Here is a 56609-nt window from a genome sequence, read left to right on the forward strand (position 1 = left end):
ACGCCCCGGCTGGCCGCGACCGGCGAGAACCCCCAGGACCAGGAAAAAGGCGAAGGCTGCCGAACTGTGTCCGCTCGGAAAGCTGAAAGTGCTCAGCGGCTCGGCGAGCACGTCCGGCCGAGCCCGCGCGAAGAAATGCTTGAGCCCGGTGTTGGCCAGCGCCGTCGCCACCAGGGTGCCGATGGCGAAGCAGGCCGGACGCCACTGCCGCATGACCAGTAGCAGGGCACCGAGCAGGGCGCCTGCCAGGAACTGCGTCTTGAAGTCGCCCACGCGGGTGACCAGTACCATCAGTCGGTCGAGACTGGCGTGGCGTTGCTCCTGAACCAGGGTCATCAAGCCCTGATCCAGTGCTTGCAGGTGTGGCCAGCCGATCAGCAAGGCGCCCAGCGCCGCGAGGCACAGCGCTGCGGCCAGCGGGTTGGCCCAGCGCTTCTCGCGCAGGGTGCTGTGGATGATCAGGCCAAGCATGGCCACCACCGTGGCTATCACCACGCCGGCTTCGCCCCAGAAGCCTTCCGGCAGCGGCAGGCGCAAGGCGGCGCCTGTGGCCCAGCCGGGCACCAGGTAAGCCACCACCCACCCGGCGGCTGCCAGCATGCTCACGGCGACGAAGCGCGGGAACGGCATGTCGAGCATGCCCGCCACCATGGGCAGCATGGGACGCAGCGGGCCGATGTAGCGGCCCACCAGCAGGCTGGCGACGCCATAGCGCTGGAAGTAGTTTTCCGCGCTGCTGATCCACTCCGGATGGTCCCGCAGCAGGGGCAGGCCGCGGATGTTCTGATGGAATTTGCGGCCGAGGCCGTAGGAAATCAGGTCGCCAACCAACCCGCCGCAGTATGCCAGCAACAGGGTTTCCCAGAGCTCCAGGGCTCCGCTGCCGGCCATTACGCCGACCGCGAACAGCAGGGCCACGCCCGGCACCACGATGCCCGCGATGGCCAGGCATTCGATGCAGGCGATCAGGAAGATGGCCAGGCCCAACCATTCCGGGTTGGCGCCAAGCCAGGTGGTGGCCTGGTCGAACCATTGACTCATGGGTGCATGTCCTCGATCAGCAGGTAGTCGCGCCCTTCGACCTGTCCGCGGCGCAGTGGGTTGCGTGTGCAATGACGGGCATAGCCGGCATCGACGAAACGGTAGGGCAGGTGTTCATCGCGGCCATGGGGAATGCCCAGTCGCGCGGTCTGGATGATACTGCGTGGCCGTTCGCCGACATCCTCGACGAACATTCGCTGCCAGTCGAAGCGCTGGCCGTCCCAGTCGGGCACCTTCAGGCCAAGGGACCGGCACAGCAGCGTCTGGCCGGCGCAGAGGCGCTCGGCCGGGCGCGGATGACCCTGGGCGTCGGGGTTGATGCGTTGCATGGCGGCCAGAGCGTCGGCGGGGGCAACGGCGTCCACCCAGGGGTGCCCGGATTTGATCAGCACGGCATTGCCAGCGCCGTGGGCGCTGAAGTTCAGCGAGTCGCCGCCACGGGAGTAGTACATGTAGATGTGCCCGCCATCGAGGAACAGTGCCCGGCGCTTGTGGGTGTAGCCGAGTGAGGCGTGGCTGCCCTTGTCCACCAGGTAGTACGCCTCGGTCTCGATGATGCGGGCTGACAGCCAGCGGCCATCGACCCGGTGGCGAATGACTTTGCCCAGCAGCTCCTGCGCCACTTGCTGGGCGTCGCGGTCGAAGAAGGCATCGGGCAGCGGACGGGCGCCGGGCCAGGGCAAACTTAGGATGGGATCGAGGGACATGGGGCTGACGCAAGGTTCCGGCTGGGAATAGGCTGGCAATTATACGGAAGCCATGCTGGGCCGAAGCTGAAGTCCAGCGTCGGAATCGTCACGCAAAATAACAAGAGCCCGTTGCCATGCCCCGAGCAGCCCGCGTCGACAGTGCCCACATCACCCCCAGCGCGCACTACACCGGCTTTGTCTGGTATCGCCATCACCTGGCCGAGGAACCCTTCGTCACCCCTTTCGGCCGTCTTGCCCATGGCCTGCTCGCGCCCGTGAGCTGGGGCGCGCGGGTGGCGTTCGGGCTGGACGTGGAGCACTTGCTGTTGCAGCGGCATCTTTTGATCGATGCGCTTTTGCGCGAGGCGGTCGAGCGGCGCGGCGTGCGCCAGGTGGTGGAAATCGCCTGCGGCCTGTCGCCCCGGGGGCGACGTTTCTGCGCCCGATACCCGGACCTGCGCTACCTCGAAGCCGACCTGCCACCCATGGCCGCGCGTAAGCGCCTGCTGCTGCATGAGGAAGGTTGGCTGGACGCCCGGCACCAGGTCCGCCCTGTGGATATCCTCGCCGAACAGGGTGTCCATGATCTGCAGGCGCTGTTCTCCGGCCTGGACCCTGAGGTGCCGGTGCTGGTGATTACCGAGGGGCTGGTCAACTACTTTGCCCTGCCGGTCATCGAGGCGTTCTGGGGGCGCCTGGCGACGCAGTTGCAACAATTCCCTTCCGCCACTTACCTCACCGACCTCTATCCCGACCTGCGCGAGCACCCGCGTTACCGTCAATTGCGCTGGGGCATCGACCTGGTGGGGCGACTGACCCGAGGCCGCTATTACCTGCATTACCGGGGCGATTCGGCGATCGTCGACGGCTTCGGTCGATGCGGCTTTGGCGATGTGCGGGTGCATGACCCGAAGGAGTTGGACGCCGCCCCGCCGGATGCCTGGCCGGCGCTGGTGCGGGTGGTGGAGGCGCGGGTGTGAGGATGCGTTTCTATTGTGGGAGCGAATTTATTCGCGAATGAATTCGCTCCCACAACGAGGTGGCAGGCTGGGGTCAGGCATAGGCCGCTGCTCGTGGCTCCGCCTGGACCACCTGGGCTGCCAACGCTTCACTGGCTTCAGCCTCGGTATGGGGGAAGACCAGAGCGAGGCTGTCGCCATCATGGCGCAGGGGGAGCGCATCCAGCGCAGGAAGGTCCCCGGCCCGCAGTTGCCAGCCACGGGAAGGCAGGTCCGCGGGAAGGTCGCCCTGCACCCGGCCGCCGAAGAAGCCCAGCTCGCTGACGTCCACTGACCATTCACCCGCCTCGGCGTGCAGCAATCGCCCACGCCGGTTCAGCGGCGCCACGCGGGCCTCCTGGCGACGCTCCAGGTGTGCCAGGCGGTTGCGGGCCAGGCGCGTCGCACCGGGGCTGGCCAGGGGCAGGGCGGTGCCCTGGAGGAAGGGGCGGTAGAAGCTGGCACAGGCTTCGCGTTGCTCGAACTGCGCCAGGTGATCGCCGTTGTGGATAAGTGCGCAGTCGGCGTCAGCGCAGGCTGCCGCGAAACCGGCATGCTCCCAGGGTTGGGTGAAGTGGTCGTACTCCCCGGCGAGGACCAGGGTGGGGCAGGCCGGATGCTGCTCGAAGCCGGTGAAATCCAACAGGCGGCGGCTATTTTGCCGGTAACGTTCAATTTCTTGCGGTGAAAGGCGCTGCATCTGCCGCAGAAGCGCCTTGCGGAACACCCGCGAGATGCCGGTTTCTTCCAGTCGCAGGGGGTTGATCAAACCGGTCAGGGCGCCTTGGGCGAATCGCACGATCTGGCCTTCGGCCAGCAGCTCCAGGCTTTCTTCCAGCATTCGCCGTGCACCGGGGCGGCCGAAGGCGGTGATCCCGGCCAGCAGCAGGCGCGCGCAGTGCCGAGGGTGGCGCACGGCGAACAGCGCTGCCAGGGCCGAGCCGTAGGACAGGCCGATGGGCATCAATGGTGGCAGCTCGAGCTCGTCGGCGAACGCGGCGACCAGGTCGGCCAGTTGTTCCAGGGACAGTTCCGGCGCCAGCTGCAGGTTGCACCCCTGGCTCGGCAGGTCCAGGAGAATGACCGGATGGTGGGGCAGGAGCTCCTGCACCTCGGCGCCGAAGGAGCGAAAGCTCTGGAAGGCACCGCCCAGCATCAGGATGGGTTCGCGACGGTCGTCCGCGTATCGGGAGAAGGCCAGGTACTGCAAGGTCCAGAGACCGATCTGGAGCATGCGGGGCGTATTGGCCAGATGCTGCGGGGCGAAGTCGGTCTGGTAACGCATGGCGGGTTCTCCGGCGCTGATGCGCATTCTTGTTCTTCTGCGGCGGCTGCGATTGGAAGGTAATCAGCGCGGACACTTTTGGTTACCCAACCTTCGGGGGGGCGAACCTGGGTGGGTGTCACCGTCCCGGACGCGGCCCGCGTGGCGCGGGGGCTGGGCCGTTACCGGGGAGGCCTGTGGAAGGGGCTGTCTACCATCCGCCCGGCGCCGCTGGGCGCGAGCGAGCGCGGTCGCTATAATCAGCCGCTTTCCCTTCGCCAGAACCCGAGACCATGACCGAGTCCGTTCTCGATTACATGACCCGCCTTGGCCGCGCCGCTCGCGCTGCCTCGCGCGTGGCCGCCCGTGCCAGCACCGCGCAGAAGAACAGCGCCCTGCTGGCCGCCGCCGATGCCCTGGATGCAGCTCGTGCCGAGCTGGTCGCTGCCAACGAGCAGGATCTGGCCAACGGCCGGGCCAACGGCCTTGAGCCCGCCATGCTCGACCGCCTGGCCCTGACCCCGGCGCGTATCGACGACATGATCGAGGGCCTGCGCCAGGTCGCTACCCTGCCGGACCCCATCGGCGAGATCCGTGACATGCGCTACCTGCCGTCCGGTATCCAGGTGGGCAAGATGCGCGTGCCGCTGGGCGTGATCGGCATCATCTACGAGTCGCGTCCGAACGTGACTATCGATGCTGCCAGCCTCTGCCTGAAGTCCGGTAACGCCACCATCCTGCGCGGCGGTTCCGAAGCCATCCATTCCAACCAGGCCATCGCCACCTGCATCCAGAAGGGCCTGGCCGAGGCCGGCCTGCCGAGCGAGCTGGTGCAGGTGGTGGAAACCACCGATCGTGCCGCCGTGGGCGCGCTGATCAGCATGCCGGAGTATGTGGACGTGATCGTCCCGCGCGGCGGCAAGGGGCTGATCGAACGCATCAGCCGCGAAGCCAAGGTGCCAGTAATCAAGCACCTGGACGGCATCTGCCACGTCTATATCGACATCGCCGCCGACCTGGACAAGGCGATCCGCGTGGCGGACAACGCCAAGACCCAGCGCTATGCGCCGTGCAACACCATGGAAACCCTGCTGGTGCACGCCGGTATCGCCGCTCGCGTGCTGCCGCCGCTGGCCGCCATCTACCGCGACAAGGGCGTGGAGCTGCGCGGCGACGCCGCCACGCGCGCGCTGCTGGGCAGTGATGTACTGGAGGCGACCGAAGAAGACTGGCGCACCGAGTACAACGCGCCGATCCTCTCGATCCGCATCGTCGACGGCCTCGAACAGGCCATCGAGCACATCAACACCTACGGCTCGCAACATACCGACGCGATCATCACCGAGAACTTCAGTGATGCGCGGCGCTTCCTCACCGAAGTGGATTCCGCCTCGGTGATGGTCAACGCCTCGACCCGCTTCGCCGATGGTTTCGAGTACGGCCTGGGCGCGGAGATCGGCATTTCCACCGACAAGCTGCATGCTCGTGGTCCGGTCGGCCTGGAAGGCCTGACCAGCGAGAAGTACGTGGTCTTCGGCGACGGTCACGTACGTACCTGATGGGCAAGCGCATCGGCCTCTTCGGCGGCACCTTCGATCCCGTGCATATCGGTCACCTGCGGGGTGCACTGGAAGTGGCTGAGCAGTTCGGCTTCGATGAGCTGCGGCTGATTCCCAGCGCGCGCCCGCCGCACCGGGAAACCCCGCAGGTGTCGGCGGCCCAGCGCCTGGAAATGGTGCAGTTGGCCGCGGCCGGTGTTGCGCCGCTGACGGTGGACGATCGCGAACTCAAGCGCGAGCGGCCGTCCTGGACGATCGAAACGCTGGAGTCCCTGCGCGCCGAACTGGACGCCGAGGACCAGTTGTTCCTGCTGGTGGGGTGGGACGCATTCTGCGGCCTGCCGAGCTGGCACCGCTGGAGCGAACTGCTGGACCATTGCCACATCCTGGTCCTGCAGCGTCCGGATGCCGACAGTGAGGCGCCGGAAAACCTGCGCGACCTGCTGGCGGCGCGCAGCGCGGTCGATCCGCATTCCCTGCAGGGGCCGGCCGGGCAGATCGCCTTTGTCTGGCAGACGCCCCTGGCGATTTCCGCCACCCAGATTCGCCAATTGCTGGGGGAGGGGCGCTCGGTGCGTTTTCTCGTGCCCGACGCCGTATTGGCCTATATCCATGCGCACGACCTGTATCGTGCGCCGAACTGATTCACTGAGGTAGTTGAACCCGATGCAAAACGAAGAACTCGTCAAGGTCGCCATCGCGGCCCTGGAAGACCTGAAAGGTCAGGAAATCACCACCATCGACGTACGCGGCAAGACCAGCATCACCGACTTCATGGTGATCGCCAGCGGCACCTCCGGCCGTCACGTCAAATCCCTGGCCGAGAACGTGCTGGAGAAGGTCAAGGAACAAGGCGTACGCGCCCTGGGTAGCGAAGGCCTGGACGGCGGCGAGTGGGCCCTGCTGGACCTGGGCGACGTGGTGGTGCATGTGATGCAGGTCGCCACCCGCCAGTTCTACGACCTGGAGCGCCTCTGGCAGGGCGCCGAGCAGAGCCGCGCCCACCACAGTCACGAGTAAGCGGGGCGTCCCTTGCGTCTACGTCTGATCGCCGTTGGCACGCGGATGCCGCGCTGGGTGGAAGAGGGCTGGCAGGAGTACGTCAAGCGCCTGCCCTCCGAGCTCAGCCTGGAACTGGTGGAAATTCCCCTGACCACACGCGGCAAGAATGCCGATGTGGCGCGGATGATCCGCCAGGAGGGCGAGGCCATGCTGGCCAAGGTGCAGCCGGGTGAACGCATTGTCACTCTGGAAGTCCAAGGTCGGCCCTGGAGCACCGAGCAACTGGCGGTCGAACTGGACCGTTGGCGCCTGGATTCGCGCACCGTCAACCTCATGGTCGGCGGCCCGGAGGGGCTGGCGCCGGAGGTCTGCGCCCGTAGTGAACAGCGCTGGTCGTTGTCACCGCTGACGCTGCCGCACCCGTTGGTTCGCATCCTCATCGGCGAGCAGATCTACCGTGCCTGGACCGTGCTGTCCGGTCACCCCTATCACAAGTAAGCCCTGCCCATGCCGCAACCGATTCGCCTGAAAGATCACGAAAAGGACGCCCGTCTGGTACGCCGGCGCGTGATCGTGGGCGCGGTGGCGGTGTTGCTGCTGACCTGCGTGCTGATCGCCCGCCTCTATTACCTGCAGGTGATCCAGTACGAGTATCACTCGACCCTGTCCGAGAACAATCGCGTCCATGTGCAGCCGATCCCGCCTACCCGTGGGCTGATCTTCGACCGCAACGGCGTGATCATTGCCGACAACCGCCCCAGCTTCAGCCTCAGCGTCACCCGTGAGCGGGCTGGCGACTGGGAAAAGACCCTCGATGTGATAGTCGAGGTGTTGCAGCTGACCCCGGATGACCGTGCGTTATTCCAGCGGCGCATGAAGCAGGGGCGGCGCCCCTTCGAGCCAGTGCCCATCCTCTTTGAATTGACCGAAGAACAGATCGCCCGCGTGGCGGTGAACCAGTTCCGCCTGCCCGGCGTAGAAGTGGTGGCGCAGTTGGTGCGCCACTACCCGCAGGGGGCGCATTTCGCCCATTCCGTCGGCTACGTCGGCCGCATCAACGAAAAAGAGCTCAAGCAGCTCGACCCGGTGAACTACAGCGGCACTCACCATATCGGCAAGACTGGTATCGAGCGTTTTTACGAAGACCAGTTGCACGGCGAAGTGGGCTACGAGGAAGTCGAGACCAATGCCCGTGGTCGCGTCCTGCGGGTGCTCAAACGCACCGACCCGAAACCGGGCAAGGACCTGGTGCTGACCCTCGATGTGCGTCTGCAGGAAGCCGCCGAGCAGGCCCTGGCTGGTCGCCGGGGCGCCATCGTCGCCATCGAACCGTCCAGCGGCGATGTGCTGGCGATGGTCAGCCAGCCGAGCTTCGATCCCAACCCCTTCGTCACCGGCATCAGCTTCAAGGCCTACGCCGAGCTGCGCGACTCCATCGATCGGCCGCTGTACAACCGCGTGTTGCGCGGCCTCTATCCACCGGGGTCGACCATCAAGCCGATGGTGGCGGTCTCCGGCCTGGACGCCGGCGTGGTGACACCCGCTTCGCGGGTCTTCGATCCGGGCTTCTACCAGCTGCCGAACTACAACCACAAGTACCGTAACTGGAACCGTTCCGGTGACGGCTGGGTGAATATGGAAACCGCGATCATGCGGTCAAATGACACCTATTTCTACGATCTTGCCCACAAGATGGGGATCGATCGCCTCCACGACTACATGAGCCGCTTCGGCTTCGGCCAGCGTGTCGCGCTGGACATGTTCGAGGAGTCCGCCGGCCTGATGCCGTCCCGCGAATGGAAGCGCGCCCGTTATCGCCAGGCCTGGTATCCGGGCGAAACCCTGATCCTCGGCATCGGCCAGGGCTACATGCAGGCCACGCCGTTGCAGCTGGCTCAGTCAGTGGCGCTGATGGCCAACCGCGGCAAGTGGATACGTCCGCACCTGGCCAAGACCATCGAGGGCCAGCCGCCGGTGGACCCGAGCCCTATGCCGGACATCGTCCTGCGTGATCCGAAGTACTGGGACTCCGGCCGTCTAGGCATGGAGATGGTGGTTCACGCCGCTCGCGGTACCGCGCACAAGGTCGGCGCCACGTCGGTCTACCGCATCGCTGGCAAGTCCGGTACCGCGCAGGTGGTCGCCATCAAGCAGGGCGAGAAGTACGACCGCAACAAGCTCCAGGAGCGCCACCGCGACCACGCCCTGTTCGTCGCCTTCGCCCCGGCGGAAGACCCGAAGATCGCCGTGGCGGTGATGGTGGAGAACGGCGAGTCCGGTTCGGGCGTCGCTGCGCCGGTGGTCAAGCAGGTCATGGACGCCTGGCTGCTCGGCGAGGATGGCCAGTTGAAACCCGAATTCCGTCCGCCCCAGCCGCTGGCGGACCAGCAGAGCGCCAACCGATGAACAGCAACTTCGACCGCACCATCTCCCAGGAGGACGTGCTCAAGCGCCGCGCCACGTTGTTGCAACGCCTGCACATCGATGGCTGGCTGTTGCTGATTATCCTGTTGCTGGCAGCCGGCAGCCTGTTCGTCCTCTATTCGGCCAGTGGCAAGCATTGGGAACTGCTGATGAAGCAGGCTAGTTCCTTCGGCCTCGGCATCGGCGCAATGATCGTCATCGCCCAGTTCGAGCCGCGCTTCATGGCGCGCTGGGTGCCGCTGGCCTATGTGGTGGGTGTCGCCCTGCTGATGGCGGTGGAGGTTATGGGCCACACGGCCATGGGTGCCACTCGTTGGATCAATATTCCGGGTGTGATTCGCTTCCAGCCTTCGGAATTCATGAAGATCATCATGCCGGCGACCATCGCCTGGTACCTGTCGCGGCACAACCTGCCACCCAAGCTCAAGCACATCGCTGTCAGCCTCGTGCTGATCCTCGTGCCTTTCGTGCTGATCCTGAAACAGCCCGACCTTGGCACCGGCCTGCTGATCCTTGCCTCGGGCGCGTTCGTGCTGTTCATGGCCGGCCTGCAGTGGCGCTGGATCCTGGGCGCGGTGGCCGCGGTCGTGCCGGTGGCGGTGGGCATGTGGTACTTCGTGCTGCACGAATACCAGAAACAGCGCGTGCTGACCTTCCTCGACCCGGAAAGCGATCCGCTCGGCACCGGCTGGAACATCATCCAGTCGAAGGCGGCGATCGGCTCGGGTGGCGTGTTCGGCAAGGGCTGGCTGCTGGGCACCCAGTCGCATCTGGATTTTTTGCCCGAAAGCCACACGGACTTTATCATTGCGGTCCTCAGCGAAGAGTTCGGCCTGGTGGGCGTCTGCCTGCTGCTGTTGGTCTACCTGCTCCTGATCGGCCGCGGCCTGGTGATCACCGCCCAGGCACAGACCCTGTTCGGCAAGCTGCTGGCGGGCAGTCTGACCATGACCTTCTTCGTATACGTGTTCGTCAACATCGGCATGGTCAGTGGACTCTTGCCGGTCGTGGGGGTACCCCTTCCCTTCATTAGCTACGGCGGAACCCATCTGGTGACGCTGCTGTCTGGGTTTGGGGTATTGATGGCGATTCATACCCATCGCAAGTGGATCGCCCAGGTTTGAAACGAGTGAATGATTTGAAAGCACTGCGCAAGTGGATGCAGCTAGGCGCCACCGGGATCGCCCTTGTCGGCCTGCTGGGTGCAGCCGCACCGGTACAGTCCGGAGACTACGAGGGATCGCCGCAGGTGGCCGAGTTCGTCGCCGAGATGACGCGTGACTACGGTTTCGCCGGCGAGCAACTGGTGGACCTGTTCCGTGAGGTGGAGCGCAAGCAATCCATTCTCGACGCCATTTCCCGGCCCGCCGAGCGGGTCAAGCCCTGGAAGGAATACCGGCCGATCTTCATCACCCCGGCGCGCATCCAGAAAGGCGTGGCCTTCTGGAACCAGCATGCCGAGGCCCTGGCCCGTGCCGAGAAGGAATACGGCGTGCCGGCGCAGGTCATCGTGGCGATCATCGGTGTCGAGACCTTCTACGGCGGCAATACCGGCAACTTCCGTGTGATCGATGCCCTGTCCACCCTGGGCTTCGATTACCCGCCGCGTGCCGACTTCTTCCGCAAGCAGCTCAAGGAGTTCCTCCTGCTGGCGCGCGAGGAGCAGGTCGATCCGCTGATGCTCAAGGGCTCCTACGCCGGGGCCATGGGGCTGCCGCAGTTCATGCCGAGCAGCTTCCGTGCCTATGCCGTGGACTTCGACGGCGACGGCCACATCGATATCTGGAACAACCCCGTGGATGCCATCGGCAGCGTCGCCAGCTACTTCAAGCGCCACGGCTGGGTGCCGGGCGGTCGGGTGGTAAGTCGCGCGCAGGTGCGCGGCGAACGAATCGACGAAGGGTTGACCCAGGGGCTGGACCCGGTGAAGAACGTCGGCGATCTTAGGGCGCTGGGCTGGGCAAGCAGCGACGCACTGCGCGATGATGTGCCGGTTACGGCCTTCAGGCTGGAGGGTGACGAGGGGGCGGAGTACTGGATGGGATTGCCGAACTTCTACGTCATTACCCGCTACAATCGCAGCGTGATGTATTCCATGGCCGTGCATCAACTTTCCGATCTGCTGGTCAACGCAAGGGGCGGGCGTTAACCGATGCCACAACCGATAAGAGTCGCCGTCTACGGCGCCGTTGCATTGCTGCTGGCCAGCTGCTCGAGCAGCCGCGCGCCGGAGCCGGTCCAGCCGGGCGGCCCGATTTCAGGCCCCGGTGATTATTCTCGTCCGCACAAGGACGGCGCCCCCTGGTGGGACGTCGACGTTTCGCGCATCCCCGACGCGGTGCCCATGCCGCACTACGGCTCGGTGAAGGCGAACCCCTATACCGTGCTGGGCAAGACCTACTACCCGATGAACGATGCGCGCCGCTACCAGGCGGTGGGCACCGCGTCCTGGTACGGCACCAAGTTCCACGGCCAGGCCACTGCCAACGGCGAGGCCTACGACCTCTATGGCATGACCGCCGCGCACAAGACGCTGCCGCTGCCGAGCTATGTCCGTGTGACCAACCTGGACAACGGCCGTAGCGTAATCCTGCGGGTCAACGACCGTGGCCCGTTCTACTCCGACCGCATCATCGACTTGTCCTTCGCCGCGGCGAAGAAGCTCGGCTATGCCGAAACGGGTACGGCGCGGGTCAAGGTCGAAGGCATCGACCCCCACCAATGGTGGGCTGCCCAGGGGCGGCCGGTACCCATGGTGCTGGCGCAGCCGAAGATGGCTGCCCAGGCCCAGCCACAGGCGCAGCCGATTGCCCAGCCGCTGGTGGCCAGCGCGCAGATCGAGCAGTACACCCCGCCGCCGCAGCAACACGCCGCTGCCGTACTGCCTGTGCAGATCGACGCAAAAAAAAACGATTCACTCGCAGCCTCTGGCCTGTATCTCCAGGTGGGCGCCTTCGCCAATCCGGACGCTGCGGAACTCCTCAAGGCCAAGCTGAGCGGGACGGTGAGTGCACCGGTCTTCATCAGCTCGGTCGTGCGCAACCAGCAGATCCTGCATCGGGTGCGCCTGGGGCCGATCGGAACTCAGGGTGAAGCCCAGCAACTGCAGGACAATCTGCGCCTGGCCAATATCGGCCAGCCAACCCTGGTGAAGCCGGACTGACGGCTTCTCTTACTTGCCCGCAAGGGCCCGTTAGACCATTAGTGACTTTTCAGAGAGACGGATGAACATCTTCAGCTTCGCCAAACGCCTATTACTGCCCGCAGCCTTGCTCATCGTCGCGCCGGTTTCCATGGCGGCCCAGCAGGTCATTCCGTCGGCGCCGCAACTGGCCGCCAAATCCTATGTCCTGATGGACGCCCAGAGTGGCCAGGTTCTGGTGGAGAACAACGGCGACCAGCGCCTGCCTCCGGCCAGTCTGACCAAGCTGATGACCGCCTACATCGCCACCCTGGAAATCCGCAAGGGCCAGATCGGCGAGACCGACCCGGTCACCATCAGCGAGCACGCCTGGCGCACCGGCGGTTCGCGCATGTTCGTCCAGGTCAACACCCAGGTAGCCCTGGGCGACCTGCTGCGCGGCATCATCATCCAGTCGGGTAACGACGCCAGCGTTGCCGTGGCCGAGCACATCGCCGGCAGCGAAGACGCCTTCGCCGACATGATGAACACCTCCGCCGAGAAGCTGGGCATGAGCGGCAGCCACTTCATGAACGCCACCGGCCTGCCCAACCCGGAGCACTACTCGACTGCCCATGACATGGCGACCCTGGCGCGCGCGATCATCTACGAAGATCCGGCCCACTACGCCATCTACTCCCAGAAGGAGTTCTTCTGGAACAACATCAAGCAGCCCAACCGCAACCTGCTGCTGTGGCGCGACAAGACCGTCGATGGCCTGAAGACTGGCCACACCGAGGAAGCCGGCTACTGCCTGGTGGCGTCTGCCGTACGCGACAACATGCGCCTCATTGCTGTGGTGTTCGGCACCAACAGCGAGCAGGCCCGTGCCGCCGAAACCCAGAAGCTGCTGACCTACGGCTTCCGCTTCTTCGAAACCCAGACCTTCTACCAGAAGGGTGCCGAACTGGCCAAAGCCCAGGTCTGGAAGGGTTCTACCCGTGAAGCCAAGGCCGGCTTGGCCCAGGACCTGACCCTGACCCTGCCCAAGGGCCAGATCAAGAAGCTGCAGGCCAGCATGACCCTCAACCCGCAGTTGGTTGCGCCCATCAAGCAGGGTGACGTGATCGGCAAGGTCGAGGTGAAAATGGAAGACCAGGTGATCCACAGCGCTGACCTGATCGCCCTGGAAACCGTCGAGGAAGGTGGCTTCTTCCGCCGCCTGTGGGATAGCATTCGCCTGTTCTTCTTCGGCCTTTTCAACTGACCTACTGAGCCGACGCCTCGCGCCTGATCCTGGCACGGGGCGTCCGCATCGCGGATCACGAGTCCGCTTCCGCCATGACCGACACTCCTGACGTACAACCCCCGAAAATCGAGTTCCCCTGCGAGCGTTATCCCATCAAGGTAATCGGCGATTCCTTCGATGGCTTCGCCGATCTGGTGATCGACATCATCCAGCGCCATGCGCCCGGTTTCGACGCCTCCACCTTGGTGATGCGCGACAGCCGCAATGGCCGTTTCCTCTCGGTGCAGGTGCTGATCACCGCCACCGGCGTCGACCAGTTGCAGGCGATCCATGTCGACCTGCGTGCCACCGGTCGCGTGCATATGGTGCTTTAGTGTCATCTGCCGAACTCATCGTGCGGCATCTGGGGCTGGTGGACTACCTGCCGACCCTGGAGGCGATGCGCCGCCTGACTGCCGAGCGCGACGAAAGCACGCCCGACGAAATCTGGCTGCTGCAGCATCCCCGGGTGTTCACCCAGGGCCAGGCTGGCAAGGCCGAGCATCTGCTGGCGACGGGAGACATCCCGGTGGTCCAGGTCGAGCGCGGCGGCCAGGTCACCTACCACGGCCCCGGCCAGCTGGTGGCCTATCTGATGCTGGACCTGCGTCGCCTGGGGCTTGGCGTGCGCGAGCTGGTGACGGCCATGGAGCAGAGCCTGGTCGATGTGCTGGCCGACTATGGTGTCGAGGCGGCGCCCAAGGCGGATGCGCCCGGCGTCTATGTCGACGGCGACAAGATCGCCTCGCTGGGGCTGCGGGTCAGCCGTGGCTGCTCCCTGCACGGCCTCGCGCTCAACTTGGACATGGATCTGTCGCCCTTCTGGCGGATCAACCCCTGCGGCTATACCGGGCTGAAGATGGTGCAGCTCAAGGACCTTATCGAGACGCCGCCGCAGCTCGATGAAGTGGCGCAGCGCCTGGAGCAGGCCCTGCGTCGGCGGCTGGGCTACACGCAGTAGAAGTAAGTTCCCGAAAAAAGATGGCCCCTCTCCCATCGGGAGAGGGGCCGTTTCGTTTATTCAGACCGCGTTTGATTGTCCGCTGCACAATCACCGCAACCCTCTCCCTCGGGAGCGGGCTGGGCACTTCCCGCTCAACCCAGGTTGAGCGTCGGAATGAGGCTCGGGTCCTGGGGTTGGCCCGGTACCGGCACCGGTGCCGCCAAGCCCAGGTTATTCTTTTCGAACACCTTGTCGGCCCTGTAGCTGGAGCGCACCAGCGGGCCAGCCGCGACTTCCATGAAGCCCTTCTGCAGGCCGATTTCGCGGAAGTGGTTGAATTCCTCTGGGCTGACCCAGCGCTTGACCGGCAGGTGATTGCGGGTGGGCTGCAGGTACTGGCCGAGGGTCAGGATGTCCACACCAATGGCGCGCAGGTCGTCCATGGTCTCGATGACTTCCTCGTCAGTCTCGCCCAGGCCCAGCATTAGGCTGGTCTTGGTCAACACGTTCGGGCGGTGGCGCTTGGCATGCTCCAGCACGCGCAGGGTTTTCTCGTAGCCGGCGCGTGGGTCGCGCACCACATGGGTCAGGCGCTTGACCGTCTCGACGTTCTGCGCGAACACCTCCAGGCCGGAGTCCACGACCCGTGCGATGGCCTCAGTGTCGCCGTTGAAGTCCGGGGTCAGCGCTTCCACAACCACCTGCGGCGTGCGCTCCTTGATGGCACGCACGCAGGCGGCGTAGTGGCTGGCGCCGCCATCGTCCAGGTCGTCGCGATCCACCGAGGTCAGCACGATATAGCGCAGCGCCATCAGCTCGACCGACTTGGCGGTGTTCTGCGGCTCTTCCAGATCCAGCCAGCCGTTGGGATTGCCAGTGTCCACGGCGCAGAAGCGGCAGGCACGGGTACACACCGAACCCATCAGCATGATGGTGGCGGTTCCGTTGGACCAGCACTCACCCATGTTCGGGCAGTGCGATTCCTGGCACACGGTGCTCAGGCGATGTTCGCCGACATTGCGCTTGACCGCCTCGAAGCGGCTGCCGCCTGGTGCCTTGACCCGCAGCCACTTGGGCTTGGGCTCGAACACCTGCGGTTCGGCCGAGGCACGGTGCTTCTGGCCATCCTTGATCGCGATGATGCCCTGAGCAGTACGGAACTTTTCGCCGCTGGCGACGGGTTTGGACGAGTCTGTATCGGACATCGGAAATCTGGCTCCGCTGGTGGCTCCGTTGGCTGCCGCAGGGGCAAAATGGGGTGGCGCAGTTTATCACAAAGGTTTTTGCACGAACTTGCAGCCGTCTGGAGGCGGGAGCATCCGACGGCCGCAAGCAGGGCGGATGCCTCAGCGTCCGCCGCGCAACTGTCTGAGTAGCTCCAGGGTGGGGTAGCCATCCGCCGGCCAACCCAGGCGTTGCTGGTAAACACGGATTGCCTTGCGGGTATTGGCGCCGATGATGCCGTCTGCCGCGCCCGGGTTGTAGCCGGCCGCGGCGAGTGATTCCTGCAGTTCGACTCGCTCGCTGCGACTCAGGGGACGCTCGTCACGGGGCCAACTGCCGGTGAGCTGGCCGCGCTCGTCGAAGCGTTCGCCCAGCAGGCTGACCGCCAGGGCGTAGGACGAGGAGTTGTTGTATTTCAGGATGGCGCGGAAGTTATCCAGGACCAGGAAAGCCGGACCACGATGGCCAGCCGGTAGCAGCAGCGAGGCGGGCTCGCCGGCAAGTCCGTTGTCCTGTGGCCCGAGCTGCACGCCCAAGGCCTGCCATTGCGATACCGGCTTGCGGATGTCGCCATCGGCGTGGGCGTAGTCGAAGCCTTGCGGCAGCTGCACCTGGAGCGCCGCGGGTTGCCCTTTGCGCCAGCCAGAGGCTTGCAGGTAGTGAGCGGCCGAGGCCAGTGCGTCAGCCGAGGAGTTCCAGATATCACGGCGGCCATCGCCATCGAAATCCACGGCGTGGCTGTTATAGGTCGTGGGTATGAACTGGGTCTGGCCCATGGCGCCGGCCCAGGACCCAAGCATGCTGCCCGGCTGGATGTCGCCGTGCTGGAGAATCTGCAGGGCGGCCAGCAATTGGGCATGGGCAAAGGCCGGTCGGCGGCCTTCGTAGGCCAGGGTGGCCAGGGAGCGGATGACCGATTTGTCGCCCATGAACTGGCCGAAGCTGCTTTCCATTCCCCAGATCGCGACCAGCGGCTCGCGGTCCACGCTGAAGCGCTGTTCGATCGCATCCAGGGTGGCGGTGTGCTCGGCCAGCAGGGCCTGGCCTTTGCGTACCCGGTAAGGAGAAATGGCGCCTTCCAGGTATTCCCAGACGGGGCGGGTGAACTCGGGCTGGCTGCGGTCTGCGTTGATCACGCTCGGGTCGGGTGTGATTCCAGCGAACGCGCGATCGAAGGTGGCGGCGTCGATCCCGCTGGCCAGTGCTTCGCGGCGGAAGTCGTCACGCCAGGCACTGAAGCTGATGGCGGGCATTACCGCTGGGGCAGCTTGAGCAGGTGCTACAGGGACTTTCGGGGCGGGCTGGCTGACCTGCGGCAGGGGCGCCGAAGCGGCTTTTTGCGCAGGGGTGTCAGCGCAGGAGGAGAGCAGGGAGAGGGCGGAGGCCACGGCCAGGCAGCGGAACATCGGGCCGGGGGCTGGGGCATCGAACATACGGAGGTCTCGAGGCAGACAAATCAGTCGCGACCTTAACACGTCCGGGCCGTTTCAAGCCTTTTCAGGCTGCCATAAGCGACGAAGCCTCCCAATCGTGGGAGGCTTCGCGGCGGTAGCTGCCTTTGCCTTTCAGCGGTTTTTCCTGGCGGCAGCGGAAGAGCGGTTGGGCTGCCAGGGATTTCGCGCGGTTTGGCGCGCCTTGCTTGCGTTTCTTGGCCATGGCCTGTCCTCGATCGGCGCTCGCGTCAGTGCGGGCGCGCGCATCATCGGACGCTGTTCAGAAAATGTCCAGCTATTCGGCCGCTAGCGGCAGGCGCTGACCGGCCAGGAGCAGGGCGAGGCGTGCCAGGCCGTTCCACGGATCGCCTGGAGCCTGGCCCTTGATCTGCGCGTCGATGCGTTGGGCGTCCTGCAGCAGTTGGTTCCAGCGCGATGCCGGGTGGCGCTGCAAGGCTCGGGAAACCAGGGGGCGGCGTTTGTCCCAGACCGGCGGGCGAGCGGAGGCGAAGGCCTTTTCCAGCGGAACGCCCTGGCTGTATTGCTGGGCCAGGCTGGCCAGCAGGCGCAATTCGCGGGCGAGCGCCCAGAGAATCACCGGTGGCTCCACGCCCTCGCCGCGCAGGCCCTCCAGGGTGCGCAGGGTGTGCGCCGGTTCGCCATTGAGGGCGGCGTCGATCAGCCCGAAGACATCGAAGCGGGCGCTGTCTGCCACCGCTGCCTGGACGGTGGCGGCATCGATCTGCCCACCTTCGGCCAGCAGCTTGAGTTTCTCGATTTCCTGGGCGGCGGCCAGCAGGTTGCCCTCGACGCGCACGGCGATCAGGTCCACAGCCTCCTGGTTGGCGGCCAGACCGGCCTGGGACAGGCGCTGGCGAATCCACTGCGGCAGGTTGTGTGCTTCGATGGGCCAGATCTGGATGAACTGGGCGTCGGCGCCGTCGATCAGGGCCTTGGCCCACTTGGTCTTCTGGGTACTGCCATCGAGCTTGGGCAGGCTCAGCAGCAATACGGTGTCTTCCGGCGGGCGGGACAGGTACTCCAGCAGGGCCGCGGCGCCTTTGTCGCCGGGCTTTCCCGACGGCAGGCGCACTTCCAGCAGGCGTTTTTCGGCGAACAGCGACAGGCTGGCGCCTGCCTCCAGCAGAAGGCCCCAGTCAAAGTTGGCTTCGGCGTTGAAGACCTGGCGCTCGCTGAAATCCCGCGCGCGGGCGCTGGCGCGAATGGCGTCGCATGCTTCCTGGCAGAGCAACGGCTCGTCTCCGCTGACGACGTAGACCGGGGCCAGTTGGCCCTGCAGGTGTTTGCCCAGTTGTGCGGGGTTGAGTTTCATAGGCGAAAATGACCGGGGCCGCTGGTGCGGCCCCGTGTACTCACTGGATGGGCAGTTGCAGCGGCGACTGCTGCGGTTGCTGGGCCTTCTCGGCCTGGCGGGCAGCTTCCAGGGCTTCTGCTTCGGCTTTTGCCTTGGCTTCGGCGGTCTGCTGCAGCTGGTCCAACTGGGCCGGGGTGATCAGCTGCAGGCGCATGACCATCTGTTGGATCATCTCCTGACGCATTTCCTGGCGCAGTTGTGCCGCTTCCTGGTCGGAGCCGATCAGGTTGTTGCTGTCATGCACGTAGTACTTCTGCACGGTCAGCTTGTCGTCCATCAGCAGCAGGTCGTTGGCGCCGCGGATCTCGTACTGCAGTGTCTGGTTCAGTTCGTACTCGGCGCTGCGGTTGCCGCCGGTGTAGGACGCGGTGCGCTGGGTTTCGTCTTCGCGGGCCAGCACGAGGGTGTACGGTGCGCCGGCATGGACATTGACGCCGTTGTCTTCCAGGGCATCGCGCATCGCCTTGACGGTCTGGCCGTACTGGTTGCGGGCTGTGACGTCCAGCTCGGTCAGGGCGAAGTCGGCGTCGCCAGTGCCGCGCAGGTGGAAGCCGCATGCGCTCAGCAGCGCGGTAAGGCCCAGGACCAGCAGATTCCGTTTCATCATTTATTGCTTTCCCCTTGCAAGCAGTCCGGCGCCACTCCGGGAGGAGGGCGCCGGCTTCGATCAGTTGGCGACGATATTGACCAGTTTGCCGGGCACCACGATGACCTTGCGTATGGTCAGCCCGTCGGTGAAGCGCAGCACGTTCTCGTTAGCGCGTGCGGTGGCTTCCACCGCCTCGCGGCTGGCATCGGCCGGCACTTCGATGTGGCCACGCAGCTTGCCGTTGACCTGCACCACCAGTTGCAGGCTGTCCTGCACCAGGGCGGCTTCGTCCACGGTCGGCCAGTCGGCGTCGATGATGGCGTCGGCGTGGCCCAGTTCGCGCCACAGCTCATGGCTGATGTGCGGGGTGATGGGGGCCAGCAGCAGGGCGACGGCTTCCAGGCCTTCCTGAAGCAGGGCGCGGTCTTCGGCGCTGCTCTGTGCGGCCTTTTCCAGCACGTTCATCAGGGTCATCACAGCTGCGATAGCGGTGTTGAACTTGTGGTACTGGCCAATATCCTGGCTGGCTTGTTTGATGGCCAGGTGGATGGCGCGGTGCACGGCCTTCTGGTCGTCATTCAGGGCACTGCGGTCCAGGGCGGTCGGAAGGCCTGCGGCGACGTGGCTTTGGGCCAGGCGCCAGACGCGGCGGAGGAAGCGGCTGGCACCCTCGACGCCGGAGTCGGACCATTCCAGGCTCATGTCCGGCGGCGAGGCGAACATCATGAACAGGCGGCAGGTATCAGCGCCGTACTGGTCGATCATCGCCTGTGGGTCGACGCCGTTGTTCTTCGACTTCGACATTTTCTCGGTGCCGCCGATTTCTACCGGCAGGCCATCGGACTTCAGGCGGGCGCCAATGACTTTGGCCTTGGCATCACGCTCCACTTCGACGTCGGCCGGGTTGAACCAGTCCTTGCCGCCGTTGGCCGCCGTGCGGTAGTAGGTCTCGGCCACGACCATGCCCTGGGTGAGCAGGTTCTTGAACGGCTCGTTGGAGCTGACCAGGCCTTCGTCGCGCATCAGCTTGTGGAAGAAGCGTGCGTAGAGCAGGTGGAGAATGGCGTGTTCGATGCCGCCGATGTACTGGTCCACCGGCAGCCAGTGGTTGGCCGCGGCCGGGTCGACCATGCCCTTGTCGTAGTTCGGCGAGGCGTAGCGGGCGAAGTACCAGGAGCTTTCCACGAAGGTATCCATGGTGTCGGTTTCGCGCTTGGCCGTGGTGCCGCATTTCGGGCAGGTGCAGGCGTAGAACTCGGGCATCTTCGCCAGCGGGCTGCCCGCGCCGTCCGGCACGACGTCTTCCGGCAGAACCACCGGCAGCTGGTCTTCCGGAACTGGCACGTCGCCGCAGCTCGGGCAATGGATGATCGGAATCGGGCAGCCCCAGTAGCGCTGGCGGCTGATGCCCCAGTCGCGCAGGCGGAACTGGGTACGGGCCTGGCCCAGGCCCTTCTTCTGCAGGGCCACTTCGATGGCGTCGAACGCGCCCTGGTAGTCCAGGCCGTCGAACTCACCGGAATTGATCAGTTGGCCATGCTCGCCGTAAGCGTCCTGCCACGGAGCCGGGGTTTCGTCACCGGCGGAGGTGCGAATCACCGCTTTCATCGGCAGGTCGTACTTGTGGGCGAAGGCGAAATCGCGCTCGTCGTGGGCCGGCACGGCCATCACGGCGCCTTCGCCGTAGTTCATCAGGACGTAGTTGGCGACCCAGACTGGCAGCTTCTCGCCGGTCAGCGGGTGCTCGACGAAGAGCGGCGTGGGCAGGCCTTTCTTTTCCTGGGTGGCGATATCGGCTTCGGCGACGCCGCCACGCTTGCATTCGTCGATGAAAGCTTGCAGCTCGGCGGCCTTGTCGGCCGGCAGCTTCTGCACGGCCAGGGTGGCCAGCGGGTGCTCGGCGGCGACGGCGACGTAGGTGGCGCCCAGCAGGGTGTCGGGGCGGGTGGTGAAGACCTTCATCGCGCCGGCCTGGCCGATGCTGGCCGGATCGTAGGGGAAGCTGACTTCCATGCCGCGGGACTTGCCGATCCAGTTGCGCTGCATGGTCTTGACCTGCTCGGGCCAGCCATCCAGGTCGTCGAGGCTGCTCAAGAGTTCATCCGCGTAGGCGGTGATCTTGAAGTAGTACATCGGGATCTCGCGCTTCTCCACCAGCGCACCGGAACGCCAGCCACGGCCGTCGATGACCTGCTCGTTGGCGAGGACCGTCTGGTCCACCGGGTCCCAGTTGACGGTGCCGTTCTTGCGGTAGATCACGCCTTTCTCGAACAGGCGGGTGAACAGCCACTGCTCCCAGCGGTAGTAGTCGGGCTTGCAGGTGGTGACCTCACGGGACCAATCGATCGCCAGCCCCAGGCTGTTGAGCTGGGACTTCATGTAGGCGATGTTCTCGTAGGTCCACTTGGCGGGCGCAACGTTGTTCTTCATCGCGGCGTTTTCCGCCGGCATGCCGAAAGCGTCCCAGCCCATGGGCTGCAGCACGTTCTTGCCCTGCATGCGGTGGTAGCGGGCGATCACGTCACCGATGGTGTAGTTGCGCACGTGCCCCATGTGTAGCTTGCCGCTCGGGTAGGGGAACATCGACAGGCAATAGAAGGTGTCCTTGCCGGGCTGCTCACTCACTTCAAAGGATTTATGCGCGTCCCAGTGGGCTTGCGCGGCGGCTTCGATTTCGCGGGGCTGATACTGTTCGTGCATGGCTACTGGCGCTGGAGGATGGAGTCCCTCGGTCCGGTTGGCTGGCCTTGGCCAGTGCTGCCGAACCCTGGAGGAAACGGAAATTCAAGCGCCGTAGCATACATGACCCCCATCGGCCTAGGGAAACCCTGAATGCACGGGCGGGCGTCCGTCGGCAATCCCGGCACCGTTTGTCGCTGGCACCTTGCGGCAGGGAACCGAACGCTAAGCTTTTCATAAGCAAGGCAAGCGTTTACGTAGTTCGAGGTGCTGGATGGGTCAGTTGCGGCGGGCGGATTCAGGGAGCGGGCTTTACGAACGGTTGTTGCACCGGCTGGCCCTGGCGCTGGATGAAGCGGATACGGCGGTTCGTCTGCGCGACGAAGAACCGCTCGAACTGGAGCTCAAGGGACTGACGCCCGCCGAGATGGAGCTGATCCGTGCCTATCTGGATCGCGACACGCGCTGGCTCAGCGGCTGGCACGCCGCCGCCGAGGAACTGGCGGCCATCGAGGATCTGCCCCGTCGCGCTCCGCACACCGAAAGCAGTCCTCCCAAGCGCTTCGCGCTCAAGCCCAAACCCCTGTTCAAGCGCAGCCAGCAGCTGTGCTGTGCCATGTGCGGCACCCCGGCCAGTTGGCAGCGCGGCCAGGGCGTGCAGGCCTGTATGTCCTGCGGGTCGCAGCTTTTCCGTACGTCCAATCCCCGTTAGGCTCCGGGCACCCTGGAGGTGTCCATGCCGATTCGCTACATCATCAAGCAATTCCTGCTGCCGCCCGGCGGCCTGCTGCTGTTGCTCTTGCTTGCCTGGTGGCTGCGTCGGCGCATGCCGCGCCTGTCGCTGGCCTGCTTCGTGGCGGGGCTCGGCGGCCTCTGGCTGATGAGTCTGCCGATCATGGTCGAATGGTCGGCCAGGGTGCTGGAGCGCGAACCACCTCTGGCCGAGGCGCAGTGGGCGCAGTTGGCCGGGCGGGTGGATGCCATTGTGGTTCTGGGCGGCGGTCGCGAGCGCGACGATCCGGCCTGGGGCAGCGACCAGCCATCGGCCATGGCCCTGGAGCGCCTGCGCTATGCCGCACGCCTGGCTCGTGCCAGCCGCCTGCCGCTGTTGACCAGCGGCGGCCTGCACTACGGCGAGCCTCCGAGCGAGGCGCGAATCATGGCCGACACGCTGGAACGGGACTTCGGCCTGGCCGTGCGCTGGCAGGAAGGGGAGAGCCGCACCACCTGGGAGAACGCGACCTACAGCGCGAAGCTGTTGCAACCGGCGGGTGTGCGCCGTGTGCTGCTGGTTACCCAGGCAGCCCACATGCCCCGGGCCCGCTGGTGTTTCGAGCGCGCAGGGTTCGAGGTGGTGGCGGCGCCCATGGGGTACCTGGGCGTGCCCAACGCTCGTCCGCTGGGCGGCTGGTTGCCGGAGTCGAAGGCGGTCTGGCAGAGCGGGATGCTGCTCAATGAGGCGATCGGGCTGCTGGCTTATCCACTGGCGTATGACTGAATGGGAAGGGGCCACCAGGCAGCCCTTCGCGAATGAGTTCGCTCACCGACAGCGGGGCGGCTCTGGTAGGTTGTGGCTGAGCTCCGCGAAGCCCAACGTGCATCCCAGCCGGGAATCGTTGGGTTTCGCTTCGCTCTACACCAACCTACGGGGCTGCTGTGCAGCCCTTCGCACGCTGTTTTCACACCGTCTTGGCGATCCGGCTGGCCAACAGGGCCCAGGCGAAGAGCAGGCCGCAGAGGATCACCAGTGGCCAGGCACGCCATTGCAGGTAGGGCGTCAGGCCCTGCATGGGCAGGACTTCGCCGTAGAGCACCCCTTGCTGGAACTGCGGGATGCCTTCGGTGATCTGGCCGAACGGGTCAATCAGCACGGTGACGCCGTTGTTGGTGGCGCGGATCATCCAGCGCCCGGCCTCCAGGGCACGCATCTGGGCCATCTGCAGGTGTTGCAGGGGACCGATGGAGGTGCCGAACCAGGTGTCGTTGCTCACCGTCAGCAGGATGTCGCTGTTGGCGGCCAACTCGGCCGCGAACTCGGGGTAGACCACCTCGTAGCAGATGTACGGGGCGATGCGGTAACCCTTGGCCAGCAGCGGCGGTTGCTTGGAGTCGCCACGGGCGAAGTCGGACATCGGCAGGTCGAAGAAGGCGATCAGCCCGCGCAGTACGTCCTGCAGTGGCACGTACTCGCCGAAGGGCACCAGCTTCTGCTTCAGGTAGGTGCCTTCACCCTGGCCTACGACGGTGATGCCGTTGTAATAGCGTTTTTCGCCGCGCTCGTTGCTTTGGCGAATCGGCACGCCTGTGATCAGGGCGGACTGGCGGTCATTGGCAAAGCGGCCCATGACGCCGAGGTAACCGTCCACGAACTCCTTGAGCACCGGCACCGCGGTTTCCGGCCAGACGATCAGGTCGGCCTTCTCGGCGCTGAAGGTCATGTCGCGGTAGAGGGCGAGCTGGGCGTTGAGCTGCTCCGGGTCCCACTTCAGGTTCTGTTCGATGTTGCCTTGCATGGCTGCCACTTTCAGCGGCGCACCGGCTGGCTGGGTCCAGGCGTGCCCCTTCAGCGCCAGGCCGACGGCCCAGGGCGCGATCAACAGGACAAGCCCCGCGCCGAGGAAGGTCGGACGGCTGCGCAGGCGTGCCAGGTTCACCAACAGGGCCGCACTCAGCGCCAGGGCGAAGGACGCCAGCCAGACACCGCCGACCGGCGCCAGCCCCGCCAGCGGGCCATCGAGCTGGCTATAGCCAGCGTAGAGCCAGGGGAAGCCGGTGAGGAACCAGCCGCGGAAGGCCTCCTGGGCCAGCCAGAGGGCAGCGAAAGCCAGGGTGTCGGCCAGGGACGCTTCGCTGCGGCGCAGCCAGCGCGCCCAGACCAGCGCCGGGAGGGCGAAGAAGAGGGCGACCCCGGCGCTGAATCCGACGGTCAGGAAGCCCGCCAGGGGCACCGAGGCGGCGCCATAGTCGTGGATACTGACGTAGATCCAGCCGGTGCCGGTGAGGAACAGGCCGAAGCCATAGCACCAGCCGCGAATGAACGCGGCTTTAGGCGCCAGGTCGCGCAGGCCCAGGTAGAACAGGGCCAGGGACAGCAGTTCCAGGGGCCAGAAGTCGAAGGGGGCGAAGGCCAGGGGCGTCAGGGCGCCGGCGGCCAGTGCCAGCAGGTTGCCCGGCCAGCCGGGGCGGGTGATCCAGTTCATGCTCGGTCCTTGGGCGGGTGGGGCGCTGGAATTGAGTGCGGGCGCGGTCTGAGCACCGACCCGGGGCGCGATTATCCACGTGCGCCCCTCCGCTGTGGAGGGGCGCGCGAATCAATGGGACAGCGGGGAGAGGCGCAGCAAGTGAATGCGACGGCTGTCTGCGTTGAGTACGCGGAAGCGGAACTCGCCGATCTCGGTGGTTTCGTTACGCTTGGGCAGGTGGCCGAAGGCACCCATGACCAGGCCGCCGACGGTGTCGAACTCGTCTTCGGAGAAGTCGGTTTCGAAGAACTCGTTGAACGCGTCCACCGGGGTCAGCGCCTTGACGATGAAGTCGCCGCTGGGCAGCGGTTTGATGTAGCTGTCTTCTTCGACGTCATGCTCGTCTTCGATGTCGCCGACAATCTGTTCCAGTACGTCCTCGATGGTCACCAGGCCCGCCACGCCACCGTACTCGTCGATCACGATGGCCATGTGGTTGTGGTTGGCGCGGAACTCGCGCAGCAGCACGTTCAGGCGCTTGGATTCCGGCACGAAGGTCGCCGGTCGCAGCAGGTCCTTGATGTTGAAGCTCTGGCCATTCTCTTGAAGGATCAGCGGCAGCAGGTCCTTGGCCAGGAGGATGCCCATGACGTCATCGAGGCTTTCGCCGATGACCGGGTATCGGGAGTGGGCGGCGTCGATGATCGCCGGGAGGAACTCCTTCGGCGTCTGCGCGGCCTTGATGCTGATCATCTGCGAACGCGGCACCATAATGTCGCGTACTTGCAGGTCAGCGACCTGGATCGCGCCTTCGACGATCGACAGCGCCTCGCTGTCGAGTAGCTTGTTCTGGTGGGCTTCGCGCAGCAGCTCGAGGAGCTCCTGGCGGCTTTTCGGCTCATGGGCAAAGGCCTGGGTCAGCTTTTCCAGCCAGGACCTGTGCCCGTTGCTCGATCGATCTTCGCTCATATGTCCTTTGCTCGGTGCTTCTTATTGGTCTTCATCGTCACGATAAGGGTCGGGGTGGCCAAGTTCAGCCAGCAATTCCCGTTCCAGTGCTTCCATTTCCTCGGCTTCCTCATCTTCGATGTGGTCGTAGCCGAGCAGGTGCAGGCATCCGTGGATCACCAGGTGCGCCCAGTGCGCCTCCAGGGCCTTGCCCTGTTCGGCGGCTTCCCGCGCCACCACCGGCGCACAGATCACCAAGTCGCCGAGCAGCGGAATATCCAGCAACTCGTCCGGCACATCGGCGGGGAAGGACAGCACATTGGTAGCGTAGTCCTTGTGTCGCCAGGTGCGGTTGAGCTCCCGGCCTTCAGGTTCGTCCACCAGTCGGATGGTCAATTCGGAGTCGGCGGTGCGCTGGCGCAGGGCCAGTTCGCACCAGCGACGAAGGTCCGCCTCGCTCGGCAGGCCCTGGGCCTCGCTGGCGAGTTGCAGGTCGAGTTCAAGCATTGTCGTCTATCGCGCCAGGATCGTTGTCGGCGGGTCTGGCCTTGGCCGGTTGCTGGCGGTTGTCGTAGCGGTCGTAGGCTTCCACGATGCGCTGCACCAACGGGTGGCGTACCACGTCCTGGGACTTGAAGTGGGTGAAGCTGATGCCCGGAACGTCGCGCAGCACGTCGATTACGTGGATCAGTCCGGATTTGGTGCCGCGCGGCAGGTCGATCTGGGTGATGTCGCCAGTGATCACGGCGGTGGAGCCGAAGCCGATACGGGTCAGGAACATCTTCATCTGCTCGAGGGTGGTGTTCTGACTCTCGTCGAGAATGATGAAGCTGTTGTTAAGGGTGCGACCGCGCATGTAGGCCAGCGGAGCGACCTCGATCACCTGTTTCTCGATCAGCTTGGCGACGTGGTCGAAGCCGAGCATCTCGTAGAGCGCATCGTAGAGCGGGCGCAAGTAGGGGTCGATCTTCTGGGAAAGGTCGCCGGGGAGGAAGCCGAGCTTCTCGCCGGCCTCGACTGCGGGGCGTACCAGCAGGATGCGGCGGATTTGCTCGCGCTCCAGGGCGTCCACGGCGCAGGCCACGGCGAGGTAGGTCTTGCCAGTGCCAGCCGGGCCGATGCCGAAGTTGATGTCGTGATCGAGGATCGATTTCACGTAGCGCTGCTGGTTGGCGCCGCGCGGGCGGATGTTGCCCTTGCGGGTACGCAGGCTCACGGGCTCGGCTTTGGGATTCACGGCTTCTTCCATGCCGGTCTCGCGCAGGAAGAGGTGCACCATGTCGGGCGACAGCTCGATGGCCTCGGTCTCGCGATAAAGGCGATGCAGGAGGTTCTCGGTGGCGCGGGTGCGTTGCGGGTCGCCGACCAGTTCGAACTGGTTGCCACGGTTGCGGATTTCGATGGCCATGCGCTGCTCGATCAGGCGCAGGTGCTCGTCGAGCTGGCCACAGAGGTTGGCGAAGCGGCGGGCTTCAAAGGGTTCCAGGGTGAAACGGTGTAGATCCAGGGAGGCGTTCAATGTCGTGTGTTCGCCCTTGGGCGGAAGGAATGGGATGACATGAAGAATAACCCCGAGGGCCCGCCTGGAAAAGTGCGGGCCCTCGAGGTCGATCAGTGCGGGTGCTCTTCGAGCAGGCTGCCGCGCAGGGAGTGGGGCAGGGCGTCATCGATGTGCACGTCGACGAACTGGCCGATCAGCCGCGGGTTGGCGCTGCGGAAGTTGACGATGCGGTTGTTTTCGGTGCGGCCCTGGAGCATGCCCGGGTCCTTCTTGGAGAAGTCGCTGACCAGGATGCGCTGGACGCTGCCAACCATTCGTCGGCTGATTTCGAAGCCTTGCTGGTGAATGCGGCTCTGCAGGATCAGCAGGCGCTGCTTTTTCACGTCTTCGGGCGTGTCGTCCACCAGATCGGCGGCTGGAGTTCCGGGGCGCGAGCTGTAGATGAAGGAGAAGGAGAAGTCGAAGCCGACGTCTTCCACCAGCTTCATGGTCTGCTCGAAGTCCTTGTCGGTTTCGCCGGGGAAGCCAACGATGAAGTCCGAACTGATGCACATGTCCGGAACAGCCGCCTTCAGCTTGCGGATGCGCGACTTGTATTCCAGTGCGGTGTGGTTGCGCTTCATGGCCGCGAGGATGCGGTCGGAGCCCGTCTGCACCGGCAGGTGGACGAACTTCACCAGCTCTGGCACTTCGGCGTGGGCCTGGATCAGCGCGTCGGAGAACTCCAGCGGGTGCGAGGTGGTGTAGCGGATGCGCTCGATGCCGTCGACGGCAGCCACCACGCGGATCAGTTCGGCGAAGTCGGCGATGCGGCCATCGTGGGTCTGTCCCCGGTAGCCGTTGACGTTCTGGCCCAGGAGAGTCACTTCGCACACGCCGTTCTCGGCCAGGTGGATGACTTCCGTGAGTACGTCATCGAATGGGCGGCTGACTTCTTCGCCGCGGGTATAGGGGACCACGCAGAAGGTGCAGTACTTGCTGCAGCCTTCCATCACGGAAACGAAAGCGCTGGGGCCGTCGACGCGGGGTTCGGGCAAGCGGTCGAATTTCTCGATTTCCGGGAAGCTGATGTCCACCTGGGGTTTGCGGGTGGCGCGCGCGGCGTCGATCATTTCCGGCAGGCGGTGCAGCGTCTGCGGGCCGAAGACCACGTCTACGTATGGGGCGCGCTCGCGGATGGCGGCGCCTTCCTGGCTGGCTACGCAGCCGCCCACGCCGATGACCAGCTCCGGGTTCTGCCGCTTCAGCTCGCGCCACTGGCCAAGTTTCGAGAACACCTTCTCCTGCGCCTTCTCGCGGATCGAGCAGGTGTTGAGCAGGATTACGTCGGCTTCTTCGGCGTGTTCGGTGACTTCCAACGCCTGATGTTCGCCGAGCAGGTCGGCCATGCGCGAGCTGTCGTACTCGTTCATCTGGCAGCCGTGGGTTTCGATATAGAGCTTCTTGGCCATGCACTTCAGTCAGGGTGGTTCGAAGAACCGCGCATTATAGTCGCCATCCCCCGGCCTTCCTAGCGCCGACTGCCTGGCGGCTATGCTATGATCTGCGCCCCTGAAATTCCCCCGCGACGACCGCCGATCTCCCATGAGCAAGCCCGAACCCATCTACAAGGTGATCTTCCTGAACCAGGGCCAGGTGTACGAGATGTACGCCAAGCAGATCTACCAGAGCGATCTGTGGGGCTTCCTGGAAGTGGAGGAGTTTGTCTTTGGCGAGCGCACCCAGGTGGTGGTCGACCCGAGCGAAGAGAAGCTCAAGGCCCAGTTCGAAGGCGTGGTACGCAGCTTCCTGCCCATGCATTCGATCATCCGCATCGACGAAGTGGAGCGTCTGGGGACGCCGAAGATCAGCGAGGCCAGGGGCGGCAGCAATGTAATGCCGTTCCCCATGCCGATGCCCGAGAAGTAAGGAAAGCTCTTTCGTTGGCGAGCCGCTGCGTCAGGGCAGCGGCGAGAAGGGCGAACCGCCGTCCGCAGCCTGCAGTTCCAGCAGGTAGTTGCGGAAAATCTGTCCCAGCACCTGGGTAGCGATTTCCAGTTCATCACTGCGCATCTGCGCGGCCACCAGGTCGGCGCTGTCCATAGCCTCGTCCGAGCCATTGACCGCCGACATCTTCAGCACGATGTACGCCTGCACATTGTTGGCCGGCACACCTTCGCCACGGAAGAACATGTTGCCAAGGCGCAGCTGTGCTTGGGCGTGCCCCTTGAGAGAGGCTTGCTCGAACCATTGCAGGGCCTGGTTCAGGTCGCGCGGGGTGCGTTTGCCGTCGTAGTAGAACTCGCCGAGCTCGTACTGAGCTTCGGCGTCGCCGCCCTTGGCGGCTTGCTGGCAGGCCGAAATGGCTTCCGAGAGGTTTTCCGGCAGGCTGTTCAGGTTGCAGCGGCCGGTAGCTGGAATCAGCAGGGAATTGCCGCCGGCATTGGCCAGCAGTGGCAGGAGCAACAGGCAGCCCAGAATCAGGGTGCGGCCGGTGCGTTTCATGGGAATCACAGCGCCTCGGAAGCAGTGCGGGCATCATGCCCGGCCGGCGAGAAACGCGCCGACCGTCACATTATGAAATAAGCCGGGGCGATCTTACAAAGCCTTTACTTTGTTTGCGTTCAGCGGGACGTAACGCGTCGAGCATCGCCTTGCCTGTCCGGCACAGCGCATACGCGCTGGCCAGGCAGGGGAGGGCGGCGGTGCTGTATTGCGTCAGGCCTGCTTCAGGCCGGCGAAAGCGCACTCGGCTGCTTCCAGGGTGAGCGCCAGCTCCGCGTCGCCGTGGGCGATGGAGGTGAAGCCTGCTTCGTAGGCGCTCGGCGCCAGGTACACGCCACCTTCCAGCATCAGGTGGAAGAAGCGCTTGAAGCGATCGGCGTCGCTGGCCATGACGTCCTGGAAGGTGACGATGTCATCCGCGCCGCTGAAGTACAGGCCGAACATGCCGCCTGCCTGGGTTGTGACGAACGGGATGCCTGCGGCATCGGCGCGCTGTTGCAGGCCGTCGAGCATGCGGGTGGTGTAGTCGGTCAGCTCGGCGTGAAAGCCCGGGCGGCTGATCAGCTTCAGGGTGGTCAGGCCGGCAGCCATGGCCAGCGGGTTACCGGACAGGGTGCCGGCCTGGTAGACCGGACCTAGAGGGGCGATGCACGACATGATTTCGCGCTTGCCGCCGAAGCAGCCTACCGGCATGCCGCCGCCGATGATCTTGCCGAAGGTGGAGAGGTCTGGGGTGATGCCGTAACGGGCCTGGGCGCCGCCGAGGGCCACGCGGAAGCCGGTCATCACCTCGTCGAAGATCAGCACGACGCCGTGCTTGTCGCAGAGGCTGCGCAGGCCTTCCAGGAAGCCCGGTGCCGGCGGTACGCAGTTCATGTTGCCGGCCACCGGCTCAACGATGATGCAGGCTACTTCGTTGCCCACTTCGGCCAGGGTCTTCTCCACGGCGTCGATGTCGTTGAACGGCAGGGTCAAGGTGTGCTGGGCGAAGGCCGCCGGTACGCCCGGGGAGCTGGGCACGCCCAGGGTCAAGGCGCCGGAGCCGGCTTTCACCAGCAGGGAGTCGGAGTGGCCGTGGTAGCAGCCTTCGAACTTGATGATGCTGTCGCGGCCGGTGTAACCGCGGGCCAGCCGGATGGCGCTCATGGTGGCTTCGGTGCCGGAGCTCACCATGCGCACCATCTCCATGGACGGCACCAGGGAGCAGACCAGGTCGGCCATTTCCACTTCCAGCGCGGTGGGGGCGCCGTAGGACAAACCGTGCTCCAGTTGCTTGCGCACGGCGTCCAGCACGTCCGGGTGGCTGTGGCCGAGAATCATCGGTCCCCAGGAGCCCACGTAGTCCACGTAGCGCTTGTCATCCTCGTCCGTCACGTAGGCACCGGCTGCGTGTTTGAAGAACAGCGGGGTGCCGCCGACGCTCTTGAAGGCGCGGACCGGCGAGTTGACGCCACCGGGAATATGTTTCTGGGCGTTGGCGAAGAGGGTTTCGGAACGGGACATGGCAGGTCTCTCTTTCAAGCGAATTCGGGTCAGGCGGCGTCGAACAGGGCGCTGAAGGCACGGGCGCGGCGTTCCACCTCGGAGGCGGAGTCGGCGCCGAACAGCGCGTGGATCACAGCCACCATGCTGGCGCCGCGAGCGATCAGCTCGGGGGCGTTGTCCAGGGTCACGCCGCCGATGGCGACGATCGGCAGTTGGAAACGCTGCCTGGCCTGGTCCAGCAGGTCCGGGGTGGCGGCAGGCGCGCCCGGCTTGGTCTGGGAATTGTAGAAGCGGCCGAAGGCAATGTAGCTGGCACCTTCCTTGATCGCCGCAGCCGCCAGGTCGAGGCTGGCGTGGCAGGTGCCGCCGATGATCGCCTGACGGCCCAGCAAGGCGCGGGCCGCGGCCAGGGAACCGTCGCCCTGGCCCAGGTGCAGGCCGACGCCCAGGCGTGCGGCCAGTTCGGCGTCGTCGTTGATGATCAGCTGGGCGCCGTAGCGGGTGCACAACTCGCCCAGGGCCTCCGCCTCGCGCAGGCGGCGGGCTTCGTCACTGGACTTGTCGCGGTACTGCAGCAATTTGGCACCGCCCTTCAGGGCTGCCTCGACGTAGGGCAGTAGCTTGCCATCGGCCAGCAATTGGCTGTCGGTAATGGCGTAGAGGCCGCGCAGTTTCATTGGCAGAAGTCCAGCGGCAGGCGGCGCGGCACGTACTGGCCGTGGCCGGGTTGTTCGGCATCACGCAGAGTGCGCCAGGTGTAATCAAGGGCGCTGCGAACCGCGCTGGACAGTTCCTCGCCCAGGGCCAGGCGGCCGGCCAGCGCGCTGGCCAGGGTGCAGCCCGAACCGTGATAGCTGCCGGGGAGGCGCTGGCAGGTGAAGGTGAAACGCCCGCCGTCCCGGGTGTAGAGACGGTTGTGGACTTCGGTTTCGTCGCCGTGGCCGCCGGTGATCAGCAGGTTACGGCAGAACGGCAGGAGCTTTTCCGCGCACTCGTCCGGGGTGCCTTTGGGCAGTTCGGCGAGAATGCGGGCTTCCGGCAGGTTCGGGGTGGCGATGGTCGCCACCGGCAGCAGGCGCTCGCGGATGGCATAGCCCACTTCATCCTTGCCCAGGGCGCCACCGCCGCCGGCACGCAGTACCGGGTCGCAGACCAGCGGCACGCCGGGCAGCGACTGCATGACTTCCAGTACCGTTTCGACCATCTGTACCGAGCCGAGCATGCCCAGCTTGACGGCGGCCACTGGCAGGTCGGCGATCACGGCGTGAGCCTGGGCCAGTACCCATTCCCGGTCGAGGACGCGGAAGTCGGAAACGTTGACGGTATCCTGCACGGTCAGGGCGGTCACGGCCGGGGCAGCGTGGCAGCCTTGTGCTATCAGGGCTTCGATGTCCGCCTGGAGGCCGGCGCCACCACTGGGGTCGTGGCCGGAAAGGCAGAGGACTACGGGGCGAGAGTTGGTCGTTTTCATGGTCGGCGAGCTTACCACTAAACACCTTGCTGATCCGCACCGGCGGCGCTACGCCTCAGGGGTATCTGGCGGTGTTTTGTCTTTTGCACTGTAAGCACCGGAATAGAGCTGTTCGTGCGTGATGGCAATGTGCAGCTTTCAGGCGCTCTGCGCTGTGCTAGAGTGGTCGCATTTCGAACAACCTGGCCCGGGGTGGCGCGTCAGATAGGGAGGTGGGGCTCCAGGACGCGGTCAATAGGCCATTGCGGGGCTGCATGCGTACCCTCTTTCTCCTGTTCCTTTGCCTGTTCTCAAGCCTGGCCACTGCCGTGGAGTTTGATGAACGCCTGCGCAGCCTCCCGCTCGGCCAGCACATGGACGTCTTCGAAGATGTCCGTGGTGACGCCGAAATCGACGACATCACCTCCCCCGCACTCGACAGCAGTTTCCGCCGCCACGAGAAGCCCGTGCTCAATGCCGGCTATTCGCGCTCGGTATTCTGGCTGCGCGTCGATCTGGATTACCGCCCGCGCGCCAAGGGTGGCTTGCAGGATTGGTTGCTGGAGCTGGCCTATCCACCCCTGGACCGGCTGGACCTCTATGTGCCTGACGGTCAGGGCGCCTACCGGCTGGCTCAGCGCACCGGTGATGCACTGCCGTTCTCCAGTCGCGACATCAAGCGGAGCAACTATGTCTTCAGCCTCAGCCTGCAACCCAACCAGCCGCAGCGCATCTACCTGCGGATGCAGAGCGAAGGTTCCATCCAGGCGCCACTGACGCTCTGGTCGCCCCGGGCTTTTCTCGAGGAACAGCCGGAACGCATCTACGTGCTGGGCATCATTTACGGCGTACTGCTGGTGATGCTGTTCTACAACCTGTTCATCTACCTCAGCGTCCGCGACACCAGCTACCTCTACTACATCCTCTACATCGCCTCGTTCGGGCTCTACCAGATCTCGGTCAACGGTGCCGGGATCCAGTATTTCTGGCCTGACAGCCCCTGGTGGGCGAACGCGGCGACCCCCTTCCTGATCGGCTCTGCGGCCCTGTTCGGTTGTCAGTTCTCCCGCAGCTTCCTGCATACCGCCGACCACAGTCCCTGGATGGACCGCGCCCTCCTGGGCCTGATGTTCCTGGGCGGGCTGGCGATGGTGCTGGCGCTCACCGCCAGTTACGGCCTGGCCCTGCGCCTGGCCACCTCCCTGGCGTTGATCTTCACCGTGGTGGTCTTCGCCGCTGGCGTGCTGGCCTGGCTTCGCGGTCTGCGCGTGGCGCGTTACTTCATCATTGCCTGGAGCGCATTCCTCCTCGGGGGCGCCATCAATACCCTGATGGTGCTGGGTTACCTGCCGAACATTTTCTTCACCATGTACGCGAGCCAGTTTGGCTCAGCGCTGGAGGTGGGGCTGTTGTCCCTGGCCCTGGCCGACCGCATCAATGCCATGAAAGAGGAACGCACGCGCATCCTTCAGGACGCGGGCAACAAGATGGAGGCGCTCAACCAGGAGCTGGCCAACAGCAACCGCCTGAAGGATGAATTCCTCGCCACCGTCACCCACGAGCTGCGTACCCCGATGAACGGTGTCATCGGCTCCCTGGAACTGATGCAGACCCTGCCACTGGATGACGAACTGCAGCAGTACCAGCGTACTGCGTCAGGTTCGGCGCGGGACATGATGCGGCTGGTCAACGACATCCTCGCCATGACGGAACTCCAGGCCGGCAAGCTCTACCCGCGACGCGAGCCGTTCAGCCTGCGCGGCCTGATGGACAGCTTGCGGGTGCAGTACCAGCCCCGCGCCGAAGAGAAGGGGCTCACCTTCAAGCTGGAACTGGGCCACAAATTGCCGGACACCTTGGAGGGCGATGCCGGCAAGCTGGCCCAGGCGCTGGGTTATCTGCTGGACAACGCCGTGAAGTTCACCAGCCGGGGCAGCGTCATGTTCACGGTCAGTGGCCAGGAACCGGTCAATGGCAGCCTGGACTTGCGCATCGAAGTGGCGGATACCGGCATCGGTTTCACCGCGCCGCCGGATGGTCCGATCTATCGGCGCTTCTATCAGCTCGACGGTTCCATGACTCGCGAATACGGCGGCCTCGGTATTGGTCTTGCCCTCAGCCAGCAGTTGGTGGCTTTGCTTGGCGGGAGCCTGTCGCATCAATCCCAGCCCGGTCGCGGCAGCTCCTTCACCCTGGCGCTCCCATTGTCGCTCCCGGACCAGGCGGTCCAGTCCGTACCCGTACGCCGCCCTGGCGGTGAGGCCTTGCGGCGTCCGGAGCAATGCACTGTTCTGGTGGTGGAAGACAACGCCATCAACCAGTTAGTGACGCGCGGCATGTTGCTCAAGCTCGGGTACCGCGTGCGTACCGCGGATAACGGCGCCGAAGCCCTCGAGCAGATTCGTCGCGAGCCCATGGACGCCGTGTTGCTGGACTGCCAGATGCCGGTCATGGACGGCTTCGCCACCTGTCGCGCCCTGCGTGCGATGCCCGGTTGCGCCGACCTGCCGGTGCTGGCCATCACGGCGCACAGCCACAGTGGCGACCGCGAACGCTGCCTGGCCGCTGGCATGAGTGACTACATGGCCAAGCCGGTGAAGTTCGAAGAGCTGCGCACCATGCTGCATGACTGGTTGCTGTGCAAACCGGTGGAGAGCGTGCAGTCGCTGGGCTGATCCGCCTGTTCCCATCTGCGTGGCATGTATGCCACCAAGCGCGGCATTTTCATCACTTCCTGCAAGGTCTGAATGCTGGTTCACTGAAAGAAGTGAATCAGGATTCAGATCATGGCCTATCGCACCACAGCAGCTCGAATCGACCGTGACCAGGCATTGCGCAGCCGCATCCTGGCCTGCGCGCATGCGCGGGTAGTCGAGGGTGGGTTCGCCGCGCTGACCATGCAGACGCTGGCAGAAGATGCCGGCATCGCCACCGGCAGCCTGTACCGCCACTTCGGCAACAAGGGTGAGCTGGCTGCCGAAGTCTTCGCCCGGGCCAGCCAGTCCGAAGTAGACAGCCTGGCCGAGGTGCTGCGCGGCGAAGGGGGCGCGGCCGAGCGCCTGATTCGCGGCTTGCGCCAGTTCGCCGCGCGCGCCTGGCACAGCCGGCGCCTGGCCTTCGCGCTGATCGCCGAGCCCGTGGACCCTGAAGTGGACGAGCAGCGCCTGCTCTACCGCGAGGCCTACGCCGAGCTGTTCTGCCACCTGCTGGAGGACGGCCGTGCCCGTGGCGAATTCCAGGTGCCCTCCGTTCCTCTTACCGCAGCCTGCCTGGTCGGCGCCATCGCCGAATCCCTGGTAGGGCCGCTGTCGCCCCCGGCACGTGCCATGCGCGAAGCCGGCCATGCGCCGGACGACCTTGAAGCCGTCTGCGCCAATCTCGTCACTTTCTGCCTGCGCGCCCTGGGCGCCAGCCACACTGCCCTGGAGGCCTGCGATGAGTCTGCACGAGTTCGCTGAAACCCATGAAGTCTTCAATCAGGTGCCGCCACTGGATGGCACCAACCTCTACCGCGTCGACCTGCCGCTGCAGGAGTGGGTACGCCGCTACCAGGGCAGCTGGGCCGAGCAGCGTCTGGAAACCTACGGCACCCTCGCGGGCGGGCCGCTGATGGCGGCGGGCTTCCTTGCCAATGAGAACAAGCCGGTGTTCAAGAGCCACGACCGCTATGGGCACCGCATCGACCTGGTGGAGTTCCACCCGGCGTATCACGAGCTGATGCGTGCCGCCATCGAGCACGGCATCCCTTCCATGCCCTGGACCGATCCTCGCGCGGGCGCCCAGGTTGCGCGTGCCGGCCTGAGCTACCTGCACAGCCAGGCTGAAGCCGGCACTGGCTGCCCGCTGACTATGACCTTCGCCAGCGTGCCCGCCTTGCGCCTGCAGGCGGACATCGCCGAAAAGTGGCTGCCGAAAATCCTGTCCACCGAATACGACCCACGCAACCTGCCCATGGAGCAGAAGGCCGGGGTCACCATCGGCATGGCCATGACCGAGAAGCAGGGCGGCACCGACGTTCGCGCCAACACCACCCGCGCCCATCCGGTGGGCATCCCCGGTCCGGGCCAGGCCTATGAACTTGTGGGCCACAAGTGGTTCTGCTCGGCGCCCATGTGCGATGCGTTCCTCACCCTCGCCTACACGGACAAGGGGCTGTCCTGCTTCCTCCTGCCGCGCCACCGCCCGGACGGCAGCCGCAACGAGTTCTACATCCAGCGCCTGAAGAACAAATTGGGCAACTGGTCGAATGCTTCCAGCGAAGTGGAGTATCGCGGTGCACTGGCCTGGATGGTTGGTGAGGAAGGCCGTGGCGTGCCAACCATCATTGAAATGGTTTCCCTGACGCGCTTCGACTGCATGATCGGCTCCAGCGCCCTGATGCGCCAGGCCCTCACCCAGGCCGCTCACCACTGCGCCCATCGCAAGGTCGGGGGGCGTGTGCTGGCCGAGCAGCCGCTGATGCAGAACGTGCTGGCCGACCTCGCCCTGGAAAGTGAAGCTGCCCTGGCACTGACCATGCGCATGGGCCGAGCCCTGGACAATTCCCACGATGAACAGGAGGACAAGTTCGCTCGCCTGGTTACCGCCGTGGGCAAGTACTGGATCTGCAAGCGTGCCCCCGCGATGATCAACGAGGCCGCAGAGTGCCTGGGGGGTGCTGGCTACGTTGAAGACACCATCCTGCCGCGCTTGTACCGTGAAGCACCGGTCAACTCGACCTGGGAAGGCTCGGGCAACGTGCAATGCCTGGATGTGCTGCGCGCCCTGTCCAAGGAGCCCGGCGTGCTTGACGCCCTGTTCACCGAACTGGGTGACGGCCACGGCGATGCCCGCCTCGCGTCCTTCATCGGCAACCTCAAGAAAGGCTTCGCCGACACGGGCGACATCCAGTTCCGTGCCCGCCAGCTCACCGAAGACGTGGCTGTGGCATTGCAGGCCAAGCTGCTGCTGGAAGCAGGTAACGCCACCGTTTCCGACGCCTTCATCGGCAGTCGCCTGGAGGGCCATGGCCGGGTCTATGGCACCTTGCCCCGCGGCGTCGATGCCGAGGCGCTGGTGGCCCGTTCCATGCCGCATCTGGTTTAAGCGGTCGGCTCGCGTCACCCACCCTCGCGGCGGGTGATGCGAGTGGTCGCGCATCCTGCCTATTCGTTCTATGCCTTTGCCTGTCCAAGCAGGCAAGATAGGTCCAGAGCGAACAGAAAGGATGCCGACCGTGAGCCTCGAACCGACTGATTTTGTGATTGCTGAAACCGCCGAGGAAGCCGTCGATCGACTTGCCGAGCTGCATCGGCAGGCCACGGGTGCCCTCAGTCAGGCGCTGAAGCGCTACATCAAGGAACGCATCGAGCCTGATGCAGCGCAGCGTGCGCTGTTCCGCTACCCGCTGCTGCGCATCACCTACCGCTGCCAGGGCGAAGTGCCCTCCACTACCCGCGCCTACGCCAAGATCCAGGTGCCGGGCAATTACAGCGTGACCGTCACCCACCCGGACGCCTTCCGCAAGTACTTGCTGGAGCAGCTGCGCCCCCTGATGCACGACTTCACCGTGCAGGTAGAAGTGGGCATCAGCCAGCAGAACATCCCTTACCCCTACGTGGTGGAGCAGGGTGACGAACTCGCCGGCTCCGGGGTGACCGCCGCTGAACTGGCGCGGGTGTTCCCCAGTACCGACCTTTCCGCGGCCACCGATGGTGTGGCCGATGGTCTTTACGATTGGGAGAACGCCGACCCGCTGCCGCTGGCATTGTTCGATGCCGCGCGCGTGGATTTCTCCCTGCGTCGCCTCGTGCATTACACCGGCAGCGACTGGCGCCACGTGCAGCCCTGGATACTGCTGACCAACTACCACCGTTACGTCGACCAGTTCATCCGCCACGGCATTGACCAGTTGCGCGAAGACCCGCGTTTCGTGCGCATGGTGTTGCCGGGCAACGTGGTGGTGGAGCGCGGCATGGACGAGGGCGAGATGCAGGCCATAGTCGACGGCGTGGTCTGGCACCGCTACCAGATGCCGGCCTACCACCTGATTGCGGCCGACGGCCACGGCGTCACGTTGGTGAACATCGGCGTCGGGCCGTCCAACGCCAAGAACATCACCGATCACCTGGCGGTGCTGCGTCCGCATTGCTGGCTGATGATCGGCCACTGTGGTGGCCTGCGGCAGTCGCAGACCATCGGCGACTATGTACTGGCCCACGCCTACATGCGCCGCGACGGCATCCTCGACCGTGTGCTGCCGCCGAACATCCCGCTGCCGGCCCTGGCCGAAGTGCAGCAGGCGCTGCAGGAGGCCGCAGCACAAGTTACCGGCGAGCGCGGCGAAGACCTCAAACTCCGCCTGCGCACCGGTACCGTGCTCACCTACGACGACCGAAACTGGGAACTGCGCTGGGCCCAGGAGCGACCGCTGATCAACCTGTCGCGGGCGGTGGCGGTGGATATGGAAAGCGGCACGGTCGCGGCGCAGGGTTACCGCTTGCGAGTGCCGTACGGCACCTTGCTGTGCGTATCCGACAAGCCGCTGCATAGCGAGATCAAACTGCCCGGCTCGGCCAGCGCCTTCTACCAGCGTGCGGTGAGTCAGCATCTGCGCATCGGCATCGCGGCCCTGGACTTGCTGCGTACGCAGCTCAATGCACTGCACTCGCGCAAGCTGCGCAGCTTCGACGAACCGCCGTTCCGCTGACACCAGGCAAGAAAGAGGGCTGCATCTCGTGGCCCATTTTCATTTGAACTTGGGAAACCACGTTCTTGGGGCGTTGTTTGTAGGGTGCGCCGCGCGCACCAGCGGTATTTGGGCCACGGTTGTCTCCCATCTATCCCGGCTGAACACATGGCGCACCCTACGGTGGGGAGTGCCGCGATGTCATGCCGAGGTTTGAGCTGGACCTCTCGCCCCCTTCCAGGGGGCCAAAAGCAAGTTCACGTTCTACGAGCGTGAATGTTTACTCATGGCGCCATAGGTGGAATCAGCCACTGATACCCCGGCGTCGGCACGCGGAAGACGTCCACCTCCACCTGCCAGTCGGTCAGCGCCTTGCCCAGGTCGCGCGGCGGGGCGAACTGGCCTTCGTCGGTGAGGTTGAAGGTGCCGAAGTGGATCGCCAGGCTGCACTGCGATTCCAGCTGCTTGTGGGCCTGCACCGCATCGTCCGGGTTCATGTGATTGTCGCGCATGAACCAGCGCGGCGCGTAGGCGCCAATCGGCAGGGCCGCGAAGCGCATCGGTCCGAACCGCTCGCGAATCAGGCGGAACTCCGGCCCCAGGCCGGTATCGCCAGGGAAAAGGAAAGGGCCGTCGGGCGATTCGATCACAAAGCCCATCCATAGCGTCTCGTTGGCGTCGCTACGGGTGCGCGCCGACCAGTGCTGGACCGGCACCGCGTGCAGTTTCAGGTCGCCCGCCAACGGCAGCTCCTGCCACCAGTCCAGTTCGATGACCTGCTTGAAACCGGTCTCTCGGATCAGCATCCCGTTGCCCAGGCCGCTGACCACGGTGGCCCGCGGGAAGCGTTCCACCAGTCCGCGCAGGCTTTCCAGGTCGAGGTGGTCGTAGTGGTTGTGGCTGACCAGGATCAGGTCGATGGGCGGCAGCTGGTCCAGTTCGAGCCCTGGCGGATGATGGCGTTTGGGACCGACGAAGCTGAAGGGGCTGACCCGCTGCGACCAGACCGGATCGGTGAGGATATTCAGGCCGCGATGCTGGATCAGCAGGGTGGCGTGATTGATGTAGGTCACCCGCAGCTCATCGCCTTCCACCCGCACAGGCACGTCGGGCGGCACAGCCGGGCCAGGCTGGTCCAGCCATTCCGCCTGTTTTTCGCGGCTGAGCTGCCAGCGCAGGAAGGAACGCAGGTCCTTGTGCGGCTTGGGCTCGAGGTTACGGAAGCGGCGGCCGTCGAAGTTGTTCGAGGTCGGCCCGCGGTACGGCGATCGGTGATAGCCGGCAAGGGTCATCAGGTTGATCAGCCAGGTGGGGCGCAGGGCACGCGGCATGGCGTTGCGTTCTCTCTTGCGGCAGGAAGGCACTCAACCTAGCATGCCTCTCCCATTCCCAGACCGCCAACCCGTTTCCAGGCATGTCGCGCCCAACTCGCCCCTCTCGCCCCGCTTCCCGCCGTCCTGGCCCCGCAGCTCCTCGTCGCGTGGCCAAGGCGCCGCCGGTCGAACCGCGTCTGCTGCTGTTCAACAAGCCCTTCGACGTGCTGACGCAGTTCAGCGACGGCGAGGGCCGGGCGACGCTGAAGGACTACATTCCCATTCCCGGTATTTATCCCGCAGGGCGCCTGGATCGCGACAGCGAAGGTCTGCTGCTGTTGACCAATGACGGCCGTCTGCAGGCGCGCATCGCCGATCCAAAGCACAAGCTGCCGAAGACTTACTGGGTGCAGGTGGAGGGGGAACCCAGAGAAGAGCAGCTCCAGCGCCTGCGCGATGGCGTCGAACTGAACGATGGGCCGACCTTGCCGGCCGAGGCGCGATTGCTGGACGAGCCGCACCTGTGGGAGCGCAACCCGCCAGTGCGCTTCCGCAAGAGCGTGCCGACGGCCTGGCTGGAGCTGGTGATTCGAGAAGGGCGTAACCGCCAGGTACGGCGCATGACCGCTGCAGTGGGCTTGCCCACCCTGCGCCTGGTGCGGGTACGTATCGGACCCTGGGGCCTCGACGGGCTGGGGCTGGGGGAGTACCGCGAAGTGCCGGCGAAGCTCTGAACCGAGTTGCTGCGCGTCGGCGATACTGCGTTGCTCACAATCTTGAAAACCGCTTGCGGCTAGCGCACTTCTGTGCGGCCCCAACGGGGCGAGCAAAGCGAGTAAATGCTCATTTACAGTCGTAAACTCCGCTTTCTCGATTGTGAGCGCCTTGTCTCGCTCTAGCTCGCGAGCTCGGGCTGGAGGCTTAAAAGCCTTCCATGCCGCCGATAACCAGCGTCTTGATCACGAAGCCCAGCACGCCCAGGCCCAGGGCGAGGAACAGGATCATGGTGCCGAAGCGCCCGGCCTTGGACTTCTTGGCCAGGTCCCAGACGATGAAGGCCATGAAGGCCACCAGGCCGGCGATCATCGCCGTCATCATCAACTCTTCGAACTTTTCCGGGCTCATTGCATACCTCAAGGGCTGAATACAGGCTGCACCTGCGCGGCCGAAAGGCCGGGCGGTAGGCGGGCGGTGCGCTTGTGATTCTGCGAGCCGGAAGGCTCTTATGGGGCGGGGCCGCGCGGGGGGGTACAGCAAAGCGCGGCGATTATACGCCAAGCCGTCTTCCGCGCGAGGGCCGTTCAGCTGCGCAGATGGCCCAGGGGCAGCTCGGTGCTGCTCAGCACCTGATTGAGCACGAAGCTCGACCGCACGCTGGTAACCCCTTCGATCCGCGTCAACTGGCCGAGCAGGAACTGCTGGTAGTGATCCATATCGGGCACCACCACCTTCAGCTGGTAGTCCGCTTCCATTCCGGTCACCAGGCTGCACTCCAGTACCTCAGGGCACTGGCGGATGACTTCCTGGAAATGCTCGAAACGCTCCGGAGTGTGCCGGTCCATGCCGATCAACACATAGGCGGTGAGGCTGAGGCCCAGCTTCTTGCGGTCCAGCAGAGCGACCTGGCGGACGATGTAGCCGTCGTCCTCCAGCTGTTTGACCCGCCGTGAGCAGGGCGACGGCGAGAGGCCGATGCGTTCGGCCAGCTCTTGATTGGAGATGCGCGCATCGCGTTGCAGTTCGGCGAGGATCTTCAGGTCGTAGCGATCGAGTTTTTCCATTGTGCGCGCCATGCTTTTGGTTAATTGCTGAAAATATTGCTTAGTTGGTGATTGGTTGCGCAAGTTACTCTTTGTTGAGCAATCTTAGCAATCATTCGTCGCGCGCCACGACGTAAGATTTCTCTCAGTTTCACGGCCCGGACAGCATGTCCACCCGACCCGCCCAATCAGGTGCGTCGGCGCCGCCGATCCAACCGGATCGAGCAGGCCCCCGGGTCCGCGCTGCCCAATCAGGCAGGCGATGACAGCGGCGACACAATCGCCAGCACAGGACGAATTTCCCGAAGGGGGCCCCGCGGTATGGGGCTCCCTTTTTTATTGCGCGTGGAAACGTCAGACCGGCAGGAACACCAACAGCAGACTCCGGGCCACCAGCCCGAGCAGGACAGTGGCGGATAACGACAGCGGCATCGCAGACTCTCCTTCTTGTCATGGAAGGAGGCAATCTGAGATTTTCAGGGCAATTGCTCTAGTCGTGCTTCACCACTTCGCTGGGGTCGGCATGCACCAGCACTTCGGCGCGGGGGTACTGCGCGGTGATGGCGTTCGCGGCTTCTTCGCAGAGAGCGTGGGCTCGGGAAAGGGGCAAATCGCCGGGAAGTTCCAGGTGCAGTTGCACGTACCAGTGGTTACCGGAAATCCGCGTGCGCAGGTCATGTGCGCCGAGCACGCCGGGGACGGTGCAGGCCAGGCGATGCATATCGGCGCTGATCGCCGGCGTCAGCTCTTCGTCCATCAACACCGAGATCGATTCGCGGGCGATGCCGATGGCGCTCCACAGGATGTAGCCGGCGATGCCCAGGCCGAACAGCCCGTCGGCCCGCTGCCATCCCAGGCTGGCCAGCAGCAGGGCGACGAGGATGCTGCCGTTGAGCAGCAGGTCGGAGCGGTAGTGCAGCGAATCGGCGCGGATGGCGGTGGAGCCGGTGGCGCGGATTACCCGGCGCTGCAGCATCAGCAGGCCAGCCGTGAGCGCCAGCGACAGGACCATCACGCCGATGCCGAGCAGTTCCGCCTCCAGCGGTTGCGGGTCGTTCAGGCGTACATAAGCCAGGGCCGCCACCAGCATGGCGCTCACACTGATGAACAGCGCCTGGGCCAGGCCAGCCAGGGCTTCCGCCTTGCCATGGCCGTAGCGGTGGTCGTCGTCAGCCGGCTTGAGCGCGTAACGCACCGCCAGCAGGTTGAGCAGCGACGCCGCGCTGTCCATCAGCGAGTCGGTCAGGCCGGCCAGCAGGCTGACCGAACCACTCATGGCCCAGGCGATGGCTTTGGCGATTACCAGGGTAATGGCGACGGCAAGGGACGCGCGGGTCGCCAGGCGCAGCAGGTGCGCGTGCTGCGCGGACGAGGTCATGCAGGCTCCGGTTTGAAACAGGTGAAATCCACATCCAGCCGGTCATGGGGCTGCGGCTCCCGGCGTACCCGCGTGAGCCAGATGCGATCCACCGCAGCCAGATGGCGCATTTCAGGCTGCCGGGCGCAGGCCGAACGCGGCCAGTTGCTGCAGGTTGCCGCTGCGCTGCAGCAGGTGCGGGTTGTCCAGCGGCAGGTCGTGGCCGGTTTCACGGGCGATGATCGACTTCAGGCGCACCGGGTCGACCTTGCCGTCGGCGGTGATGGCTTCCTGCAACTTCTCGGGCGCGATCTGGGCGTTCTGTCCCCCAGGCAGGTAGATGGCACCGGTGGCGAAGTCGACGGCGAAGGCGATCAGGCCGGGAATCACGAAAAACAGGATGCCGATGGCATCCATGGCCGCTACCGCCGGGTCGATCTTGCCCTCGATCTGACCGCGACGGTCTGGGTAGAAGAGGGTGCCGCAGGCGGTGAGCTGGGTGAACAGAGCAGCGGCGACGGCGCCGCCGATCCAACGGGAAGCAATGCGCATAAGCATCTCCTGGTCGAAAGAGCGCAACTATACCAAGGCGTCCGTTGCAAAACTGCCTGGTTCATTTAAGACCCCGGCAAGGAACTGGCGGTTCGCCGGTATACTTTCGCGCCTGCCTGGAGTTCCCATGAATCCGTTACCCATCGATGCCGTCCTGCCCGACCTGCGGGCCGCCCTGCAGTCCCGCCACGAAGCCGTGCTGGAGGCGCCGCCCGGCGCCGGCAAGACCACCCGCGTGCCGTTGGCCCTGCTGGGCGAGCCGTGGCTGGCCGGGCAGAGCATCCTGATGCTGGAACCGCGCCGCCTGGCCGCCCGGGCCGCCGCCGAGCGCCTGGCCAGCGAACTGGGCGAGTCGGTGGGTGAAACTGTTGGCTATCGCATCCGCCTGGAGTCCAGGGTCGGGCCGCGTACCCGCATCGAGGTGGTGACCGAGGGCATTCTTGCGCGCCGGTTACAGGACGACCCGGCGCTGGAAGGCGTCGGCCTGGTGATATTCGATGAATACCATGAGCGCAGTCTCGACGCCGATCTGGCCCTGGCCCTCTGCCTGAATGGGCGTGCCCTGTTGCGCGACGAGCCGCCGCTCAAGGTGTTGCTGATGTCCGCCACCCTGGAAGGTGAGCGCTTGTCGCGTTTGCTGGAGGAGGCCCCGGTGGTGCGCAGCGAGGGCCGCATGTTCCCGGTGGAGCAGCGCTGGGGCCGCCCCACCCAGGTGGGCGAAGCACTGGAGCCGCGCGTAGTGCAGACGGTTCTCCAGGCGCTGGCCGACGAGCCGGGCAGCCTGCTGGTGTTTCTTCCGGGCCAGGCGGAAATTCGTCGCGTCACCGAACAGCTGGGCGAACGCCTGGACGGCCACGATGACATCCTGCTCTGCCCGCTGCACGGTGACTTGGACCTGGCCGCCCAGCGCGCCGCCATCGAGCCGGCACCGGCCGGCAAGCGCAAGGTGGTCCTCGCCACCAATATCGCCGAGACCAGCCTGACCATCGACGGCGTGCGCGTGGTCGTGGATGCCGGCCTGGAGCGGGTACCGCGCTTTGACCCCGCCAGCGGCATGACCCGCCTGGACACCCAGCGCATTTCCCGTGCCTCCGCCACCCAGCGCGCCGGCCGTGCCGGTCGCCTGCAACCGGGTGCCTGCTATCGCCTCTGGTCAGAGGCCCAGCACGAACAACTCGTCGCCCACGGCAGCGCGGAAATCCTCCAGGCCGACCTCGCCGGCCTGGCCCTGCAACTCGCGCGCTGGGGCGTTGGCGATCCTAATGAACTGGCCTGGCTCGATCCGCCGCCGGCCGCTGCCTATGCTCAAGGCCGCGACCTGTTGCAACGTCTCGGCGCCCTGGGCGAGGACGGCAGCCTGACACGCCACGGCCAGGCGATGGCCGAGCTGCCGGCTCATCCGCGTATCGCCCACCTGCTGCTGCGTGGTCAGGCCCTTGGGCTTGGCGCCCTGGCGTGCGACCTCGCCGCCCTACTGGGTGAACGCGACATCCTGCGCGGTGGCGGTGCCGACCTGCATGGCCGCCTGGCCCTGTTGGCGGGAGATGACAAGGTAGCGCGCAGTGCCCGTGGCGGCGTGCAGCGTGCCCGGCAACTGGCCCGGCAGTTCCGCTCCTACTTGCGCGGAGCGGCCAGCGAACCGGTGGCTGATCCCGGTCATCCGCGCTGGCTGGGGTGCCTGCTGGCCTTCGCCTACCCGGACCGTATCGCCCAGCAGCGCCGCGCCGGTGGTGCCGATTACCGCCTGGCCAACGGCCGTGCGGCCATCTTCGGCGAGCCCGATGCGCTGATGAAGGAAGCCTGGCTGGTGATTGCCGACCTCGGCAGCCGCCAAGGCCAGCGTGAAGAGCGCATCTACCTGGCTGCCGATCTCGATCCGGGGCTGTTCGAGGGCCCGCTGGCCGAGCAGGTCAGTCGCCAGGATCTGCTGGACTGGGATGAACGTGAAGGTGTCTTGCGTGCCGAACGCCAGCTCAAGGTCGGTGAACTGGTGCTGGCCCGCGAGGCACTGGCCGAGCTGGACGAGGACGCACGTGGGCGGGCGTTGCTTGGCCTGGTGCGGCGCAAGGGTCTGGAACTGCTGCCGTGGGACGCAGAACTGCGCCAGTGGCAGGCACGGGTGGCGCTGTTGCGCCGTCTCGATCTCGCCGGCAAGGGCAACAGCGAGTGGCCGGACCTGTCCGACACGGCGCTGCTGGCCAGCCTGGAAGACTGGCTGCTGCCCTGGTTGGGCAAGGTCAGCCGCCTCAGCCACTTTGGCAACCTCGACCTGGCCGGCATCCTCCAGGGCTTGTTGCCCTGGCCGCTGCCGCAACGCCTCGACGACCTGGCGCCGCGCAGCCTGGACGTACCCTCGGGCTCGCGCATCCGGCTGGATTACAGTGAAGACATACCGGTACTGGCGGTTCGCTTGCAGGAGCTGTTCGGGCTGGCGGACACCCCACGGATCGCCGGCGGCCGCCAGGGCGTCAAGCTGCACTTGCTGTCTCCGGCCCGGCGTCCGGTGCAGGTCACCCAGGACCTGGCCAGTTTCTGGCGCAACACTTATGCCGAGGTGAAGAAGGACCTCAAGGGTCGGTACCCCAAGCACTACTGGCCGGACGATCCGCTCGTGGCCGAGCCGACGGCAAGGGCCAAGCCGAGGAAGTAGGGTTGGACCTTTATTTGGACGTGGTCATGAGTCACTGGCTCTGCCTGTGACGATTCGAGTCAGCGAACCAGCAGGAGGCTGCCGGTCCCGTAGGGTGCGCCGCGCGCACCGGGAGACGGACTCGGAGTCGCCACCATCGCCGTGGTGCGCATGGCGCACCCTACTGATGGGCACGGTGGCGGAGATCAGCTGGGTGCTGCGTGTGAGGATGGCCCCCGATGGTCTGGCTGGCCTGCTCAAGTCGTAACAGCTGGACGCTTACGGATCGGGAAAGCCAGCCCTGCCATGCAAATCATTGAACGGATGTTCGGCTGGCTGAAGGAGAACCGAGGAATTGGCACCCGCCGCGTTTCAGCTCACCTTCGACTGCAATCAGTTCACGCAACGTATCGAGAAACAGCTTCAGTACCGGTGAGTCATCGTCGGCACGGTAAATCGCGTACAGCGGTACTTCCGGCAGTGCAGGGGTCAGGCTTCGGAAAACCACGCCTGCAGGAGCGACCTGCTCGATGGATGCCGGAAGCAAGGCCACGCCAAAGTCGGCCTGTACCAGGCTGAGCAGGGTTTGCACTTCGGTTGCCTGCTGGCGGATCTGCGGGGTGAAGCCGGCTTGCACGCAGCACTGGTAGAGAAGCTTGGCAAAGCGCGATTGCTCAAGGTCGAGCGCTACAAAGGGTTCATCAGCCAGATCGGTCGTGGCGACCTGAGGGTGCCGCGCTAGCGGATGGCTGGCGGGTAGTACGACATGGATAGGTTCGTACATCAGCAGTTCGTTGCGCACATAAGGGTCGTCGTAGCCGACACGGAAAACGCACAAGTCAATGCGCTTCTCCTTGAGGGCTGCCACTTGCGCGACCGGCGTCATTTCCTGCAATCGCCAGCGAACGTCATGGTAGCGCTCGCGGAAGAGATGCAGCGCCCTTGGCAGCACACCGACCATCACCGAACTCATCATGCCTATTTCCAGTTCACCCAACTCGCCACGCCCGGTTTGGCGTGTCAGATCGAGTGCTCGTTTCAACTGCTCGAACACCAGGGGCGCCTGTTCCTTCAGGGTGTGCCCAGCGGCTGTGAGTTCGACCCGATGGTGGCTGCGTTTGAACAGCGGGGTGCCAATATCTTCTTCAAGAAGACGGATCTGTTGGCTAAGCGGAGGCTGAGACATATGCAGCCGCGTTGCGGCGCGCCCAAAGTGCAGCTCATCGGCGAGTACCGAAAAATAACGTAGCAGTCGCAGGTCCATGATCTGGTCCCCTGGCAAGTCCGCCCGTGCGCTTAGTCCCTGCGTGAGTGGCGTGGTAGGTTGTCGTTCTTCGTCGGGGGGGCATATGGCCTGGGTGATCAACTGCCCGGCTGCCGCAGCCCGCAGCTCCTGCTTTCACCGGGCTCGTCGTGAGACGTCTGGATACTCGCAAGCTATGGAAAACCGGGCCAGCGACGATTTCTGGCAACCTGCTTAAGTAGGACTAACTGCTATGTACAAAAGGTATCCGTCGGTCCAGTCGATGAGTGCGTTCCTTTCGGCTGCCCGCACCGGCAGCTTTTCCAAGGCAGCGCGCCAGCTCGATCTGACCAACAGTGCCATCAGCCAACAGATTCGCGCGCTGGAACAATTCGTTGGGCAGCCGCTATTCGTGCGAGAGGGAGGCAAGAGCAACCTGACCGACGCCGGGGCATTCTTCGCCAGTTTGTTGTCCGACGGTTTGGCGCAGATAGACCGGGCGCTTGCATCGGTGCAGAACGGCCATGTGCCGTTGCGATTGACGATCGACGTTGATAGCGAGCTCGCGCAGTGTTGGCTGAATGTGCGGCTGCCCCAGCTCCTGGAGGCTCTGCCCGGCCACGACCTGATGTTGTTGTCGATGCCTCGGGCCGAGCGCCCCTCATTCGAGCGGGTGGATATCGCCCTGCGCTACGGATATGGAGAGTGGGAAGACTGCGAAATCGCGCAGATTTGCGGCGACCGGGTGATAGTCGTGGCCGCCCCTGCGTTGCTTGAGCGCTATCAACTCGAAGCGCCGATATCTCCGGCCCAGGTGCTTGATCTACCGATGCTGGGTTATACACGCCGATCCTGGATACCCTGGCTAGGCGCTGCCGGGTTGCCGCCGATCGAGCCGGGCACGCCGGTGGTGTTCGATAACGTAGCCAACCTGATCGCAGCAGCCGAAGCCGGTGTCGGTGTCGGGTTGGTGCGTGGGTTGCTCGCTCACGACTCCCTGAGTGCTGGCCGCCTGGTGGAGCTGACCCGTACCGAAGTACCCGCACATTACAACCTCTATGCGGTCTGGTCGCATGATCAGGCGCAGAAGGTCGCGCCTGTCGTCGAGGCGGTGCGGCGCATGGTGGCCAGCACTTTCGAACCATCAGCCTGAATTGCCAATCCTGCTTGCGCGACCGTGCAGGCAGGCGCGCATCCATCCGGGCCAGCCGATGGCCCCTCCGACCGTCCCTTGGCATCCCCGGCGCCTGGCCGATATCCGTTAAGTATCAACAACGACGGCAAATAATATTGTACGGCTGCCTCTGGGGATTCCAATACTGCGCCCCAAGCAGCAGAGCACCACTCCTGCTTCATGCGACCCGGCGTGGGAAAGCGCAACGATGCGTTTAGCAATGGCCGATTGCACAAGTCGTACCTGCTGCGAACCGGAAGGATTCCTTCCCCGCAATATCAGGAGATCGAACTGTGATCATCGATATCAGTTGCTACCCCACCGATCTGGTGGATCTCGCCTGGCGGCACGACGGTGACCCATTCACCGGCGAGCGCCTGCTGGAGATGATGGACGGCCCCTACATGATCAACGGCAAGCCCCGCCGGATCGACAAGGCCTTCATCCAGCCGCCGCAAGGCAACACCATCTACACCTGGACCGACGGCGAGCTGTCTGGCCGCGAGTCCATCGACGCCTACATGGCGTACACCCTGAAGATGGTCCAGACCTACCCCGACCGTTTCATCGGCTGCTTTGTCTACAACCCGCGTTGCGGTGTGCAGAACGGCGTCGAGGCGATCGAGCGCTACGTCAAGGAACACGGGTTCAAGATGGTCCAGATGCAGGCCAACATGCATGCCTACCGTCCGGACCGCGCCCTCGACTGGGTACGCCCGGCCTTCGAGAAATGCGCTGAACTCGGCGTTCCGGTGAAGCTGCACACCGGTGATGGCCCCTACAGCATCCCGTCCGAATGGGTGCCGATGATCAAGGAGTTCCCCAACGTGGACTTCATCATGGCGCACTTCGGCGTCCAGACCGGCGGCGTATACGTGTTCGAGCCCATGCAATGGGCGATGGAGCTGCCCAACGTCTACTGCGAATCCGGCTGGTGCCTGCAATCGCGCATCGTCGAATTCGCCAAGGTGCTGCCCACGCACAAGATCCTGTTCGGCACCGATACCCCGCCGAACGAGCCGGGCATGTGGCTGCGTCTGCTCGAGGTGCTCTGCCATGAGCCGCCGCAGGGCCTCAACCTTGATGAAGACACGCTCGAAGATTATCTCGGCAACAACACCGCCCGGATGATCGGCCTGACGCCGACCAACCCGCCCAGGACAGTGGCCGAGGCCGAAGCGCTGCTCAAGCGCCCGGTCGGCGCGTGACCCGCCAGGAGACAGACCAATGATTATCGACACCCATCTGCACCCCACCAACCTGGTCGACGAGGCCTGGCGCCACACGGGCACGCCGTTCACTGGCGAGCGCATGCTCAAGTTGATGGACGGCCCCTACATGATCAACGGCAAGCCGCGCCGTATCGACATGGGCTTCATCCAGCCGCCGCCCGGCAATACCGGCTACCGCGACGGAAACCGTCGTGGTCGCGAGGGTATCCGTGACTACATGTCCTATATCGCCGAGCTGTGCATGGACTATCCGGATCGTTTCATCGGCAACTTCACCTTCAACCCGCGCTGGGGCCCGGAGAATGGTGCGGCTGAACTGGAATTCCACGTCAAGGAATACGGTTTCAAGATGCTCAAGCTGCACGCCAACATGCACGGTTACCGGCCGGACCGGGCGCTGGACTGGCTGCGCCCGGCGATGAAGGTCTGCGCCAAGTACAACGTGGTGGTGCTGATCCATACCGGCGATGGCCCCTACACCATCCCGACCATGTTCTATCCGATCATCCGCGAGTTCCCGATGGTCAACTTCATCATCGGCCACTTCGGCATCCAGACCGGGGGTAACTACTCGTTCGAGGCGTTCTGGATGGCCATGGACACGCCCAACGTCTACTGCGAGTCCGGCTGGTGCTTCCAGTCCCGCATCGTCGAGTTCGCCAAGCAGCTGCCGCGCGACAAGATTGTCTTCGGCACCGACTCGCCGCCCAACGAACCGGGCATGTGGCTGCGCGAGCTGGAGGTGCTGTGCTCGCCGGCGCCACATGGCCTGGGGATCGATGAAGACCACCTGGAAGACTACCTCGGCAACAACATTGCGCGTCTGGTGGGCATAGAGCCGACCAAGCCGCCGAAGGACCTGGCCGAGGCGGACAAACGTCTTACCGCCACCTACGTGAAGTGATGCGGTTCCTTTAAGGCGCGTAGCGCGGTCTCGGCTGATTCAACTTTTCCGTTCTCACGGCGGGAGAGGGTGGTGCTCGATGGGTGGACGCCGCCGGCCCCTGGCATGGGTCGGGCCGACGGTTTTACCCGAAATTGGGCATTCACCGAGCCAGTGGCCTGCGCGCCTGCTTTTTAGAGAGGTGCACCATGGTCTTCACCGTTCTCGGCGAAACGCAGGATTTCCACGATTTCGCCAATACCTACCGCCGTCTATACCCGGACGACGTATTGACCATCAGCGAAACGCTGTCCGCCGACCAGGATGTCACCGCTCTGGTCGACGTGCTGGCAAGCCAGGGGCGTCATCCCCTTCTGATCTGCGAGCGCGTCGGTGAACTGGGGGTAACGCTGGCAACCAACCTGTTCGCTTCGCGCACTCGCATTGCCCGACTGTTCGGCGTTGAGCCGGCACAGCTGCACGAGACGTTCCAGGCGCGTGCCAACAACCCGATCGCGCCCAGGTATGTCCAGCATGGCCCCGTGCTTGAGGAGATTTTCGAGGGCGAGGACGCCGATCTTGCGCTGCTGCCGATGATCAAGCACTTCGACAGTGACCGGGGCCCCTACGTGACCAATGCGGTCATCATCGCCGAAGACCCGGTCACCGGCGTGGCCAACATGAGTTACCACCGCTCCATGCGCCATGCTCGGCAGGCACTGGCCACCAGCCTGCACTCGCGTGGTCACCTGTGGCGCATGCTGCAGGCCGCCCGCGAGCGCGGGGACGAGCTGCATGTGGCGATGGTGGTCGGCGCCCACCCGATGTTCATGCTGGCGGCGGCAGCACGCCTGCCCTATGGCAGCGATGAGCGGGCCGTCGCCGGCGGGCTGCTCGGCGAGCCACTGGAGCTGGTTAGGACGCCGCGCTACGGAATTGGCGTACCCGCCTATGCCGAGTTCGTCCTGGAAGGCGCCATCGACCCGACCGCCTATGCCGAAGAAGGGCCGTTCGGCGAGTTCAGTGGCTACTCGTCAGATCGTTCGACCAACAATGTCCTGCGTGTCGATACCTTGATGTGCCGGCGGGACGCCTGGCTGGTGGATGTCGTCGGCGGGCGCTATGCCGAGCATCTGACGCTGGCCCGCCTGCCGCGCGAAGCCGAGATGAGCGAGAAGCTCAAGGCACGTTTCCCAGCGGTCACCGCGGTGCACTACCCCAACTCGGGGACGCATTTCCATTGCTACGTGGCGCTCGATCAAAGCCGCGACGGCGAGGCGCGGCAGATCATGCTGGCGCTGCTGGGATGGGACCCGTACCTGAAGACGGTGATCGCAGTGGACAGCGATATCGACATCAGTGACGACAGCCAGGTGCTCTGGGCACTGGCGACCCATTTCCAGCCTCACCAGGACCTGTTCGTCGTCGATGGCCTGCCCGGCAGTCCGCTCGATCCGTCATCGTCGGTCAACGGCACCACTTCCCGCATGGGCCTGGACGCGACTCGGGGCTCAAGCTTCGATGGTATCCGCGCGCAACTGGACGAAGAGGTTCTTGAGCGTGCTCGGGGTTTGCTCAGGGGATATCCGGTCGAGGGGCAGGCATGAACGCCCTGCTCGCGGCTATCGGAAGGCAGCGACCGCGCCTGGTAGTCGGTATCAGCGGCGCTTCAGGCTTCATCTACGGCGTTCGCCTGCTGGAGCTGTTGGCCGAGCTGGATGTCGAGACGCACCTTGTGGTCAGCCGCGCTGCACAGCTGACCATGGCCCACGAAACCGATTACAAGCTGGCCGATGTGGTCGCCTGCGCCAGTTACTACCACCGTTCCGATGACATCGCCGCCGGAATCTCCAGCGGCTCGTTCCGCTGCCTGGGCATGGTCGTTGCGCCCTGCTCGATGCGGACCCTGGCGGAAATCGCCACGGGCGTTTCTTCAAGCCTGATCACCCGGGCCGCAGACGTCACCCTCAAGGAGCGTCGTCCGCTGGTGCTGATGGCGCGGGAAACGCCCCTGACCCTGGCCCATCTGCGCAACATGACTGCTGTAACCGAGATGGGCGGGATCATCGCACCCCCAGTGCCGGCGTTCTATGCCCGTCCGGAAAACCTCAACCAGATGATCGACCACAGCCTGGGCCGTGTGCTTGACCTGTTTGGCCTTGACGCTGGAACCGCGCTGCGCTGGGGGGAACCCGAGACAGCCACACAGCAGCGCCTTGGCCAATCCACCCATAAATAACAAGGAGTTCCCATGAACCTGCCATTCAATGCCCCACGTCCCAACAACAAAATCCCGGTCACCGTGTTGACCGGATTCCTGGGAGCGGGCAAGACCACCCTGCTCAATTACATCCTGCGCGAGAACCATGGCCGCAAGATCGCGGTCATCGAGAACGAGTTCGGCGAGGTCGGTATCGACGGTGATCTGGTGCTGGCCTCGGAAACCGAGGAAATCTACGAGATGGTGAACGGCTGCGTGTGCTGCACCGCCGAGGTCCGTGAGGACCTGGTGCGCATCGTTCGGGAGTTGGTGGCACGGCCGGAGCGACTCGACCACATCCTGGTGGAAACCAGCGGCATGGCTGACCCTTACCCGGTCGCGCAGAGCTTTTTCATCGATGATCCGATTGCCGCCGAGGTCGAGCTCGATGCCATCGTCGCGATGGTCGACGCCAAGCACATCGCCCTGCACCTGGACGACCTGCAACTCGATGGACAGGACAACCAGGCGGTGGATCAACTGGTGTGCGCGGACCGCATCCTGATCAACAAGATCGACCTGGTGGATGACGCCGCCATCGCCGATCTGACGACGCGCATCCGTGGGCTCAACGCCACCGCCGAACTGGTGACCTCCACCTACGCCCAGGTCGACCTGTCGAAGATCTTCGGCATCGGAGCCTTCGAGTCCACCCAGAAACTGATGGAAATCGGCGAGCCGCAGGCGCACGACCACGACCACGACCATCATGACCATCACGAGGGCGAGCACGATCATCATGCCGACTACGAGCATGAGCACGACGCCAGCGTGAGTTCCGTGGGCATTGAAGTGAAGGCTGACATCGACCTGTTTGCCTTTCACCGCTGGATTGCCGAACTGCGGGATGAGCAGGGTGAAAACCTGTTCCGCATGAAGGGCATCCTGGCAGTCAAGGATCAGGACCAGCGCTACGTCCTGCAAGGCGTGCACAGCCTGATCGAGTTCCGCGCGGCACAGCCGTGGGGGAATCAACCCCGCTCGAGCAAGATTGTCTTCATTGGTCGCGACCTGGACCGGGAAGCCTTGAACGAGCGATTCCAAGCCTGCCTGGCCAGTTGAGATCGGTTTAGAGCCTTCGACGGAACCCGATGTAGCGGTCCCTATCGGTTCGCCGCCGCCTACCAGCGGCGGCATCGGGCCTTTGTCTTCGCCACAAGCGAAATGGCAACAGGTCCTTGGGGTGCAACAGTTGTCAGCGGCTCTTGGAAGACTGAGTGGGTATGCCTCTTAACAGTACAAAAACAAGATTCAGAGGAGTGACACCATGAATTCAGCTAGACATCCCGTAGACCAGATTCTGCCCTTGCGACAGATGCTCACTTTGGGCTTGCAGCATATGGCTATCTGCTACCTGGGTTCCGTTGCAGTGCCGCTGATGATCGCTTCGGCCCTGAAAATGTCGCACGCCGACACCGTGGTGCTGATCAGCACCACGCTGTTCTGCACCGGCATCGCCACCTTGCTGCAGACCGTCGGCTTCTGGAAATTCGGCGTGCGCCTGCCGGTGCTCCAGGGCGCTGCATTCAGCAGTGTCGGGCCGGTGATCGCCATTGGAACCAACCCGGAAGTCGGCATTGCCGGCGTCTGCGGTGCTGTAATCGGCGCGGGCGTCATCACCCTGCTGGCCGCCCCTTACGTCGGACGCTTGCGGCGGTTCTTCCCACCCGTGGTGATCGGCTGCATCGTCACCGTGATTGGTCTGCAACTGCTTCCCGTGGCCTACACCTGGGTCGGTGGTGGAAAGAATCACGTCAATTTCGGTGCGCCGGTCTTCCTCCTGGTGGCGGCGGTGGTGCTGGGTACCATCCTGGTGATCAATCGCTTCGGTAACCCGATGATGCGCAACCTGTCGGTGCTGATCGGCATGGTCGTCGGCACCCTGCTCGGTTGCGCGTTGGGCATGGGCGATTACGGCAAAGTCCAGGAGGCACCCTGGTTCACCGCGCCTTATCCCTTCTACTTCGGTATCCCGACTTTCGCTCTCCTGCCGATAGCCACCATCCTGGTCGTCATGACGGTGCAGATGGTGGAGTCGATGGGATTGTTCGTCGCTATTGGAGACATCGTCGAGAAGCCCATCAAGGAGAAGGACGTGGTCAATGGCCTGCGCGCCAATGGCCTGGCCAGCACCATCGCGGGATGCTTTGCCGCATTCCCGTTCATCGCCCATATGGAAAACGTCGGTCTGGTCATCCTCTCGGGGGTGCGCAGCCGCTGGGTCGTGGCCACCAGTGGGGTCCTGATGTGCCTGGTGGCACTGGTCCCCAAAGCGGGGGCGATCATCGCGTCGACACCCGCTGCCGCACTGGGCGGGGCTGGCATCGCGATGTTCGGCGTGGTCGCTGCCGCTGGTATCCAGACGCTGGCCAAGGTCGACTATCAGGGCAGCCGCTACAACGTGATGATCGTCGCGTTCACCATCGCGGTCGCGCTGGTGCCGGTACTGGCGCCGACCCTGTTCAAGCAACTGCCCGCGTGGAGCCAACCGTTCCTGCACAGCAGCGTGGTGATCGCCTGTCTGGTATCGGTGGTGCTGAACGTTCTGCTCAACGGTGTTGGCAAGCCGGGTGAGGCCGCGTTGGAGAGTGCGCCTCACATCCACTGAGCTCTCGCTCAGAACTACAAAGGACAGGATCATGAAACTACGACAGAACATCCTGGTGAAGAACCCGGTTGCGGTCATGACGGGCCGCCGGGGCTCACTCGCCCGCGCCGGGCAAGTGGATATACGCATCAGCGACGGCCTGATCCACGAGATGGGGAGCGACCTAGTCGCCCATCCCGGGGAGCGAGTGATCGATGCTTCCGACTGTGTGGTCTACCCCGGATGGGTGAACACCCACCACCATCTGGTTCA

General features: G+C 64.7%; 53 protein-coding genes (2 of these 53 cut by a window edge). 29 read left to right on the forward strand and 24 right to left on the reverse strand.

Going from position 1 to position 56609, the window contains the following annotated elements; translation table 11 throughout:
* Positions 1 to 1041, reverse strand: the 5' portion of a protein-coding gene (locus THL1_RS04190) for a bifunctional DedA family/phosphatase PAP2 family protein (protein ID WP_069082082.1). 276 nt of this gene lie to the left of the window's left edge; the window shows 1041 of its 1317 coding nt (coding positions 1-1041); it begins with the start codon at positions 1039 to 1041; its stop codon lies beyond the left edge, outside the window.
* A complete protein-coding gene (locus THL1_RS04195; RefSeq protein WP_069082083.1) occupies positions 1038 to 1748 on the reverse strand; it encodes a DNA-3-methyladenine glycosylase in 711 nt (236 codons plus the stop codon). Before THL1_RS04195 ends, THL1_RS04190 begins: the two co-directional genes overlap by 4 nt.
* Before the next feature lie 116 nt (positions 1749 to 1864).
* Between THL1_RS04195 and THL1_RS04200 the strand changes: the two genes are divergently transcribed.
* A complete protein-coding gene (locus THL1_RS04200) occupies positions 1865 to 2710 on the forward strand; it encodes a class I SAM-dependent methyltransferase (protein ID WP_069082084.1) in 846 nt (281 codons plus the stop codon).
* A gap of 73 nt (positions 2711 to 2783) precedes the next feature.
* On the opposite strand, the gene THL1_RS04205 is transcribed toward THL1_RS04200, so the two are convergent.
* Positions 2784 to 4013 (reverse strand): alpha/beta fold hydrolase, encoded by a 1230-nt coding sequence (locus THL1_RS04205; RefSeq protein ID WP_069086403.1) that lies wholly within the window; start codon positions 4011 to 4013, stop codon positions 2784 to 2786.
* Between the two features lie 272 nt (positions 4014 to 4285).
* Between THL1_RS04205 and THL1_RS04210 the strand changes: the two genes are divergently transcribed.
* The 11 genes from THL1_RS04210 (at position 4286) to lipB (ending at position 14347) form a co-directional block, all read left to right on the forward strand.
* Positions 4286 to 5551 (forward strand): glutamate-5-semialdehyde dehydrogenase, encoded by a 1266-nt coding sequence (locus THL1_RS04210; protein ID WP_069082085.1) that lies wholly within the window; start codon positions 4286 to 4288, stop codon positions 5549 to 5551.
* The gene (gene nadD / locus THL1_RS04215) at positions 5551 to 6195 is read left to right on the forward strand and encodes a nicotinate-nucleotide adenylyltransferase (RefSeq protein WP_069082086.1); all 645 of its coding nucleotides are present in this window, start codon (positions 5551 to 5553) and stop codon (positions 6193 to 6195) included. The genes THL1_RS04210 and nadD overlap by 1 nt, the downstream gene beginning before the upstream one ends.
* 22 nt (positions 6196 to 6217) lie before the next feature.
* Entirely contained in the window at positions 6218 to 6571 is a 354-nt protein-coding gene (gene rsfS, locus THL1_RS04220; RefSeq protein WP_028631404.1) for a ribosome silencing factor, read from the forward strand.
* Between the two features lie 12 nt (positions 6572 to 6583).
* Positions 6584 to 7051: a 23S rRNA (pseudouridine(1915)-N(3))-methyltransferase RlmH gene (rlmH, locus tag THL1_RS04225; RefSeq protein ID WP_069082087.1), complete on the forward strand. Its 468-nt coding sequence runs from the start codon at positions 6584 to 6586 to the stop codon at positions 7049 to 7051.
* A gap of 9 nt (positions 7052 to 7060) precedes the next feature.
* Complete coding sequence (gene mrdA, locus THL1_RS04230; RefSeq protein ID WP_069082088.1) at positions 7061 to 8959, forward strand: penicillin-binding protein 2; 1899 nt, start codon at positions 7061 to 7063, stop codon at positions 8957 to 8959.
* The gene (gene rodA, locus THL1_RS04235; protein WP_069082089.1) at positions 8956 to 10101 is read left to right on the forward strand and encodes a rod shape-determining protein RodA; all 1146 of its coding nucleotides are present in this window, start codon (positions 8956 to 8958) and stop codon (positions 10099 to 10101) included. Before mrdA ends, rodA begins: the two co-directional genes overlap by 4 nt.
* A 35-nt stretch (positions 10102 to 10136) precedes the next feature.
* Positions 10137 to 11126, forward strand: a complete 990-nt coding sequence (gene mltB, locus THL1_RS04240; RefSeq protein ID WP_177343855.1) for a lytic murein transglycosylase B — start codon at positions 10137 to 10139, stop codon at positions 11124 to 11126.
* Between the two features lie 3 nt (positions 11127 to 11129).
* Positions 11130 to 12140, forward strand: coding sequence for a septal ring lytic transglycosylase RlpA family protein (locus THL1_RS04245; protein ID WP_069082091.1), 1011 nt, complete (start codon positions 11130 to 11132; stop codon positions 12138 to 12140).
* A gap of 61 nt (positions 12141 to 12201) precedes the next feature.
* Positions 12202 to 13365, forward strand: coding sequence for a D-alanyl-D-alanine carboxypeptidase family protein (locus tag THL1_RS04250; RefSeq protein WP_069082092.1), 1164 nt, complete (start codon positions 12202 to 12204; stop codon positions 13363 to 13365).
* Positions 13366 to 13439: 74 nt separating this feature from the next.
* Positions 13440 to 13721, forward strand: coding sequence for a DUF493 domain-containing protein (locus THL1_RS04255; RefSeq protein ID WP_069082093.1), 282 nt, complete (start codon positions 13440 to 13442; stop codon positions 13719 to 13721).
* Positions 13721 to 14347 (forward strand): lipoyl(octanoyl) transferase LipB, encoded by a 627-nt coding sequence (gene lipB, locus THL1_RS04260; protein ID WP_069082094.1) that lies wholly within the window; start codon positions 13721 to 13723, stop codon positions 14345 to 14347. Before THL1_RS04255 ends, lipB begins: the two co-directional genes overlap by 1 nt.
* A 134-nt stretch (positions 14348 to 14481) precedes the next feature.
* Here lipB and lipA read toward each other — a convergent pair whose 3' ends face one another.
* The 6 genes from lipA to leuS all read right to left on the reverse strand — a co-directional run bounded on the left by lipA (position 14482) and on the right by leuS (position 21650).
* On the reverse strand, positions 14482 to 15534 hold the full coding sequence (lipA, locus tag THL1_RS04265; RefSeq protein ID WP_069082095.1) for a lipoyl synthase: 1053 nt from the start codon (positions 15532 to 15534) through the stop codon (positions 14482 to 14484).
* Positions 15535 to 15675: 141 nt separating this feature from the next.
* Entirely contained in the window at positions 15676 to 16986 is a 1311-nt protein-coding gene (locus tag THL1_RS04270) for a lytic murein transglycosylase (protein ID WP_069082096.1), read from the reverse strand.
* 64 nt (positions 16987 to 17050) lie between these two features.
* Positions 17051 to 17209 carry an alternative ribosome rescue factor ArfA gene (gene arfA, locus THL1_RS04275; RefSeq protein WP_069082097.1) on the reverse strand — a complete coding sequence of 53 codons (159 nt, stop codon included), beginning with the start codon at positions 17207 to 17209 and terminating at the stop codon, positions 17051 to 17053.
* Positions 17210 to 17281: 72 nt separating this feature from the next.
* Complete coding sequence (gene holA, locus THL1_RS04280) at positions 17282 to 18319, reverse strand: DNA polymerase III subunit delta (RefSeq protein ID WP_069082098.1); 1038 nt, start codon at positions 18317 to 18319, stop codon at positions 17282 to 17284.
* 40 nt (positions 18320 to 18359) lie between these two features.
* Positions 18360 to 18968, reverse strand: a complete 609-nt coding sequence (gene lptE / locus THL1_RS04285; RefSeq protein WP_069082099.1) for an LPS assembly lipoprotein LptE — start codon at positions 18966 to 18968, stop codon at positions 18360 to 18362.
* 60 nt (positions 18969 to 19028) lie between these two features.
* Positions 19029 to 21650 carry a leucine--tRNA ligase gene (gene leuS / locus THL1_RS04290; protein WP_069082100.1) on the reverse strand — a complete coding sequence of 874 codons (2622 nt, stop codon included), beginning with the start codon at positions 21648 to 21650 and terminating at the stop codon, positions 19029 to 19031.
* 253 nt (positions 21651 to 21903) lie between these two features.
* Between leuS and THL1_RS04295 the strand changes: the two genes are divergently transcribed.
* The gene (locus tag THL1_RS04295; protein WP_069082101.1) at positions 21904 to 22341 is read left to right on the forward strand and encodes a hypothetical protein; all 438 of its coding nucleotides are present in this window, start codon (positions 21904 to 21906) and stop codon (positions 22339 to 22341) included.
* Positions 22342 to 22365: 24 nt separating this feature from the next.
* The gene (locus THL1_RS04300; RefSeq protein WP_069082102.1) at positions 22366 to 23127 is read left to right on the forward strand and encodes a YdcF family protein; all 762 of its coding nucleotides are present in this window, start codon (positions 22366 to 22368) and stop codon (positions 23125 to 23127) included.
* Between the two features lie 181 nt (positions 23128 to 23308).
* Here THL1_RS04300 and lnt read toward each other — a convergent pair whose 3' ends face one another.
* The 5 genes from lnt to miaB all read right to left on the reverse strand — a co-directional run bounded on the left by lnt (position 23309) and on the right by miaB (position 28711).
* Positions 23309 to 24829, reverse strand: a complete 1521-nt coding sequence (gene lnt / locus THL1_RS04305; protein WP_069082103.1) for an apolipoprotein N-acyltransferase — start codon at positions 24827 to 24829, stop codon at positions 23309 to 23311.
* 111 nt (positions 24830 to 24940) lie between these two features.
* Positions 24941 to 25780, reverse strand: coding sequence for an HlyC/CorC family transporter (locus tag THL1_RS04310; RefSeq protein ID WP_069082104.1), 840 nt, complete (start codon positions 25778 to 25780; stop codon positions 24941 to 24943).
* Between the two features lie 21 nt (positions 25781 to 25801).
* Positions 25802 to 26266 (reverse strand): rRNA maturation RNase YbeY, encoded by a 465-nt coding sequence (ybeY, locus tag THL1_RS04315; RefSeq protein ID WP_069082105.1) that lies wholly within the window; start codon positions 26264 to 26266, stop codon positions 25802 to 25804.
* Positions 26259 to 27278 carry a PhoH family protein gene (locus tag THL1_RS04320; protein ID WP_069082106.1) on the reverse strand — a complete coding sequence of 340 codons (1020 nt, stop codon included), beginning with the start codon at positions 27276 to 27278 and terminating at the stop codon, positions 26259 to 26261. The genes ybeY and THL1_RS04320 overlap by 8 nt, the downstream gene beginning before the upstream one ends.
* Positions 27279 to 27370: 92 nt before the next feature.
* Complete coding sequence (gene miaB / locus THL1_RS04325; protein WP_069082107.1) at positions 27371 to 28711, reverse strand: tRNA (N6-isopentenyl adenosine(37)-C2)-methylthiotransferase MiaB; 1341 nt, start codon at positions 28709 to 28711, stop codon at positions 27371 to 27373.
* A gap of 133 nt (positions 28712 to 28844) precedes the next feature.
* Here miaB and THL1_RS04330 point away from each other — a divergent pair, with 133 nt between their 5' ends.
* A complete protein-coding gene (locus THL1_RS04330; protein ID WP_069082108.1) occupies positions 28845 to 29168 on the forward strand; it encodes a DUF1820 family protein in 324 nt (107 codons plus the stop codon).
* 30 nt (positions 29169 to 29198) lie between these two features.
* On the opposite strand, the gene THL1_RS04335 is transcribed toward THL1_RS04330, so the two are convergent.
* The 4 genes from THL1_RS04335 to THL1_RS04350 all read right to left on the reverse strand — a co-directional run bounded on the left by THL1_RS04335 (position 29199) and on the right by THL1_RS04350 (position 32700).
* Positions 29199 to 29744, reverse strand: a complete 546-nt coding sequence (locus THL1_RS04335) for a tetratricopeptide repeat protein (protein WP_069082109.1) — start codon at positions 29742 to 29744, stop codon at positions 29199 to 29201.
* A gap of 213 nt (positions 29745 to 29957) precedes the next feature.
* The gene (hemL, locus tag THL1_RS04340) at positions 29958 to 31247 is read right to left on the reverse strand and encodes a glutamate-1-semialdehyde 2,1-aminomutase (protein ID WP_069082110.1); all 1290 of its coding nucleotides are present in this window, start codon (positions 31245 to 31247) and stop codon (positions 29958 to 29960) included.
* Between the two features lie 29 nt (positions 31248 to 31276).
* Complete coding sequence (thiE, locus tag THL1_RS04345) at positions 31277 to 31906, reverse strand: thiamine phosphate synthase (protein ID WP_069082111.1); 630 nt, start codon at positions 31904 to 31906, stop codon at positions 31277 to 31279.
* On the reverse strand, positions 31903 to 32700 hold the full coding sequence (locus THL1_RS04350; protein WP_069082112.1) for a hydroxymethylpyrimidine/phosphomethylpyrimidine kinase: 798 nt from the start codon (positions 32698 to 32700) through the stop codon (positions 31903 to 31905). The genes thiE and THL1_RS04350 overlap by 4 nt, the downstream gene beginning before the upstream one ends.
* A 254-nt stretch (positions 32701 to 32954) precedes the next feature.
* On the opposite strand from THL1_RS04350, the gene THL1_RS04355 reads away from it, so the two are divergent.
* The 4 genes from THL1_RS04355 to amn all read left to right on the forward strand — a co-directional run bounded on the left by THL1_RS04355 (position 32955) and on the right by amn (position 39367).
* On the forward strand, positions 32955 to 35354 hold the full coding sequence (locus THL1_RS04355) for a hybrid sensor histidine kinase/response regulator (protein WP_069082113.1): 2400 nt from the start codon (positions 32955 to 32957) through the stop codon (positions 35352 to 35354).
* A gap of 111 nt (positions 35355 to 35465) precedes the next feature.
* Complete coding sequence (locus tag THL1_RS04360; RefSeq protein ID WP_069082114.1) at positions 35466 to 36137, forward strand: TetR/AcrR family transcriptional regulator; 672 nt, start codon at positions 35466 to 35468, stop codon at positions 36135 to 36137.
* Positions 36115 to 37764: an acyl-CoA dehydrogenase family protein gene (locus THL1_RS04365; protein WP_069082115.1), complete on the forward strand. Its 1650-nt coding sequence runs from the start codon at positions 36115 to 36117 to the stop codon at positions 37762 to 37764. The genes THL1_RS04360 and THL1_RS04365 overlap by 23 nt, the downstream gene beginning before the upstream one ends.
* Before the next feature lie 121 nt (positions 37765 to 37885).
* Positions 37886 to 39367: an AMP nucleosidase gene (amn, locus tag THL1_RS04370; RefSeq protein ID WP_069082116.1), complete on the forward strand. Its 1482-nt coding sequence runs from the start codon at positions 37886 to 37888 to the stop codon at positions 39365 to 39367.
* A 263-nt stretch (positions 39368 to 39630) separates the two neighbouring features.
* Here amn and THL1_RS04375 read toward each other — a convergent pair whose 3' ends face one another.
* Complete coding sequence (locus THL1_RS04375) at positions 39631 to 40677, reverse strand: MBL fold metallo-hydrolase (protein WP_069082117.1); 1047 nt, start codon at positions 40675 to 40677, stop codon at positions 39631 to 39633.
* A gap of 149 nt (positions 40678 to 40826) precedes the next feature.
* Between THL1_RS04375 and THL1_RS04380 the strand changes: the two genes are divergently transcribed.
* Positions 40827 to 41393: a pseudouridine synthase gene (locus THL1_RS04380; protein WP_069082118.1), complete on the forward strand. Its 567-nt coding sequence runs from the start codon at positions 40827 to 40829 to the stop codon at positions 41391 to 41393.
* A 187-nt stretch (positions 41394 to 41580) separates the two neighbouring features.
* On the opposite strand, the gene THL1_RS04385 is transcribed toward THL1_RS04380, so the two are convergent.
* The 4 genes from THL1_RS04385 to THL1_RS04400 form a co-directional block, all read right to left on the reverse strand.
* Complete coding sequence (locus THL1_RS04385) at positions 41581 to 41784, reverse strand: DUF2788 domain-containing protein (protein WP_069082119.1); 204 nt, start codon at positions 41782 to 41784, stop codon at positions 41581 to 41583.
* 176 nt (positions 41785 to 41960) lie between these two features.
* Positions 41961 to 42440, reverse strand: coding sequence for an Lrp/AsnC family transcriptional regulator (locus THL1_RS04390; protein WP_069082120.1), 480 nt, complete (start codon positions 42438 to 42440; stop codon positions 41961 to 41963).
* A 469-nt stretch (positions 42441 to 42909) separates the two neighbouring features.
* Positions 42910 to 43797 carry a cation diffusion facilitator family transporter gene (locus THL1_RS04395; RefSeq protein ID WP_069082121.1) on the reverse strand — a complete coding sequence of 296 codons (888 nt, stop codon included), beginning with the start codon at positions 43795 to 43797 and terminating at the stop codon, positions 42910 to 42912.
* A gap of 111 nt (positions 43798 to 43908) precedes the next feature.
* Positions 43909 to 44328 (reverse strand): polyribonucleotide nucleotidyltransferase, encoded by a 420-nt coding sequence (locus tag THL1_RS04400; RefSeq protein WP_069082122.1) that lies wholly within the window; start codon positions 44326 to 44328, stop codon positions 43909 to 43911.
* A gap of 127 nt (positions 44329 to 44455) precedes the next feature.
* On the opposite strand from THL1_RS04400, the gene hrpB reads away from it, so the two are divergent.
* Positions 44456 to 46978: an ATP-dependent helicase HrpB gene (gene hrpB, locus THL1_RS04405; RefSeq protein WP_069082123.1), complete on the forward strand. Its 2523-nt coding sequence runs from the start codon at positions 44456 to 44458 to the stop codon at positions 46976 to 46978.
* Positions 46979 to 47270: 292 nt separating this feature from the next.
* Here hrpB and THL1_RS04410 read toward each other — a convergent pair whose 3' ends face one another.
* Entirely contained in the window at positions 47271 to 48221 is a 951-nt protein-coding gene (locus THL1_RS04410) for a LysR substrate-binding domain-containing protein (RefSeq protein WP_069082124.1), read from the reverse strand.
* 232 nt (positions 48222 to 48453) lie between these two features.
* Between THL1_RS04410 and THL1_RS04415 the strand changes: the two genes are divergently transcribed.
* The 8 genes from THL1_RS04415 to THL1_RS04450 form a co-directional block, all read left to right on the forward strand.
* The gene (locus tag THL1_RS04415; protein WP_069082125.1) at positions 48454 to 49353 is read left to right on the forward strand and encodes a LysR substrate-binding domain-containing protein; all 900 of its coding nucleotides are present in this window, start codon (positions 48454 to 48456) and stop codon (positions 49351 to 49353) included.
* A 314-nt stretch (positions 49354 to 49667) separates the two neighbouring features.
* Entirely contained in the window at positions 49668 to 50582 is a 915-nt protein-coding gene (locus THL1_RS04420; protein WP_069082126.1) for an amidohydrolase family protein, read from the forward strand.
* A 19-nt stretch (positions 50583 to 50601) separates the two neighbouring features.
* Positions 50602 to 51510: an amidohydrolase family protein gene (locus THL1_RS04425; protein ID WP_069082127.1), complete on the forward strand. Its 909-nt coding sequence runs from the start codon at positions 50602 to 50604 to the stop codon at positions 51508 to 51510.
* A 188-nt stretch (positions 51511 to 51698) separates the two neighbouring features.
* Positions 51699 to 53096 carry a UbiD family decarboxylase gene (locus THL1_RS04430; protein ID WP_069082128.1) on the forward strand — a complete coding sequence of 466 codons (1398 nt, stop codon included), beginning with the start codon at positions 51699 to 51701 and terminating at the stop codon, positions 53094 to 53096.
* Entirely contained in the window at positions 53093 to 53728 is a 636-nt protein-coding gene (locus tag THL1_RS04435) for a UbiX family flavin prenyltransferase (RefSeq protein WP_069082129.1), read from the forward strand. The genes THL1_RS04430 and THL1_RS04435 overlap by 4 nt, the downstream gene beginning before the upstream one ends.
* Positions 53729 to 53740: 12 nt before the next feature.
* Positions 53741 to 54811 carry a CobW family GTP-binding protein gene (locus THL1_RS04440; RefSeq protein ID WP_069082130.1) on the forward strand — a complete coding sequence of 357 codons (1071 nt, stop codon included), beginning with the start codon at positions 53741 to 53743 and terminating at the stop codon, positions 54809 to 54811.
* Between the two features lie 205 nt (positions 54812 to 55016).
* Positions 55017 to 56357, forward strand: a complete 1341-nt coding sequence (locus THL1_RS04445) for a nucleobase:cation symporter-2 family protein (RefSeq protein ID WP_069082131.1) — start codon at positions 55017 to 55019, stop codon at positions 56355 to 56357.
* Positions 56358 to 56388: 31 nt separating this feature from the next.
* Positions 56389 to 56609 carry the 5' portion of an amidohydrolase family protein gene (locus THL1_RS04450; protein WP_069082132.1) on the forward strand. 1177 nt of this gene lie beyond the right edge of the window, so 221 of the gene's 1398 nt are visible here — the first part of the coding sequence; it begins with the start codon at positions 56389 to 56391; its stop codon lies beyond the right edge, outside the window.

Source organism: Pseudomonas sp. TCU-HL1, from assembly GCF_001708505.1.
GTDB lineage: Bacteria > Pseudomonadota > Gammaproteobacteria > Pseudomonadales > Pseudomonadaceae > Metapseudomonas.

Coding starts and splice junctions, on each gene's coding strand:
- THL1_RS04195 (WP_069082083.1), bottom strand. CDS start 1,748: ATGTCCCTCGATCCCATCCTAAGTTTGCCCTGGCCCGGCGCCCGTCCG.
- THL1_RS04200 (WP_069082084.1), top strand. CDS start 1,865: ATGCCCCGAGCAGCCCGCGTCGACAGTGCCCACATCACCCCCAGCGCG.
- THL1_RS04205 (WP_069086403.1), bottom strand. CDS start 4,013: ATGCGTTACCAGACCGACTTCGCCCCGCAGCATCTGGCCAATACGCCC.
- THL1_RS04210 (WP_069082085.1), top strand. CDS start 4,286: ATGACCGAGTCCGTTCTCGATTACATGACCCGCCTTGGCCGCGCCGCT.
- nadD (WP_069082086.1), top strand. CDS start 5,551: ATGGGCAAGCGCATCGGCCTCTTCGGCGGCACCTTCGATCCCGTGCAT.
- rsfS (WP_028631404.1), top strand. CDS start 6,218: ATGCAAAACGAAGAACTCGTCAAGGTCGCCATCGCGGCCCTGGAAGAC.
- mrdA (WP_069082088.1), top strand. CDS start 7,061: ATGCCGCAACCGATTCGCCTGAAAGATCACGAAAAGGACGCCCGTCTG.
- rodA (WP_069082089.1), top strand. CDS start 8,956: ATGAACAGCAACTTCGACCGCACCATCTCCCAGGAGGACGTGCTCAAG.
- mltB (WP_177343855.1), top strand. CDS start 10,137: ATGCAGCTAGGCGCCACCGGGATCGCCCTTGTCGGCCTGCTGGGTGCA.
- THL1_RS04245 (WP_069082091.1), top strand. CDS start 11,130: ATGCCACAACCGATAAGAGTCGCCGTCTACGGCGCCGTTGCATTGCTG.
- THL1_RS04250 (WP_069082092.1), top strand. CDS start 12,202: ATGAACATCTTCAGCTTCGCCAAACGCCTATTACTGCCCGCAGCCTTG.
- THL1_RS04255 (WP_069082093.1), top strand. CDS start 13,440: ATGACCGACACTCCTGACGTACAACCCCCGAAAATCGAGTTCCCCTGC.
- lipA (WP_069082095.1), bottom strand. CDS start 15,534: ATGTCCGATACAGACTCGTCCAAACCCGTCGCCAGCGGCGAAAAGTTC.
- THL1_RS04270 (WP_069082096.1), bottom strand. CDS start 16,986: ATGTTCGATGCCCCAGCCCCCGGCCCGATGTTCCGCTGCCTGGCCGTG.
- arfA (WP_069082097.1), bottom strand. CDS start 17,209: ATGGCCAAGAAACGCAAGCAAGGCGCGCCAAACCGCGCGAAATCCCTG.
- holA (WP_069082098.1), bottom strand. CDS start 18,319: ATGAAACTCAACCCCGCACAACTGGGCAAACACCTGCAGGGCCAACTG.
- lptE (WP_069082099.1), bottom strand. CDS start 18,968: ATGATGAAACGGAATCTGCTGGTCCTGGGCCTTACCGCGCTGCTGAGC.
- leuS (WP_069082100.1), bottom strand. CDS start 21,650: ATGCACGAACAGTATCAGCCCCGCGAAATCGAAGCCGCCGCGCAAGCC.
- THL1_RS04295 (WP_069082101.1), top strand. CDS start 21,904: ATGGGTCAGTTGCGGCGGGCGGATTCAGGGAGCGGGCTTTACGAACGG.
- THL1_RS04300 (WP_069082102.1), top strand. CDS start 22,366: ATGCCGATTCGCTACATCATCAAGCAATTCCTGCTGCCGCCCGGCGGC.
- lnt (WP_069082103.1), bottom strand. CDS start 24,829: ATGAACTGGATCACCCGCCCCGGCTGGCCGGGCAACCTGCTGGCACTG.
- THL1_RS04310 (WP_069082104.1), bottom strand. CDS start 25,780: ATGAGCGAAGATCGATCGAGCAACGGGCACAGGTCCTGGCTGGAAAAG.
- ybeY (WP_069082105.1), bottom strand. CDS start 26,266: ATGCTTGAACTCGACCTGCAACTCGCCAGCGAGGCCCAGGGCCTGCCG.
- miaB (WP_069082107.1), bottom strand. CDS start 28,711: ATGGCCAAGAAGCTCTATATCGAAACCCACGGCTGCCAGATGAACGAG.
- THL1_RS04330 (WP_069082108.1), top strand. CDS start 28,845: ATGAGCAAGCCCGAACCCATCTACAAGGTGATCTTCCTGAACCAGGGC.
- THL1_RS04335 (WP_069082109.1), bottom strand. CDS start 29,744: ATGAAACGCACCGGCCGCACCCTGATTCTGGGCTGCCTGTTGCTCCTG.
- hemL (WP_069082110.1), bottom strand. CDS start 31,247: ATGTCCCGTTCCGAAACCCTCTTCGCCAACGCCCAGAAACATATTCCC.
- thiE (WP_069082111.1), bottom strand. CDS start 31,906: ATGAAACTGCGCGGCCTCTACGCCATTACCGACAGCCAATTGCTGGCC.
- THL1_RS04350 (WP_069082112.1), bottom strand. CDS start 32,700: ATGAAAACGACCAACTCTCGCCCCGTAGTCCTCTGCCTTTCCGGCCAC.
- THL1_RS04355 (WP_069082113.1), top strand. CDS start 32,955: ATGCGTACCCTCTTTCTCCTGTTCCTTTGCCTGTTCTCAAGCCTGGCC.
- THL1_RS04360 (WP_069082114.1), top strand. CDS start 35,466: ATGGCCTATCGCACCACAGCAGCTCGAATCGACCGTGACCAGGCATTG.
- THL1_RS04365 (WP_069082115.1), top strand. CDS start 36,115: ATGAGTCTGCACGAGTTCGCTGAAACCCATGAAGTCTTCAATCAGGTG.
- amn (WP_069082116.1), top strand. CDS start 37,886: ATGCCGACCGTGAGCCTCGAACCGACTGATTTTGTGATTGCTGAAACC.
- THL1_RS04375 (WP_069082117.1), bottom strand. CDS start 40,677: ATGCCGCGTGCCCTGCGCCCCACCTGGCTGATCAACCTGATGACCCTT.
- THL1_RS04385 (WP_069082119.1), bottom strand. CDS start 41,784: ATGAGCCCGGAAAAGTTCGAAGAGTTGATGATGACGGCGATGATCGCC.
- THL1_RS04390 (WP_069082120.1), bottom strand. CDS start 42,440: ATGGAAAAACTCGATCGCTACGACCTGAAGATCCTCGCCGAACTGCAA.
- THL1_RS04395 (WP_069082121.1), bottom strand. CDS start 43,797: ATGACCTCGTCCGCGCAGCACGCGCACCTGCTGCGCCTGGCGACCCGC.
- THL1_RS04400 (WP_069082122.1), bottom strand. CDS start 44,328: ATGCGCATTGCTTCCCGTTGGATCGGCGGCGCCGTCGCCGCTGCTCTG.
- hrpB (WP_069082123.1), top strand. CDS start 44,456: ATGAATCCGTTACCCATCGATGCCGTCCTGCCCGACCTGCGGGCCGCC.
- THL1_RS04410 (WP_069082124.1), bottom strand. CDS start 48,221: ATGGACCTGCGACTGCTACGTTATTTTTCGGTACTCGCCGATGAGCTG.
- THL1_RS04415 (WP_069082125.1), top strand. CDS start 48,454: ATGTACAAAAGGTATCCGTCGGTCCAGTCGATGAGTGCGTTCCTTTCG.
- THL1_RS04425 (WP_069082127.1), top strand. CDS start 50,602: ATGATTATCGACACCCATCTGCACCCCACCAACCTGGTCGACGAGGCC.
- THL1_RS04430 (WP_069082128.1), top strand. CDS start 51,699: ATGGTCTTCACCGTTCTCGGCGAAACGCAGGATTTCCACGATTTCGCC.
- THL1_RS04435 (WP_069082129.1), top strand. CDS start 53,093: ATGAACGCCCTGCTCGCGGCTATCGGAAGGCAGCGACCGCGCCTGGTA.
- THL1_RS04440 (WP_069082130.1), top strand. CDS start 53,741: ATGAACCTGCCATTCAATGCCCCACGTCCCAACAACAAAATCCCGGTC.
- THL1_RS04445 (WP_069082131.1), top strand. CDS start 55,017: ATGAATTCAGCTAGACATCCCGTAGACCAGATTCTGCCCTTGCGACAG.